Origin of the sequence: Flavobacterium sp. DSR2-3-3 (assembly GCF_049896585.1) — a bacterium.
Lineage (GTDB): Bacteria > Bacteroidota > Bacteroidia > Flavobacteriales > Flavobacteriaceae > Flavobacterium.
This window is the reverse complement of the sequence record NZ_JAFCUP010000008.1, coordinates 1-57,671: the sequence shown is the minus strand read 5'-3', so window position 1 is coordinate 57,671 and position 57,671 is coordinate 1. Positions and strand designations below refer to the sequence as shown.

The following is a 57,671-nucleotide window of genomic DNA, read 5'->3' as shown; positions in this document are numbered from 1 at the left end:
TAAAAACATTGATGCTCAAAACGTGACTTTTGATTACAAGGATTACCGAGTAGCGGGCGTTAAAAAACAAATGGCACTTACGCATCAGAAATTTATCAGGCGGTTTTCGTTGCATATTTTGCCGAAGCGGTTTTTAAAAATCCGTCATTATAGTTTTTTGAGCAGTACATGGAAGCTTCAAAAGCTGAAATTTTTGCAGGAAAACCTTAAGTTGAAAGTTTTAGAAAAAGTAGAAAAGAAGCCCTTTTTACCCAATTCTCCTTGTTGTAAAACAGGGAATTTACACCGAATAGCAGTTTTTGACCAGCAAGGTCCGCCTGCTTGGTATCTTGGCGGTAGCCAAAGTTCAAGTTCCTGTAAAAGCTGATTTTATGGTAAGGGAATTTATGTTCAAAAGTGAAGGAAAATATGAAAAAAACCAAGGTTAAAATTAATCCAAAAAAACAGAGGGCCAAATTCTCATATACTCCTCTCTCACAATTTTACGAAAACTCCATAGTGTTGACGGCAGGTAGTCGGTTCTCCCGTAAAAACGGGACAGGCTGTTCAACGCGGGTTTCATTGTTGGTGCTGCGCACGTAACGAAATCCTAGCTGTTGGCGGTAGTTCTTTATTGAGATAAAATATAAATCATAACTAATATAAAAGGTATGGAGTTATTTAAAATATGAAAAAAATATGAATGCAAAATATTATATTTATGAGTGATATAGCAAAGGAATATTCCACTGATTATTTTCTCAAAAATACTTATCAAATTAATCCATTCAAAATTTTCAAAATTTGTCAAATGCATAATTCCAAAACATATTGACGAAATAAAAATTAAAATTTTTAAATTATTTGTAATAAAATTAATTAGTAACGGATACCAATTTTTAAATAATAGGAATAATAATCCAGTAATTATCATCACTATTACCATAATTGCTTTTATCGTGTAATTACTAACAAAAGTTATCAATAAAATTATATAAGAAATCAAACTAATAATAAATATTAATTTTGATCTGAATTGTAAAAAACCTCTAAAAGCAAATTCTTCAATTAAAGGAATTAAGAAAATAATTGGAAAAATTTTTGAAAAAGTAAAATTAGGCAAGTCACTCGACTCTATAAATGGTTCTTTTGTGACTATTCCTTTTACAAATAAACCAAAAAAATTAAAAAATGTCAGTATTACGAATATTATAAAATCCTGTTTGAAATTACTATGAAAAACTTGATTAGGATTTTTTATAAAACATATAAAATCTTTACTTAAAAGGTTCTTAAAATTTTTGTTCATTTATCACATTATATTTTTAAAACCGTAACCAAATCTTAATTAGTATTTTGTAAATCAGCATTTTTTTTTCTTATTGATTTCTTCTATTTTTCACTTTTCTGCAGTTAGATTGCCTATTTCGGGTGGTAGTTTGGAGGAATTACTCTTAACGTCAGTTCGTCTAAAAACCTTCAAACGAACTCATTTTAGTTAATCAGTCAGTAAATATATGTGATTTAAACTACAATTGAAATTCTTTTTGGAAAAAGGCATTCTTCATCTTTAAAATAAAACAATCCGTAAAAAGCTGTAACAACTGGTGTTAGAACCCCAAAAAGCAAAGCCAATACTTTTAAATATTGTTTTAATAGATTTTGGTCTATTAAATTAAAGATTCGGCGCAGGTTGTAGGCTGAAAAAATCAAACCGACATCAGTCAATGTCTTGTCGAAAGTTTTTCAGTGCTAAATATTTCGAAAAACTCCAGACGAAATTGTCTACCCAATACGAACAAATCCAGCCGGAATTATGGCAAAAACAATGGGTAGTATTCGCTAAGAAACCTTTTGGAAGTCCAAAGGCGGTGGTGGAATATTTGGGAAGATACACTCATAAAATCGCCACCAGCAACCACCATATTAAAAACATTGATGCTCAAAACGTGACTTTTGATTACAAGGATTACCGAGTAGCGGGCGTTAAAAAACAAATGGCACTTACGCATCAGAAATTTATCAGGCGGTTTTCGTTGCATATTTTGCCGAAGCGGTTTTTAAAAATCCGTCATTATAGTTTTTTGAGCAGTACATGGAAGCGTCAAAAGCTGAAATTTTTGCAGGAAAACCTTAAGTTGAAAGTTTTAGAAAAAGTAGAAAAGAAGCCCTTTTTACCCAATTCTCCTTTTTGTAAAACAGGGAATTTACACCGAATAGCAGTTTTTGACCATCGCGGTCCGCCTGCCTGGTATCTTAGCGATAGCCAAAACGCCATTTCCTGTGAAAACTAATTTTACGGGTAAGGTCACGTACGCTCAAAAGTGAAGAAAAACATTCAAAAACCAAGGTTAAAATTAATCCAAAAAAAAAGAGGACTAAATCCTCTTGACAATACCGCTACAATCTTTACGATAACTCCATAGTGTTGATGGCAGGAAATCGGTTAGGTTCAACACGGGTTTCATTGTTGGTGGTTCGCACGCAACGAAATCCTCGCTGTTAGCGGTAATTCTTTATTTTGACACTTTAGACTTCTGAATGTTCACAGCTTTCTGTTTTATCCATTGAATTGAAATATCAACTGGTGCTGTAATATTGCCAGAAGAAGTATTGTGTCCTAATGTTGAAAACAAGGTATATTCGAAAGGTTTGCCTAAAGCTTTCAAAGTATTTAATTGCTCCATACACAACTTTACTGGAATCTGTATATCTTTCTCACCAAAAAGCCAAAGTCCTGGAATTGAAAGAGTATTCAGAGAAATTTTTGGGTCAGTCGCCACGAATTGATACCTGTCTGGGTCATCTTTCGTATGTTTACGAGCATCAGATTCGGTGTGATTTTCCCAAAAGTTATTTTTTTCATTAGTATAAAACTGAAATCGAAGTTGTTCCAGCGTAGTGATTGTAGGGCAACTAAATAAAACCATAAATTCTATTTGTGGATTTCTATTTGCAGCAATTGGGATTATCCATCCTGCTTGACTGAAGCCAACTAATCCAATTGGTGTTTTTTTATCTTTCAAATATTTTCGAAATGCATTTACTGCTGAACTTGCATCCTGAGATAATAAATTAAGATTAGTAGTGTCAATATTATTCGTGCCAACAGATGGTCCTACATATACACCACCAGATTCTCCAACTCCACGTTTATCATATGTCAATACAGCAATACCTTCTTTGGCAAGACGTTTAGCGAACTCCATTTCTCTTTTTACAGGATCGGACCCATGAACAATCACAACTGCTGCAAGTGTTTTTTTAGGCGTTAAAATCGAGCCTGCTAGAGTGACGCCTTGACTTTCAAACTTTACATCGTGAATGGTAAAGTCGGCAGATTGAGAAAATACCATTTCTGGTAAGGTTATTAATAATGACCAAAGAAATAAGTTAATGTTCATTTTGGTATAAGTTAAAAATTGTTTTGAATTGTCTCGGTCTTCGTTAACATTACCTATAACGTCGGTTCGTCTAAAAACCTTCAAACGAACTCATTTTAGTTAATCAGTTAGTAAATATATATGATTTAAACTACAAGTGAAATTCTTTTTGGAAAAAGGCATTCTTCATCCTTAAAATAAAACAATCCGTAAAAAGCGGTAATAACTGGTGTTAGAACCCCAAAAAGCAAAGCCAATACTTTTAGATATTGTTTTAATAGATTTTGGTCAATCAGGTTGTAATTCGGCGCAGATTGTAGAAGGTAAAAATCAATCCTACATCAAGTAGTTTGAATTTGCAATCCGTGCACGTCAAAATAATCAATGATATTATATTTTACTTTACCTGTTTGAAATTTTCAAATTGCAGATTTTATATGTCGATGCAGAATGAGTACATGGATTATTAATCAGCTATCGTTACTTAAAAAATGATAAATGCGCACTTAGGGGGAATTGAGAGGACCGAAGCAATCACATCTGGTATTTTCTTTTGATTTAGTGCTTGTCGTTGTGGGCACGGATTGCAAATCCGCCTTTACTTTGTATTAGATAAAAAACACTAAATTTATTCAAAGGAAAACAGAGGTGAACTATGAATTCCGCTAACTATGACTTATATCGCGCATTAGTCCTCTGTCTTCTCCTTGAATCCCGTTGAATTGCTTCAAATAGAACGATAGACATCGAGGTTTAATAAAGGCTCTAAAGAAGTTCAACATTTTTGTTTATACTAAATTCAAAGTTATGAAAAACTATTTATTTTATGTAGGTATTGACATTTCAAAATCAAAATTGGATGTAGTTATTTTAGAAAAACAGTCTCCCAATGCATCTAATCATTTCATTGTACAGAATAATTTAAAAGCAATAAAGGAAATTTTAAAAAACTTAATAAAACAGAAAATTGATTTGACTACTGTTTTGTTTTGTTGTGAAAACACCGGTGTTTATACATTTCCTTTGAGTAGTCATTTGTCTGATGAAAAACTGGATTACTGGATTGTTCATGCTATAGAAATTAAGCGTTCTATAGGTATTTCAAGAGGTAAAAATGATAAAGCAGACGCAAAGGATATTGCTTTGTATAGTATTCGAAATATTGACAAACTTAAACTTTCAACATTACCCGAAACCGCAATTCAACAACTAAAATTACTTTATAGTGAGCGAGAAAAAGTGATGAAATCCTTTAAGATTTTTGAAGTTACAAAAGAGAATATTGATTTTATGCCAAAACAAGTTTACAAATCAATTTCAGCAATAAATAATAAAACTGTGAAGTTTCTAAAAACGACATTAAAAGCGATTGAAAAAGAAATGAAAGCAATAATTTCAACTGAAATTGAATTAAAAAAACAATTTGAGTTAATAAAAAGGGCTCCTGGTTTTGGAGACAAAACAGCAATCTATATGCTAATTGCTACAAGAGCATTTACGGCTTTTGATAATGCTAGAAAATTTTCTTGTTATGCTGGAACTGCCCCTTTTGAATATAGTTCGGGTTCGAGTATTAAAGGCAGAACCAAAGTAAATGATATGGCAGGTAAAAAGATGAAATCAATATTACAAATGTGTGCTTTAGTGGCAGTGAAACACGATCCCCAACTCAAAGAATATTATGAAAGAAAAAAAGCAGAGGGTAAGTATGCTATGCTGGTTTTAAACAATGTAAAATGCAAAATTATTGGTCGGGTCTTTTCAGTAATTAACAGGCAAACCCCATACATAAATACAAGTAAATTTACCTGCTAATTTTTAAAATATCACTTGTTTTTTATCATAGAATGCGCTTTCAGGTTTTCATCCAAGTTCCGCTCTTGCCTCTAAAATAACATAATTTTTGTCTGGGTTTTTGCGTGACAAATGACACGAGGCGCCTACACCGGATAATCCTGCTCCTATTATAATAATATCTGTATGATCAGTATTCATGTTTTTATTTTAGAATTAAATGCTGTTGCAAAATACAAAATTGTAGCAAGAAAAAAAACACCATTACATTTTCTTAAGTAACGGTGTTTGTAATTGATATGAAAACTTTTTAAAGTGGAAAAAAAATGGGTTTTTATTAGGATTGAACGACAAATTTATTTTTGAATGATCACCTTTGCGCAGCTGGTTTCATCAAGACACCGTGTTTAAGAGTAGAACGAGTTTTTTTAATTTAATTAAGGATACAGTTAGCATTTATATATATTATCTTTTTAATGAAAAATGACCCATTTTATTGGTTCCATTCTCAAAAATTATTTGAAACCAATAGTCTGTAGACGGTAAAGGTTTTTCATTTAAACTTCCGTCCCAGCCTTCATTATAACCCAAACTTTTTAAAAGTTTTCCGTATCGATCATAAATGTAAATACTATAATTTTGATTAGTTATTTCAGTAATTTTCCAGATATCATTTATACCGTCATTATTTGGAGTAAAAAACTTCGGTATATTATACATTAAAGAATCCCCATTGTTTTCTAAATCACAATCTACACCAACATTAGAAACATTTAGATTTATTTTTGTTTTTAAAGTGCAAAGAGTACTGATATCAGTAACCTGTAGTGTTATTTCTTCATAACCTTTAATAGTATTCTTATACGATTCATTTATTAGAGCACTTATATCGTTTCCAGTACTATCAAAATATGAAAACTTATAAAGCGTAGTGTCGTCAACTAGAAGAGAACTTATTTTTGATAGATTAAATACTGCATATCCACTTCCTGTAGGCTCACATGCATATAAATCTGGAATTTTATTTAAAGTAAAAGAGGGTGTAGTTTGTAATTCAATCTGCGTATCCTCATAGCAATTTGGGTTGTTTTTATTTCCGACACGAATATAGATAGTTTCAGTATAAGGATTTTTATTAGAATAATTTACAGGCAAAGGAGATGGAAGATTATTACCTAATTTGTCTTTGTAAGAGAAAATAAAGTCATCGGGATTTTTAACTAGATCTTTCTCTATTGATGACATATCAAAACCAGAAGAAAAACCATTTCCTAAATCAGCGCAAGATGTCAAAATTGGTATAGCATTTAAATCAGGTTTTTTTGTTTGAATGTAATTATAGGTGTTAAAAAGGTAAACAGATCCAGCATAGCCTATGTGATTTTGTTCATTAGCATCCAAAGCGTCCCAGAAAGCACCTACAAACAAATTCTCTCCATTTAAGGAAAGAGAGCCGCCAAAATAATCGCTGTTATGCCTTATTTTTGGTTGAATAATTTGAATTTCTTTCCAATTTTCATTGTTGTCTTTTTGAAACATATAGACGCGACCATAAACTTTTGATAAATTACCATTGGAGTCGTATTCATATTCAGTTCCGCTTACGGCCATTTTATTTTTATAAATTTCCAATCTGTCACCAAAACCGAAATGATTACTCGAACCATCAGATGCCCTGATTTTTTGTTGTGCTGTCCAATTACCATTTGAATTTTTCTTAAAAATATAAACGGATCCTAAAGATGTTAGAGGGCCTCCTCCGTCTCCACTTAAGTTGGAATCGTAATCATCCTCGCGGCTAGCCGAAATAGTAATGACATCTTCATTAATTTTAACAACCCCCCCAAATCTGTCTTGTAATCCTCTGTAATCATAGGCAACTAATTTTTTAATTTCACTCCAGGTGTTAGAATTTGCATTTTTTTCAAAAACATAAGCTGCTCCAGCCCAATTATCACCTTCGTTTTCAGCCCCAATTACAACAGTATTTCCAGAAATAGCTACAGAACCACCAAAGTTGTCTCTCTGCCCTCTATCACTTGCCACAATTTTTTGAGTTAATGACCAAACGCCGGCACTATCTCTAAAATAAATATATGCAGCACCTGCATTATCAGAGAAATTCATTAAGGAACTATCGGTGCTATTATAGGAAGCACCAACAACCATTTGGTCACCTAACAGAGCAATTTTTATACCAAAATTATCCCATAAAACATCTTCAGGTTTAGCTATTTTTTGAGTAAATACATATAAATCATTAGCATCCCTTTCGTACATGTATATAGCATTCCCACCTCTCGGGTTAAGTGGATCACAACCAAAAACGGCAAGTGTTTTATCTTCCATTACAACTAAAGCACCAAAACCGCAGTATCTTTCCGTTGTTGGAAGCTTTAATTCTTGATAAATAGACCATCCATCGCAATCTTGTTTTGCTATATAAACTTTGCCCGCATTTTCTATGCTTCCGATATTTTCTTGATTAACACCGAAAGCAACAAAACCATCATATGTAGAAATTGAGGAACCAAAGGCATTATCAATGGATCTAATGGGCGCAACAATTTTAAAATTTTGTTTCCATTGTTGTGAGTATAGCGTTAATACACTAAACAATATTAGTAGTGTAAAAAAGTTTTTTAGTTTCATAATTATTTTCAAGCGAAAGCTAAATTAAAATATTTTTTTGGACGAGACAAAATCTGATAGCGTCCGACTTATCTAACCTAAATTGAGCTGCTTTGTTTGACAAGCGTATGTGATTATCTGCTTTCAAATATATAAATAAATTATTACAAAATTTCAAAACAACTTCATATTGTCGTATGCCATAATTCGCGTGAAGGATGGCAGTGAAAATCCTTTTATAAAGCGTAGCGCAATAAAAGATTGCAACGTACAGCCTGACCCGTAGTTTTTACGGAGGGACACGCCCAAATTATTTTCCTTTACCAGCCTGTTATTTTGTCAAATAACTGCCTAAAATTCAAAATGGTAAAATACTTGTTTGGGTTGCAAAAATTTTATAATTTTGCAGTCCAATTTTATTATGTAAATTAAAGAAGAAGATGGATATCAAAAGAGTAGCAATAGACGCTGTGAATGAAACAATTGTAATGACTGTTGTTCACATGGATTACAAAGGACAAGTAGCAAAAAGAATAAACGAAAAAATGCCTTTGGCAACGGTTAAAGGATTTAGAAAAGGTGCGGTGCCTAAAGATCTTGTTGAAAAACAATATGGTAAAGCAATCAAACAAGAAGAAATTCAAAAAGTGGTTGATTTGGCTTTGGAGCGTTTTGTACAATCAGAAAGATTAAACCTTCTTGGTACGCCACTTCCTAAAGTAGACGAACATTTTTCTTGGGATGCTGAAGAGTTGGTTTTCGAATATGAAATTGGGTTGGTACCAAACTTCGAATTGGATCTGGAAGCTAAAAACGACATTGTAAAATATGTGGTTTCAGCGGATGATAAAATGATTGAAGGTCAGGTAGAACGTATTCAAAAACAATTTGGAACTGCGATTCCTCAAGAGGTTGTTGCTGCAGATTCAGATGTAACGGGAACTTTCACAAACGAAGAAAAAGAAATTAATAACGCGACTACTATTGCTGCTGATCTTTTTAAAGACAAAGCGACTTTTGATTTATTCATCGGTAAAAAAGTAGGAGATGTTGTGACTGTAAATACAAAAGATTTATTTGAAGACGTACATCAATTGATGGACGTGTTGAAAGTAAGTCATGATGACGTTCACGGTTTAGATGTTGATGTAAACTTCACAATCGAAGCGATCAACACTGCTGAATTAGCAGAATTGAACCAAGAATTGTTCGACAAATTGTTTGGAGCTGGAACTGTTTCTTCACTTGAAGAATTGAAAGCAAAAATCAAAGAAGATGCTGAGACTCAATTTGCACAACAAGCAGACCAAAAATTATTAGGTGATGTAACTGAGTTCTTAATCGAAAGCACGAAATTTGATTTGCCAGCTGAATTCCTTAAAAAATGGTTACAAACTGTAGGAGAGAAGAAATTATCTCCTGAGGAAGCTGAAGTAGAATATGTACGTTCTGAAAAAGGATTGCGTTTTCAATTGATCGAAGGCAGAGCAATGGCTCAATCGGATATCAAAATCACTTTTGAAGACTTGAAAACATTCACTACAAAAAATATCCGTCAACAAATGGTGCAATTCGGGCAAACAAATCCTACTGACGAAGAAGTTCAAGGAATTGTAGCTAGAGTTTTGTCTAACCAAGACGAAGTGAAAAGACTTTCGGACCAAGTTGTTGCGGAAAAATTATTGGAATTGTTCAAAGAAAAAGCAAATCCTACTACTAAAGAAGTGACTTACGAAGAATTTATTGCTGCTTCTTACGGAGAATAAATAAGAGTTTGTACTGTTGTAAAGTTGAAAGTCAAAAGCCCTAAGAGCGAGAGATTATTAAAATTTTATGATTTGATTACGGATACGAAACAATAAAAAATAGTTATATTTGAGCGTCAGAAAAATATTTTTTGGCGCTCTTTTGTTTGAATTAATTTCAGGAGCTAATCCAGCTGTACGTTTCAAGTTTTTTCTTCCGTTTCTGTTTTTTAAATTCCTGCAAGAGCTTCTTCCAGTCGCTTTGCAAGAATAAAAAAACTAAAAAACGGAATTCAAAAAGCTTTTTACTCCCATCTGGGCTAAAAATAAGACATATTGACATCATTTGGAAATAGGTATGACCTTTGCATTAATTCGAATCACAAGATATTACGTAAAACTTAGAACAAAAAAATATGAACTACGGTAAAGAATTTAAAAAATTTGCTACAAAGGACCACGGCGTAAACTCGATGTATTACGATAAAATCGTAGGTGCAATGACTCCTAAAAACATGACTCCATATATCATTGAAGAACGTCAGTTGAATATTTCACAATTAGACGTTTTCTCCAGATTGATGATGGACAGAATTATATTCCTTGGAACAGGAATTGATGACCAAATTGCAAACATCGTTCAAGCACAGTTATTGTTCCTTGAAAGCGCGGATGCTTCTAAAGATATTCAAATTTATTTGAACTCTCCTGGAGGAAGCGTTTACGCAGGATTAGGGATTTATGACACAATGCAATACATCAAACCAGACGTAGCAACGATTTGCACAGGAATGGCAGCTTCTATGGGAGCAGTGCTTCTATGTGCCGGTGCAGCAGGAAAACGTTCGGCATTGCCACATTCAAGAGTAATGATTCACCAACCATCAGGTGGGGCGCAAGGAGTTGCAACAGATATGGAAATCAACTTACGTGAAATGTTGAAACTGAAAGATGAGTTGTACAAAATTATCTCTCAGCATTCCGGACAAACTTTCGATAAAGTTCATACGGATAGTGAACGTGATTATTGGATGATCGCTGAAGAAGCAAAAGCATACGGAATGATTGATGAAGTTTTAATAAGAGGATAAATTATTAGTCGAAAATCAAAAGTCGGAAAGTCAAAAGCATTGCTCAAACTTTACGACTTTTGACTTTATGACATTAGACTATAAAAATGGCAAAAGTAGTATTAGAATGTTCGTTTTGTGGAAGAAAGAAGCCAGAAACCCAATTATTGATTGCTGGGATCAATGCTCATATCTGTGATAAATGTATTGAACAAGCGCACGGAATTGTTCTTGAAGAAATAAAATCCAGCGGAAGTTCAAAACTGGTTGGAGATTTGATTTTGAAAAAACCAAAAGAAATCAGAGCGTTCTTAGATCAATATGTGATTGGACAGGACCAAACTAAAAAAGTAATGTCGGTTGCGGTTTACAATCACTACAAACGTTTGATGCAACAGCAATTAGACGATGAGGTTGAGATTGAAAAAAGTAACATCATCATGGTGGGACAAACGGGAACAGGAAAAACATTGGTGGCAAAAACCATTGCAAAAATGTTGGATGTGCCTTTAGCGATTGTTGATGCGACAGTTCTTACTGAAGCAGGTTATGTTGGGGAAGATGTGGAAAGTATTTTGACGCGTCTTTTGCAAGCGGCCGATTATGATGTTGCCAAAGCAGAACGCGGAATTGTTTTCATTGACGAAATAGATAAAATTGCACGTAAAAGTGACAATCCTTCTATTACGCGCGACGTTTCGGGTGAAGGTGTGCAACAAGCACTATTAAAATTATTAGAAGGAACAGTTGTAAATGTACCACCAAAAGGAGGACGCAAGCATCCAGACCAAAAATTTGTTGAGGTCAATACACAAAACATTTTGTTTATTGCCGGTGGTGCTTTTGATGGTATCGAAAGAATTATTTCGAAGCGATTAAACCGTCAGGCGGTGGGTTATTCTACTTCAAAAAATGTGGACAATATTGACAAAGACAATTTGCTGCAATACATTATTCCAAAAGATATCAAAGATTTTGGATTGATTCCGGAGATTATTGGTCGTTTGCCAGTATTGACACACATGGATCCTCTAGACAGAGAGACCTTGCGTGCGATTTTGACACAACCTAAAAATGCGTTAATCAAACAATACGAGAAATTGTTTTTAATGGATGATGTTGAATTCACTATTACCAACGCAGCACTTGATTTTATTGTGGATAAAGCGTTAGAATACAAGTTAGGCGCTCGTGGATTACGTTCCTTATGCGAGGCCATTTTAACAGATGCGATGTATGAATTGCCGAGCTCTGATGATAAAACATTAGAAATTGACGTAGATTATGCCAAAGAGACGTTGAATAAAAATTTATTGAAACGTTTAGAGATTGCATCATAATAAATGCATTTTTCTTAAAAATACAAACCTGTTCATTCATTTGAACAGGTTTTTTTATGGGTAATTTACACTATTTGTTATTGTTTGATAAAAGGAAGATTATTTTTTTTTATCAACGTCAGATTGTCGATTTTTGTGCATTCTAAATTAAATAATTGTAGCATGCAAGTAGAAGAGATTGAGGTTATTTTATTAAAAGTTTCTGGTCAGGACAAACCTGGTGTAACTGCTGGTCTGACATCCATCTTGGCAAATTATGATGCCATCATTTTAGATATTGGTCAAGCAGATATTCATGACACGTTATCTTTAGGTATTTTATTTGAAATAAAAGCGGGTTCTTCTTCTGGACCTGTTTTGAAAGATCTATTGTTTAAAGCATATGAATTGGGTGTCAAAGTTAAATTTATTCCTATCTCGATTGCAGATTACGAAATTTGGGTAAAAGCACAACGCAAACAACGCTACACCATCAATGTATTGGGAGAAACACTGACCGCTGTTCAATTAGCGGCTGTAACCAAAATACTGTCCAACCAAAATTTAAATATTGATGCGATCAAAAGGTTAACGGGTAGGGTTTCTATTATTGAGAAAGAAGAATTTCCACGATCTTGCATACAATTATCAGTTACAGGTACAATTGTAGATAAATCGTTTATGACCGCCAGTTTTATGGAAATTTCCAGAACTTTGGATGTGGATATTTCTTTTCAAGAAGATAATATGTATCGAAGAAATAGGCGTTTGGTGTGTTTTGATATGGATTCTACATTAATTCAAACGGAAGTAATTGATGAATTGGCTGAATTGGCGGGCGTCGGAGAGCAAGTAAAAGCCATCACAGAAGCAGCGATGAATGGTGAAATAGATTTTAGCGAAAGCTTCAAGCAACGTATGGCTTTATTAGAAGGCTTAAGCGAAGAAGTTCTGCAAACTGTTGCTGAAAATCTGCCTATAACCAAAGGAGCGCATCGATTAATGAAGGCTTTAAAATATTATGGCTATAAAACCGCTATTTTATCGGGAGGCTTTACCTTTTTTGGAAAATACCTTCAAAAGGAATTAGGGATTGACTATGTTCACGCCAATGAATTGGAAATTAAAGAAGGAAAATTGACAGGCAACTATATCGGAGAAATTGTCGATGGTAAAAAGAAAGCAGAATACCTTCAAGCCATAGCCGATAAAGAAGGCATTCACATCAATCAAACTATTGCCGTGGGCGATGGTGCCAATGATTTGCCAATGTTGAATTTAGCAGGTTTAGGAATTGCTTTTCATGCTAAACCTACGGTAAAAGAAAAAGCAGAAAGTTCTATTTCCAGCTTAGGTCTCGACGGTGTTTTATATCTCTTAGGCTACCACGACAGACATATTGATATGATGGAGGAGGAGTAAATAAGCGAGATACTTATTTACTTTTTATTTACTAAGTCACAATCATACTTAATTTTTAATACAGATAATTTTCTAATAATTACATTTATACAATTATACAAAATATAAAAAACCTCGAAAATAGTGGTCAAAAAACGCGTATAATATCTTGAATGCCCTCGTCAACAAAGTATCCATACTTTACTAAGTTTATATGACAATTATATTTTTTAGGAGAGCAATATTCAAAGCTAAGTCGAGAAATAAACGTTCCTTATCGCTATAATCTGGCTAGAATATTTTCAATTATAAATTTTTTCTGTCATCAATAAAAAATAGTTCAATATGTTCGGCATTCAATTCTACGTTGTTAAATTGCATCATAAACATGGCTTTATGCAGTTTTTTATCTCGAATTTCTTCTTTATACTTATCTATTCCTTTTTTAATAGTGTGCACTTTTTCTAAATAATCCTTTTCTCCTGTTTTTTCATACCGTTCATTCAATTGTCAATTCTCGCGAAATTGCCGGAAAATCAAGATTCGGTTGATCCTCTATCCAAACGTGTTGCCTTCTCAGACAGTTTTTACTTTTTTGTTATTATTTCTTTAGTTATGTATAATAATTTTTTTACTAAAATTTCCTTTAGTGGTTTGAATTTTTGCAATGTATACACCGGCACTTATTTTTTTAATGGGGAGCTGAATGTTGTGTTGTTCTTGATTTTCAATCTTCCAACTAATGATTGATTGGCCAATTGTGTTAAATAATGAAACTTCTTTAACCATTACATCTAATATGTTATTGTTGATTATTAAGCTGTTTGAGTTTTTTAAATAGGCGGTAATATCATTGTTATTAATGGTGTTGTCACCTATACCTAAGGTTTTATCTGTAAATCGTAATGAAAAACGAGTTTTGTTTTCTCCTTTTGTGAGGTTTGTTTCAAATGCTTCATTGCGGATATTGTGGTATAAACCTGTCATGTCATCATAAATATAAAAAGCCTGTTCCTTATCGAAGTTTTCTGAACTATCAATCATGAACTTTACTTTTCCTACAGTATCTGTTTTTACACCAATAGGGTAGGAGGCATTTGCATCAAAAAAGCCTTCTCCTTCAATAACCAATTGTTCTTCTCCATTCAATAAATACATGTCGTTTGGAAAATCATCGTTGATGTAGCCGTCATAGCCATCATCGATTCCACTTGTAGCTTTATCATCCATGAAAGCTAATAAAACCTGTCGATGGTAATTATTATTGGAATCAAATCCCAATCGAATTCTTTTAAAAGCATCATTAATTGTTGGATCACTTTCATTTTCTGTTAACTTTTTGCTGTTTTTAACATTGGGGTTAATTTTAAATAGGGTATTGCTTTCAGGATTATCTTCTTTTGCAAATATTCTTTGTCCGTTGTTAAAAACAACCTTTTTATTTTTACCAGAGCCAGTTTTTCCATATACAAAGAACCCTTGCCCAACAGGGATATAATATTTTGGTCTTTTCGTACTCAATCCTTTCCCCCTAATTACACTGGGTGCGACCGCTGCGATTCCACCTGATAAATTTAGTACAGCAAAACCCCCGAGATAATTGGATAAAACATGTGAATTATTGTCTGATGAATGTTCCCAAAAATATAAAGTCCCATCTACACCAACATCTTGTAATCGATCAACAGAATTTATATTATCGGCTATAAAAATTCTAGCATCAATAGCGGATGGATATGGGTTTCCAACAAGTAATAATTGGTCCGCGCTGATGGTATTTGAATCCACCAATCCATTGTTAGGTTTTCCGACAAATGTAAAGTTTGAGGCCGCTCCACTTCCTTTTAAGGTGTATCCTTGACCTGCTCTAAGTTCACTGGTTTCTGTTATTTGTATCCAATTAGCATAGGCATCAGTATTAGGTTCAAATTTATATAACCAATATCGAGCTAAACTTACAGGTGTCCCTGCGTTTCCGGACGCACCATCGTAACCGGAAACCCAGTTGATGTTTCTTGGCACAGCATTAAGACCATCTTTCATAACACCAGTAACAGTGTAGTTGGTATTATTGGCGGCTGGGTTGATTGGACTTACAGGAGAGCTCCAGTAATTATAATTGTATTTGTTAGACTGACCTTGCTGGTCTCTTTCTATTGATCCAGTGCTTAAATAATCTAAATCGCTTTCAATAGTTTGTAATAATTGTGACTTGCTCTGTAAATCTATTTTCCCATCTAATTTTAAGTACCAGTCATTTTGTAAATTGGAGTCATTCATCGTAATTTTTTTACCGGAATCAACAAGCATCCCCAAATCAACATTATCAAAGGGTTCGGTAATATCATTTTGTACTTTCACAATGGACCAATCATAATCCATAATATCAGCTCCTCTAATTTGTTTTGTTGGACTATCGACTGCTGTTGCAAAACCCCCGCTTCGTTCTGTTATGAAAGGCATAGGTGCTTGTTGCGCATAAATATTTTTATGATTAAAGATTTTCATTCCGGTTCCCAAGTCGACGCTGGTTGTGGTTAAGTCATCTACAATATCGTCTTTATAAGTATCCATTTGGTAATAGCGAAGCAAATCAGTAAATGAGATTGCTATTTCAGTCGATTTGGCAACAACTTTAGGGATTACTTTACCTCTTAATTGTGGACTTGTTTCGTCAATTTCCTGATAGACCATTCTTTGCAATTGGGAATCAGTTAGCGCAACATTAAACACGCGTACCTCATCTATTTTTCCTTTGAAATATTTGGTATTCGTGCTTGGATCTTTCCCTAAAGTGAAAAGAGAAGCATCATCATTGATTTTTCCAGATGCGGCAACTGTTTGTATTAACTTTCCATTCAAATACAATTTTAAAAAACCTCCGCCGTATACGGCTGCAACATGATACCATTGTGAAAATGTTAAGGGAGTATTATTTACAGCTGTAATGCCATTTACCACTGCTTCTAATTTTTTAGCAGATGTAATCCGTATTTGAAAATTATTTTGTCCAGCGATGACTCCGTCAGAAGAAAATGCTGAATTCAAATTGATCCATGCCATAAATGAAGCGTTGGCTAATCTTCCTAGAATTGGGGTACTTTGTCCATAATCGTTTCTCCCGTCAAAATCCAGAAATAGTTTAGAGCGAATATCTCTTGGAGAACCAAAATAGGAAGTATTAGTGTCAAAAGCATCTAAAATGCCATCTTTGTCAATGTCTACGTTGGAGCCCGCAGCACCAATGATACCGTCATTATTGGTGTCTATATCTTTTGGTGCGTAAATTAATTTATTGTTGGCAATGTCTAAAGCGCCGCCGGATTGTGATGAAATATCTAAATAATCAGGGATTCCATCTGTATCTGAGTCTTTAAGATAGGTAGTGGCAGTTCCTTGGTTTAAATTTCCATATACTCCGGCCGAGTAATCAAAAATGTCTAATATACCGTCTCCAAAACCTTCGTAAATTCCATCTCCATTATTGTCTTTGTTTCTAATTTTTTCTGATTCCACTCCGTCTCCACTCCCGTCTCCATTTATGTCTCCATCCCCGTTAACATAACCTGTGACCGCACTAGTACTGCTATTGCCAGCTCCGCTTTCATCCACATCAAAAAGGCTGTCATTATCACTGTCTAAATCTAAATAATTAGGAATTGCATCATTATCAGAGTTTAATACAGCTTGATTAGCTACAGAAGCTGCACTGTCAAGTAATCCGTCTCCATCTCCGGATACCACATCTAATTTCCCTTTTCCATTGCTTAAATTTCCAAGTCCGGCTTCAATAACATCAGGGATCCCATCATTATCACTGTCTAAATCAAAATAATTAGGTATTAAATCCCCATCAGTATCCCCACAAATAGGAACAACAAATAGCTGAACTTTATCCATAAAATTCCCAGAGCTCTGACTACCAGAAACCGTTCCTAGCACCGTAAAAGTTAAACGGGTTGTGGTTTGACCTGCGGGGACAAGATATCTTCCAGTATATTCTGTCCAGGAAGCATCTGGTGCTGAAACAAAATCGCCCTGACTTGTTAAGATGCCAGTTGGGTTCCCAATTAATAATTGTGCCACATCTTCGTTGACACTATTAGCATACCCTTTCCGTTTGCGATGTGCAAAGGACCATTGAAGTACATCTCCAGGAGTGGTTGCAATATCTTGATAAAAACCATCATCGCTGGAGGCGTTTATCTCGGCATATTGAATTCCTGAAAAAGCTTTACCATTTATGTCATCTACAGGATCATGAGAGTTATTCCATATTTCCAAATAATTGTTTGCAGCGTCAGCGCTTTTCCATGCGGGTATCAGACTCGCATCGCCTTTCCAAATGCCCATTGTACCACTACCCGTTTTATCTGTTGGACCATTATCTAAACCTGAGGTAATAATGTTTTTATCTTCAAAATCGGCATTTAACAATCGGGGCTTTACAAAGTCAGGGCATTCTGTTGTGTCTAAAATACCATCATTATCGTCATCAATATCCACATTATCACGAATACCATCACCGTCACTATCAAAAAATGCATCAGCGACCCACGTTACAATTACTTGGCCGCTAAAGCCGTTACCACCTGTTCTTGGGGTACTACCAGAATTACTATTTTGACCGCCGCCGCCGCCGCCACTGAGTGCTGTTGCCGCATTACCATTTCCACCTGTACTTGAATTTCTTCCTGAAGCACCATTTCCTCCACCATAATTTCCTCCTGTCCCTGCGGTGCCTCCTATACTATTGAATCCAATGCTTCTGTATCCCGCACCGCCGCCGCCGCCGCCGCTCGTTCCAACAACAGTTGTTGTTGTATTTCCGGTACCTCCCGCACCTCCTATAAAGGTGTGGAACACGGATGTTGTTGCAGCTCCCGAACCATTAATGGGACTGCTTCCTGTATTAACATTTCCGCCATTACCACCTCTTGCTGTTGCTATTGGTGTTGAGCTAAAAAATGAAATGCCTCCTGCATTTCCATTAGCACCGGATACCCCGGTTCCACCGAGTCCAACAGTAACATTAATTACGGCCAAAGCAGTAACATTTACGTCAACAATTTTGTTGTAATTTCCGCCTCCGCCTCCGCCTCCGGTAGCAAAATTGATATTTGTACATCCACCACCAGCACCACCTCCGCCCCAAAGTTGGACAGTTACTTTGCTAACACCAGAGGGTACTTTGAAAGTGCCATTGCTTGTAAAAGTTCTGGATTGGGTCTGTGAATTCGCGATAAAACATGAAAGGATTAAAAACGAAGTAAGAGAGTACTTGTAAGTAAAGAGAGTAGTTTTTTTCATATGATTTGGGCAATATTATGAATAACTAATTATAAATATTTGATAAAAATCAACTGTCATCTGTAGGTTAATGGAGCAGTTAATTTAAAATGATATTAATTTGTAATCTATTTGTTATCAAATATATACATATTATTTTAACAAGAATTGTTTACCCGATTAAAAGCGTTTGGCATCGATAAAATGCAATTACGAACTAAATATGTAAGTTTTATTGTAGGAAAATTGAAGTTAATGTTTTTTGAAGATGTAAATCTATTTTTATAGAGGGTTGTGAAGTATGCTGACGCCCAAAATTTGGACAATATATGCTGACTAATTTAGATAGGACTAAAAGCCTTAAATTAGCACTATTATGTCCAGATTGAAAAGAACCTTAGGGAAAGACTTCAAAGCCAAAGTTGTTTTGGAAGCCTTAAAAGAGAAAGATAAAATTGTGGTATTAGCAAAAAAATAAAAGTTGCTGACCAACTAAATTTCAATGTGGAAGACGGACGGTATACGGAATCTTTCTGCGGTTTTTTCTGCAGAAAAATCGGTCTTCGCCAAAGATGAAATTCCAACAGCGAAACGCTATGCTCAAATAGGTCAGCTAACTTTGGAAAATGACTTTTTAAAAAAAAGTCTGGGTTAGTACCCATCCGTGAGCGAGTGAAAATCGTCGATATTAAAAATAAATTGAGCATTGTCAAACAATGTCGATTATTAGAAATTCATCGTGGCGGTCTTTATTGCAAAGCAAAACAGGAAAGTTTAGAGAACTTGAAAATAATGCAATTACTAGATCAACAGTATTTTAATACTTCATTTTATGGCTGCAGGAAATTGACGTTGTAGCTCAAGGATTTAGGTATTATAATCAATCGCAAACGGGTAAAACGATTGCTTTAAATCATCAATTGGCAAACCATTTATAGAGAACCTTAAACAACAATAAGTGATAAAGAACATAAGAAATACCCTTATTTACTCAAAGGTTTAAAGATTACCCGTAAAAATAAAGTGTGGGCAACAGGTATCACCTATATTCCTATGGCAAAAGGATTTATGTATTTTACTGCGAATATAAATTTGCATGCAAGATTTATTTTGAACTGCATTGTAAGCAACACAATGAGTGCCGATTGGTGCGCCTGAAATTTTCAATACAGACCAAGGAAGTCAATACACCAGTGAGGTTTGCACCAATGTGCTATTAAACAATGAAATAAAAATTTCTATGGACGGTAAAGGACGAGCTATTGACAAAATTTTATAGAAAGATTATGGAGTACAGTCAAATACGAGAATGTATATTTACAAGAATATGCTGACGGAATCAGTCTTTATAAAGGACTTAAAGGGTATTTTGAATTTTATAATACACGGCAACTTCATCAGTCATTAGACTATGGAAAGGCTTATGACAATTATTACAAAAAAAAAGCAGTGGCATAAAATTAAAATAACTTTTTTTGGCTTTTTATAATAGCCAAAAGTTGTCTCCGATTTTAACCAAGATAATAGAATATCAAACTAAAAATCTATCTTAAATCGTGGAGATTTTTGTCTAAAAAATGGGTAAGACGTAAAAAGACATATAAAAATTATACAAAATATAAAAAATGTTGAAAATAGTGGTCAAAAAACGGCGTATAATATCTTGAATGCCCTCGTCAACAAAGTATCCATACTTTACTAAGTTTATATGACAATTTTATTTTTTAGGAGAGCAACATTCAAAGCTAAGTCGAAAAATAGACGCTCCTTATCGTTATAATCTGGCTAGAATATTTTCAATTATAACTTTTTTCTGTCAGCAATAAAAAATAGTTGAATATGTTCGGCATTCAATTCTACGTTGTTAAATTGCATCATAAACATGGCTTTATGCAGTTTTTTGTCTCGGATTTCTTCTTCATACGGATCTATTACTTTTTCAATAGTGTGCACTTTTTCTAAATAATCCTTTTCGCCTGTTTTTTCATACCGTTCATCCAATTGTCAATTCTCAAAAAAAATATCCGGCAAATCAAGATCCGGTTGATCTATATCCAAACGTGTTGCCTTCTCATACAGTTTTTACTTTTTTTATTTTATTTCTTTAGTTATGTATAATAATTTTTTTACTAAAATTTCCTTTAGTGGTTTGGATTTTTGCAATGTATACACCGGCACTTATTTTTTTAATGGGGAGCTGAATGTTGTGTTGTTCTTGATTTTCAATCTTCCAACTAGTGATTGATTGGCCAATTGTGTTAAATAATGAAACTTCTTTAACCATTGCGTCTAATATGTTATTGTTGATTAACAAGGTGTTTGAGTTTTTTAAATAGGCGGTAATGTCATTATTATTAATGGTGTTGTCAGCTATACGTAAGGTTTTATCTGTAAATCGTAATGAAAAACGGGTTTTGTTTTCTCCTTTTGTAAGGTTTGTTTCAAATGCTTCGTTGCGGATATTGTGGTATAGACCGGTCATGTCATCATAAATATAAAAAGCCTGTTCCTTATCAAAGTTTTCTGAACTATCAATCATGAACTTTACTTTTCCTACAGTATCTGTTTTTACACCAATAGGGTAGGAGGCATTTGCATCAAAAAAACCTTCTCCTTCAATTACCAATTGTTCTTCTCTATTCAATAAATACATGTCGTTTGGAAAATCATCGTTGATATAGCCGTCATAGCCATCATCGATTCCACTTGTGGCTTTATCATCCATGAAAGCTAATAAAACCTGTCGATGGTAATTATTATTGGAATCAAATCCCAATCGAATTCTTTTAAAAGTATCATTAATTGTTGGATCACTTTCATTTTCTGTTAACTTTTTGCTGTTTTTAACATTGGGGTTAATTTTAAATAGGGTATTGCTTTCAGGATTATCTTCTTTTGCGAATATTCTTTGTCCGTTATTAAAAACAACCTTATTATTTAAACCTGAGTCAGTTTTTCCATATACAAAGAACCCTTGCCCAACAGGGATATACCATTTTGGTATTTTCGTACTCAATCCTTTACCGCTAATTCCACTGGGTGCAACCGCTGCGACCCCTCCTGATAAATTTAGTACGGCAAAACCCCCGAGATAATTGGATAAAACATGTGAATTATTGTCTGATGAATGTTCCCAAAAATATAAAGTCCCATCTACACCAACATCTTGTAATCGATCAACAGAATTTATATTATCACTTATAAATTTTCTAGCATCAATAGCGGATGGATATGGGTTTCCCACAAGTAATAATTGGTCCGCGCTGATGGTATTTGAATCCACCAATCCATTGTTAGGTTTTCCGACAAATGTAAAGTTTGTGACCGCTCCACTTCCTTTTAGGGTGTATCCTTGACCAGCTCGGAGTGGAGTGGTCTCTGTTATTTGTATCCAATTAGCATAGGCTTCAGTATTAGATTCAAATTTATATAACCAATATCGAGCTAAACTTATCGGTGTCCCTGCGTTTCCGGACGCACCATCGTATCCGGAAACCCAGTTAATATTTCTTGGTATAGTATTAAAACCGTCTTTCATAACACCATTAACAGTGTAGTTGTTGTTGATCGTTGCTTGGTTAATAGGGCTTACCGGAGAACTCCAGTAGTTAAAATTGTATTTGTTAGACTGACCTTGCTGGTCTCTTTCAATTGATCCGGTAATGGTTGTTTCCAGATCGCTTTCAATAGTTTGTAACAATTGTGATTTGCCCTGTAAATCTATTTTACCATCCAATTTCAAGTACCAGTCGTTTTGCAATTTGAAGTCATTGCCAATTGTTATCTTTTTATCGGCATTGACAATCATTCCTAAATTAGTTAGATCGGAGGTGGTGTTTACATCATGTTTAACAACGATAATGGAAAATCGACTGTCAACTGCATCCTGACCTCTAATTTGATCCAGTGTAGAACCAACAGCGGTAGCAACATCTCCTGTTTGCTGGGTTATAAATGGCATTGGTGCTTGTTGTATTTTTAGGTTTTTCACATTATAAATTTTAGCTCCGGTTGTCACGTCGATTGCTGCTGTTGTATGATTATCGATTACATTGTCCTTGAAGTTGTCCATTTTGTAATAGCGTTTCAAATTTGCCCAAGGTAGTCCAGTGATGTCTTTTGGGATAATTTCACCCCTAATTTGTCCAACGTTAGCCTTAATTTCCTGATATACCATTTTCTGTAATTGGGAATCAGTTAAGGCAGTGTCGAAAACACGAATTTCATCGATGCTTCCTTTAAAGAATCTGTCGTTTGCTGACGGGTTTTTTCCAATTGTTAAAAGCGAATTGTCCGCTGGTAAGGCACCTGATATTGCAGCGCTATTTATCATTGTTCCGTTTACATAGAGTTTTAGTAAACTATTGCTGCTATCATAAACGACGGCTACGTGAATCCACTGCATAGTATTAAGTGCAATTGGTGCAGCAATTGTTGTGGCACCAGTAACTGCTTGTAATGTCTTTGTACCGTTTACTTTTAATTGGAACTTATCCTGCCCAACAATGATGCCTTCTGCAGAATAAAGACTATTGAGGTTGATCCAAGCCATCAGGGTAGCATTGGGCAATCCGTTAATCACAGATATATCCTGACCGTAATCATTTCTTCCATCGAATTCAATAAATAATTTGCGTTCTAAATCTCTTGGAGAACCAAAATAGGAAGTATTAGTATCAAAAGCATCTAAAATGCCATCGTTGTCAATATCGGTGTTGTAGCCCGCAGCACCAATGATACCGTCATTATTGGTGTCTATATCTTTTGGTAAATAGATTAATTTATTGCTGGTAATATCCCAAATAGTTCCATTGGCTTTTAAATCAAGATAATCAGGTATTCCATTTCCATCGGAGTCTTTTAGATAGGTAGCTGCAGGATAAGTTAGGTTTGCAGTTCCTTGATTTAAATTTCCATATACTCCGGTCGAGTAATCAAAAATGTCTAATATACCGTCTCCAAAACCTTCGTAAATTCCATCCCCATTATTGTCTTTATTTCTAATTTTTTCTGAATCCACGCCCTCTCCCCGTCCGTCTCCTTTTATGTCCCCATCCCCATTAACATAACCTGTGACAGCACCAATACTGCTATTGCCTGCTCCTGATTCATCCACATCAAAAAGGCTGTCATTATCACTGTCTAAATCTAAATAATTTGCAACCGTATCTCCGTCCGAGTTTAATGGGAGTAAGGCAGCTGATGGGGCTGCGCTATCATGTAATCCGTCTCCGTTTGCATCAACCCAAGAGACATCTATTTTTCCTTTACCATTACTTAAATTTCCAAGCCCAGCTTCAATAACATCAGGTATCCCATCATTATCACTGTCTAGATCAAAATAATTAGGTATCGAATCACCATCAGTATCCCCACAAATAGGAACAACAAATAGCTGAACCTTATCCATAAAATTCCCAGTGCCGTTACTACCAGAAGCCGTTCCGAGCACCGTAAAAGTTAAACGGGTTAGTGTTTGTCCACTAGGTACAAGATATCTCCCAGTATATTCTGTCCAGGAAGCATTTGCTGCAGAAACAAAATCTCCTTGACTTATTAAATTGATAATTGATTTAGGTGGTCCAGCTGGCCCAATTAATAATTGCATTACATCTTCAACAGCGCTTCCGGCGTAGCCTGATCGTTTCCGATGGGCAAAAGACCACTGTAATATGTCTCCAGGCGTGGTAACAATATCTTGATAAAAACCTTCATTACCTAAGGCATTTATCTCAGCCCACTGAATTCCTGAAAAAGCCGTGCCTCCTACATCATTTGTCGCCTCTTGTGATTTATGCCATATCTCCAATTGATTGTTAGGGGCGGCACTTTGCCAATCAGGGATGTTACTTGCATCTCCTCTCCAGACCCCTTTTGTTTGAGTTTGATCTGTAGTGCCAGGACTGCCAAAGGTATCTAATGCAGGCGATTTTGTAATATCTCTATCTTCAAAATCGGCATTTAATAACCTAGGCTTTACGAAGTCAGGGCATTCTGTTGTGTCTAAAATACCATCATTATCGTCATCAATATCAACATTATCACGAAAACCATCACCGTCACTGTCAAAAAATGCATCAGCGACCCACGTTACAGTTACTTGGCCTCGAAATCCGTTGCCACCTGTTCTAATGGTACTACCAGAATTACCATTTTGACCGCCGCCGCCGCCGCCACTGAGTGCCGTTGCCGCATTACCGTTTCCACCTGTATTTGAATTTCTTCCTGAAGCACCATTTCCTCCACCATAATTTCCTCCTGTCCCTGCTGTTCCTCCTATACTATTTAATCCAACGCTTCTGTACCCCGCACCGCCGCCGCCGCCGCCGCTCGTTCCAACAACAGTTGTTGTTGCATTCCCGGTACCTCCCGCACCTCCTATATAGGTGTGGGACACGGATGTTGTTGCTGCTCCCGAACCATTAATGGGGCTGCTACCTGCATTAACATTTCCGCCATTTCCACCTCTTGCTGTTACTGCTGCTGTTGAGCCAAATAATGAATCGCCTCCTGCATTTCCATTAGCACCGAATACCCCAGTTCCACCGGGTCCAACAGTAACATTAATTACGGCCAAAGCAGTAACATTTACGTCAACAATTTTGTTGTAATTTCCGCCTCCGCCTCCGCCTCCGGTAGCAAAATTGATATTTGTACATCCACCACCAGCGCCACCCCCACCCCAAAGTTGGACCGTTACTTTGCTGACACCAGAGGGTACCGTGAAAGTGCCAGTGCTTGTAAAAGTTCTGGATTGGGTCTGTGAAGTCGCGATAAAAGATGACAGAAATATAAACAAACTAAGAGTGTACTTCTTAGTAAAGAGAGTAGTTTTTTTCATATGATTTGGGCAATATTATGAATAACTAATTATAAATATTTGATAAAAATCAACTGTCATCTGTAGGTTAATGGAGCAGTTAATTTAAAATGATATTAATTTGTAATCTATTTGTTATCAAATATATATATATTATTTTAACAAGAATTCTTTACCCGATTAAAAGCGTTTTACATCGATAAAATACAATTATCGACTTAATATGTAAGTTTTATTTTATAAAAATTGAACTAAATGCTTTTTTGCAGATGTAAATCCATTTTATTGAAAGTTGTGAAGTATATTAGATTTTTTTTGCTTGGATATTTAAACTTCTCCTTACCATTTTACCTTCTAAAATCGTAATGATTCATCAGCTTATCACTTGTTGCAGATGACTATTGTCGCATTTACCGGGGCTTTTAATAACTGTCTTAAATTAACTTAAATTATTTATATGTGTGTTGAAAAGCAAAATCAATAAATCGTAACATTAAAATTTTACGGTTTTTGTACTAAAAAAGTATTAATTTTATGATAAAACTTAAAGTATCCCTATTTTTTTTAACTGCTACGACTATTTCTTTATCTCCATCGTAATCATTAAAGGATATTTTTTAATATGCGTTTTTTTTTCTCTGTAACACCGAAGGAAAGAGCAAGGTGGTTTGGCAGCTTCTTGCTTTTTATTTTTTGAGCTAGTAGCGCTACAATTTGATGATCCAAGGTTTCAAAATCCAATATTTTTGAAGATATCCTTTGAAATACAATTATTGTAACACTGTAAAAGATGGCTCCCATCATAACAGATTGGTAGGCAGGTATCAACCCCTTTGCGTTGATTTCATTTTTTAAAATGAATTTTTCTGGATTAATTTCTTGTACTGCACGAGTATTAGCAGTAGTTTCTCTGTGCACGGTAGTACAATTGTTTTGCAAGCGGAAAAATAAATTTTAATTAGTTTAGCTAAATCATTGCTGGTATAAAGATTTTTAGATTGGTAAGAAGGTAAACTAATATCTAAAAAAGCAAGGTCCAATGTTTTTTGCTATTAATACATTTTTTGTGATTTTTAAATAGGCTTCTTCGCAGGAATAAGCTGTAATAACATCAATGGGTGTATGATGATAATTATGGTTCGTAAGGATATTTACATACCCATCATTAGTAATGGGATGGAATGGGATGGTCGTTAACTAATAGCAGGTTGTTCTTATCGTTAAATTGTGTTATTTCTAGAACAAGGCATATTCAATTACACATATAATACTTACAAATATTTTTAGATTTTTAACTTTTTTTTTAGGACTTATTCAATAAATTATAAAGACCTGTACCGGTTTTTAAGCATAAATGTCATATTGTTAGGTATTTACAAATTAACCCAACGCAATAATGCATTTTGTAAATTGAACAATAACTTTACGTCACGATTGTTGTAATATTCCTAAAGTATTTTATATCACAACTTTTATACAGTTTGAAATTGCATGTTTTTTAATTGTTCCAGATAATCTCTTTGGTTTGATAGTCTCGGAATTTTGTGTTGCCCACCCAATTTGTCTTTGCATTTTAACCAATCGTAAAACAAATTTTTTCGTGCTACATTGATTATCAACGGATTTAATGTCATGTTGTTGTAGCGTTTCGCTTCGTAATCTGAATTTAGAGATTGTATAGATTCATCTAATGCTTTCTGGAATTGCGATACGTCAGTCGGATTATCTTTAAATTCAATCATCCATTCATGGGCGCCTTTTTCTTTGCCTTCCATAAATATAGGCGCAACCGTATAATCGACCACTTCTGTTTGGGTCATTTTACATGCGTTGGCTATAGCCTGATCGGTATTTTCGACCATTAATTCTTCACCAAAAACATTAATGTGATGCTTGGTTCTTCCTGTAACCCGAATTCGATATGGATTCAATGACGTAAACCGAACAGTATCGCCTATCAAATAACGCCACAAACCTGAATTGGTAGTAATTACCAAAGCATAATTTTTGAAAAGTTCCACATCTGCGAGTCGAATTACTTTTTGATTTGGTGTTCCAAAAGTATCCATCGGAATAAATTCATAGAAAATTCCATAATCCAGCATCAACAGTAAATCACTGGAATTATTTAGATCCTGAATGGCAAAAAAGCCTTCAGAAGCATTGTATATTTCGTAATATTGAAACTCCTTTTTCGGAAGTATTTTTTTGTATTGCTCTCGGTACGGTTCAAAATTTACGCCGCCGTGGAAGTACACTTCTAAATTAGGCCAAAGTTCAAACAAATTTCCCTTTCCGGTTTCTTCCAGCATTTTATTCATTAAAACCAACATCCAGGAAGGAACTCCGGCAAAACTGGTTACATTTTCGTTTTTGGTTTCGTTTATTATCGCAGCAATTTTGGTTTCCCATTCGCTCATTAGGGAAATCTTGTTGCTTGGCGTACTACTGAACTCCGCCCAAATGGGCATGTTTTCGATTAATATTGCTGATAAATCGCCAAAGAACGTGTTGTTGTCTTCATAGATTTGCGAGCTTCCGCCTAGACGCAGACTTTTTCCAAGAAACAGTTCTGAATCTTCATTGTTATTCAGATACAAACACAGTAAATCTTTACTCCCTTTATAATGACAATCTTCCAGGGCTTCGTTGCTTACCGGAATAAATTTACTTTTGGCATTGGTAGTTCCGCTTGATTTGGCGAACCATTTTATAGGTGTTTCCCAAAAAACATTTTGTTCTCCTTTACGGGTTCTTTCAATCAGTGGCTGGAATTCTTCGTAGCTACAAATAGGAATTCTTTCAGCAAAAGTAGCGTAGGAATGTATCGAGGCATATTCATATTCTTTGCCCAGAGCAGTATTTTTGGATGACTGAATTAAATTCATAAGCAATTCTTCCTGAACTTCATTTGGATATTTTAGGAAGAGTTCGATCTGATGGACTCTTTGTTTTAAAACCCAAGAGGCAAACGAATTGATTATGGTTAGCGGCATTTTTAAATTATGAATTATGAATTACGAATTATAACTTTACCAAAAATAACAAAATTTGTTTAACTAAATGTGTTAAACTTGAAACTTTAGATAGAATGACTTACGAAGGTGTACTTAAAAAAATGCAAACCGAATTTGGAAACCCAATTCAATATTACTTGGTTTTTGACAATAGTTTTTTGAATGTGAATCAGTTGTTGAATAAAGAACTGGAAATCAATTTTGTGGGGTTCCAATGTTTGAATTGTGGCAAGAAGAAAAAAATATTTCGTCAGGGATTTTGTTATGATTGCTTCTATTCCAGTCCAGCTGTAGGTAATTGGATTATGAAACCAGAGTTAAGCACAGCGCATCTTGGGATTCAGGATCGTGATTTGGCTTATGAAGAAAAAGTACAATTGCAACCGCATATCGTCTATTTGGCTTTGTCGAGCGAAGTCAAAGTAGGAGTGACCAGAACAACACAAATGCCAACGCGTTGGATTGATCAGGGCGCAACTCAAGCGATTTCGATTGTGGAAGTTCCCAATCGATACTTAGCAGGAATTACAGAAGTGGCGCTGAAAAATCATTATGCCGATAAAACCAATTGGAGAAAAATGCTGACGAATAATGTCGAACAAATTGACTTAATCGCGGAACGATTAAAGGTTGAAAATCTTATTCCGACTGAAGTTCAGGAGTATTTCTATTCGCAAAAGAATGATTTATATACGATGCATTATCCTGTAATGCAGTATCCAATTAAAGTAAACAGTTTGAGCTTGGATAAAACACCTCAGTTTCAAGGAAAACTTACCGGAGTAAAAGGGCAATATTTGCTTTTTGAAGATGGAACGGTTTTTAATATTCGTGGTTCAGAAGGGTATAGGGTTACAATTGCGGTTTAAGTAATACAATTTTGGGCGTACCCTTTTTTTAAAATAAAAATTTTAAAAAAAAGGTCAGGCTGTCCGCTGTATCTTTTACTCCGCTGCGCCTCATAAAAGGATGCCGCTACCATCCTTAACGCACGTACAGCTACACAACAACATCATGCTGACATAATCACAAACCAGAAACAAATGTTGCTGGCCAAAATAAAGAGGAATTATATTACGTAAAATTCCTCTTTATTATATTTTGTAAAGTTGCTTTAGTTTACTTTTATCGTATCGGCCGCTTTTCTTTTCTTGTTAAACAATCCATTTAATAATTCTGTAGCCTTAGCTTTTACCTCTTCTTTTGTTGCGGGAGTAGCCGTTTTTGTCGTATCTCCAGGTTTTTTGTTTTTATTAATATAATCCGTCAAAGCCGACGTTCCTTGTTTTACTAGTCTGTCTTTTTGTTGGTTTACTAATTGAGTAGTCAATTTAGTCACCGCACTATTGATGTCGGTTGTAATTTTTGGATTTGTAAAATTACCCACTAACACAGCATTTATCGGAAAGCTTTCTAATTTTGCAGCATCGGCAGCCGATAATTTTGCTATTAAAGCATTCGCCTCTGAACCCAAATATTTAGCGGGAACATCAAATTTTAGGTTGTAATTCATGCTTTGGTCAAAACCATGCGTTCCTCCAATAGTCGCTTTAATGTCTTTGTACTTGATATCAAATGGTTTTACATTTACTTTTCCATCTTTGAACGTGATTGCCGCTTTCAAATCATTCAAATTGATTTTACTTACGTCAATAAATTTCAAGTTAGCACCTAAAGCGGTCAACAAAGTCGAATTGCTCGAATTTACTGTCGTTGAAAGCAGTTGCCCTAATAAATCTCCGGTTAGCGTTGCCAAGTCTGGAGTTAATTCTGTTGCATCCAGATTTCCATTCAATTTGATGCTTGAATTTAATTTTCCATTGATTATTCCGGCGATTGGTGCAATTTTTTTCAGCATATTTAATTGGGTGAACGATTGTGCAATATCGACTTGATTTAGTTTTAAATCCATATTGAATACCGGCGTTTTTCCTTTTGTGGAAACAGCACCATTTACGCCAATTGTACCTCCAAAAATCGATGTTTTTACATTTTCTAAAGTCACTTTTTCGTCTTTCACGATCAGTTTTCCCGAAACATCCTTCAGAGTCAGATTATCATACAGAACCGTAGTTGCTTTTGCGGTAAGCGTACAATTTAAAAAAGCAGGAATCTTCATTGCGTCTGCTTTTTTAGTTGCTGTTTTAGTCCCAGCTTTAGTAGTTTCACCAGTTGTCATAAAATCATCAACGGCTAATTGTTTAGAATTCATGTTGAAGTTTCCCTTCAATTCTTGGTTTCTAAATATAAAACCGTAAAAATTCTCTAAAACTCCCGTTACACTAATGTCACTTTTTCCTGTGGTTGCGTTCAACTCTTTCAAATTGACCTGATTGGGATTAAATTGAACCAGCGCATTGCTGATATTCATTGTTTTTCCGTTTTCATCCATGTAGTTGAAACCAGACAAACTCATCGTTCCTGCATTGTTGATATTTTGATATTGGCTTTTTTCCACCGACTCCATATCAAATTTAGTAGTGACATTAGCATTTAAAATCCCCGACAATGGTTTGTATAACTTTATAGGATAGGCCTTGGAAAGACTGGCTAAATTGATAGTTCCTTTTAAAGTGGCATCAACAATTGCATTTTGTGTTATGTTGCGGATGTTGGCTTTAGCATTGAAAACATCTTGGTCAATTTTGAAAGAGAGCTTATCCAAATTGACATACGTGTCATTTAGAATTCCTGTTTCGTTGATGATTTTAGTGTCAATAATTATATTTTGAACTGTTTTTGGTAAGTTAGGATACTTAAAGGAAGCGTTATTTGATGTGATTTGAACATTAAATTTTGGCACCGTTGTATCTGTGTAAAAGCCTTTTGCAAAACCCATCACAGTAAAATCTCCGGTTGTTTTCACGTTATGCAAACTCGCGGCATACGCTGCAGGGATAATTCCCAAGAAATTCTTGAAGGAAGAAGTTGGAGTTTTAAATTTCAAATCATATTCTTGACCGGCCTCGACCATTTGAATAAATCCATCAAATTCCAACGGCAATTGATTGATTAATGCCTTGTTTTCTTTGAAGGTGTATTTACTTTTTTCTAAATCAATTCCTAGAACTGCGTCCAGCGTCAAGGCAATATCTTTCATGTAATTGACTTTGTCGATGTCCAACGTAATTTTAGCAGTTGACTTGGTAACTAAATCCAGTTTTTGTGCTGCAAAATCTCCTATGCCTTCATGATTAATGCTGTCAATAACCATTTTGATTTTAGATTTTTCGTCAAAGTAGCGAAACTTATAATTCTCAATGTTGTAATTCTCAATCTTCAATGATAAAGATTCGCTTTTGCCGCCCTTTTCATTTTCTTTATTTTTTTTTGCGATGTCGTAATTTCCGATTCCATCTTTATTGAAAATGATATTGATTAATCCATTTTTTGAAGTAATTCCATCAATATTGATGGCTTCCTCTTTGCCTTTAAATAATTCTTTGATGGACATTTTTAGATCCACTTCGCCTAATGAAACTAAAGTATCTCCTTCAAAAGGTGCTTTGTTTATAATTACTAATTGATCCAGCGAAACATTCGCACTGGGAAAACTTTTAATTAAACTTAAATCCACATCCGAAAAAGTAACTTTTGCATCCACTTTTTCATTGATAGCTTCGGCAATTTTAGCTTTTATCTGATCTTCAAAAAAGTAAGGAATAGCAAATAATGCTATAAAGAATAGGATAATTAGGACTACAATAATTTTTAAAATTGTTTTTAGCATAATTTGATTCTCTTTAGATTTATAAATTCAGCAAAAATAATGCCCGCTCTCGATAAAAATAGTGGTTTATGATTAATAAAAAAGTATTTATTGCGTTAGTAGCGGTATGTCTGCTTTTAATGTGCATTTTTGATTTAAAAAAAAATCCGTTCAAATGATCATTTAAACGGATTTTCATCAGGTATTTTTAAAAATTAATTGATATTAATTTTAAACGGCATAATGGCTTGGATTCCTTTTCGTGCTTGCAGTTTTTTTATTTCCTGCATAATACGATAATTTTCTTCCCCAATTTCTTCTTTTATGAAATCAGCTTTCGATTTTACAAAAGGAAGATTAGCTAAAAGATCATCAAAATTCTTTTCATATTCTGGATAATTTTGAGTGTTGTAACTTTTTACTTTTGCCAAAGAAGCTGCTTTTGCAATCGCATCATCTAAACCTCCAATTTTATCTACAAGTCCAATTTTTAATGCTTCTGCACCAGTCCAAACTCTGCCTTGAGCAATAGCATCCACCTGTGCAAATGTCATTTTTCGACCTTGAGCTACATGTGTCACAAAAGTTTTGTAAATGTGCTCCACACCTTCTAATGTAACGGCCTTAAATTTCTCATCGATTGGCACAAATGGACTATAATTAGCGGAATTTTCATGTGTTTTAACTTGTTCGGTGTAGATTCCTATTTTAGTAGCCAATGGTGTAAAGTTTGGTAATATTCCAAAAACACCAATAGAACCGGTTATTGTATTTTCTTCGGCAAAAATAGTGTTGGCATTACAAGCGATGTAGTATCCGCCCGAAGCCGCATAATTCCCCATAGAAACTACTACGGGTTTTACTTTTTTAGTCAGTTCAATTTCTCTCCAAATCAAATCAGAGGTCAAAGCGCTTCCACCCGGACTGTCAATGCGAAGTACAATCGCTTTTATATCTTTGTTTTTTCTGGCTTCTTGCAACGAGCGTCGCATAGAACCTTCTCCAATAACGTTTACATCACCTTCGCCTCCCAGAATTTCTCCTTGAGCATAAATAATGGCAATTTCGTCTTTACTGTCGAAATTTTGCGATGTAGTACCTACTTTTTGAGCATAATCTACAATAGCTACTTTATTGTAATCTTCGTCATTGCCTACTTTAAGCGCTTTTTTTATCGCGTTATGATACACGTCTTCATAAGCAATTATGTCAACTAATTTTTGGGATTTTGCCATTTCTGGAGTTCGGGCAAGAAGTCCGTTTGCAATTTCATTCAATTGAGTTACCGATATGTTTCTGCTTTTGGAAATGTCAGCGGTGATGGAACTCCAAACTGAATTTAACAAGGCGGTAGTTTGTTCTCTGTTGGCATCGCTCATTTTATTTTCTAAAAATGGCTCAACGGCACTTTTGTATTTTCCATGACGGATTACTTCCATTTTCAATCCTGATTTTTCCTGAAAATCTTTAAAAAACATAATTTCAGAGGACAATCCCTTGAAATCCATTTCTCCAACGGGATTTATATATATTGGACTGGCAACGGAATTTAGATAATATTCCTTCTGAGAATACGAATTGGCATAAGCCATAACGAATTTCCCAGATTTTTTAAAGCTCTCCAACGCATCTCTTAAAGCTTTGCTTTGCGCCATTCCTAATGACGAAGCATTATTTAATATAGAAATACCTTTGATGTCATTGTCCGTTTTGGCTTCTTCAATGGCATTAATAATGTCTGAAAGACCTACTTTTTTGTTTTCTGAAAAGATAGTCATCCACGGATCTTTATATTTTCCGGCATAATCATTTCTTATGTCTTCCAAATCCAATTCAATAACCGAATTGCTTTTTACCGTTACACCTTCAGATTCACCTCCAAATATAGCTCCTATGAGGATGACTCCAAAAAAGAATAACATGAAAAAAACAAAAATACCTACAAGTGTCGCTAATACATTCCCTAAAAATTTCATAATTATATTTTTTTAATATGTCGCAAAAAACGTAGAAATGTTACAAACAATTGGTTAGAATTTCCAAGTTTAATTATCAACACAGGATGCAAATATATTGCTAATTCTAAAATTCTTTTAGTTAATTTGCACTCAATTATGAAATCACAACATCAGGTCATTTTATCGATAGGAAGCAATCAAGGCAATCGTTTGGAAAACATCGAGGGTTGTTTAAAATTGATACATCAAGAAATTGGCACTGTAATCAAAGTTTCCAGATTATATGAGTCTCCGGCTTGGGGTTTTGAAAGTGATGCTTTTTATAATTGTGCGCTGGTTTTACACACATTTACGTCAGCACATAAAATTCTGGCTCAAGTTTTAAAAATCGAAAAGCGTTTGGGTCGCTTGCGAAATAAAAATCATGAATACCAATCGCGTACGATTGACATTGATTTAATTGCTTTCGATTCAGAAATTATTGCTTCCGAAAAACTCCAAATTCCGCATCCTCTAATGCAAAATAGGAATTTTGTTTTGCTACCAATTCAGGATTTAAATTTAGATTGGAAACATCCCATTCTTCAAAAAAATATTTCGGAATTATTGGTGTTGTCGCCGGATGAAAGTATTTGTACAATTGTTCAGAATTTGGAAAATCCATTGCAGAGTATTCCGTTGGAGCAATTTAATTATGTTGCTTTTGAAGGGAATATTGGTGCGGGAAAAACAACGTTGGCTACAAAAATTTCCGAGGATTTTAATGCGAAAACAGTATTGGAACGTTTTGCCGACAATCCATTTTTACCCAAATTTTACAAAGATCAAAATCGATATGCGTTTCCACTTGAAATGTCATTTTTGGCCGACCGATACCAGCAATTATCAGATGATTTGGCGCAATTTGATTTGTTCAAAGACTTTCTGGTTGCCGATTACCATATTTTTAAGTCGTTGATTTTTGCCAAAATAACTTTGGCCGAAGACGAATATCGTTTGTACCGCAACTTGTTTGATATTATTTATAGAGAAATGCCAAAACCAGATTTGTATATTTATTTGTATCAAAATTCAGAAAGGTTGCTACAAAATATTAAGAAACGCGGCAGAAGCTACGAACAAAAAATTCCAGCCGAATATTTGGACAAAATCAATAGCGGTTATTTGGATTATATTAAATCACAAACCGATTTGAATGTTCTGATTATTGATGTTTCTGATAGGGATTTTGTAAAAAATCAAGAAGATTATCTTTACATTTTAGATGAAATTCAAAAGAAGATTAAGTTTTAGAATTTGAAGTTTTATAAATTATCTTTTGAGGGAAAAATGACCCCTTTTTTCAGGACTTCCGGCATCAATTTTTAACACATACCAATAATCCGAAGCGGGTAACAGGTTCTTATTAAAAGTTCCGTCCCAAGAGGGTTTAGCTGCGTTTAATTTCGTGATTAAGTTACCATACCGATTAAAAATGGTTACTTCTGCCTCAGGATAATTTATCAACCCTTTTATTTCCCAGACGTCATTATATGAATCGTTGTTTGGCGTAAAAAACTTTGGCGCTATCAGTATAATAAATGCTGCACTATCAATTCCGCATAAATTTATTTCTCTTGCAAACGCTGTTTGCAAACCGCTCGTTACATTAAAAAATACATTTGAACTTTGATAATTGATTCCGTCAACAGAAAATTCAAAATAGTCTTTTGTGTTTTTTAAATAAATTACAACGGTAGTTTCGTTGACGTCAATTCTATCGATCTCCGGAGTATCATGTTCAGCTACAGTGATTTTTTTGGTACTGCTACAGTTGGCGCTATTTGTTATTTTTACGTTATAAGTGTTGGGAGTTGTAACCTGAATTGTCTTTGTGGTTTCACCGGTGGACCATGAATAAGTCATGTTAGGGATTACTGCATCAAGAGTTAAGCTGCCAGATTTACAAAGTATTAATTCTTGGTCAGTAACCACCGGAGGATCGTAAATTATAATGTCAACAGCAATTCGATTTCCATTAGTACATCCGTCATTTATGGCTTCTGCGTAATAGGTTGTGTTTTGAGTACTATTTGGAACATCTAAACTTGTTCCAGTTCCTAGAATTGCACCGCCGGTTAAACTTGAATACCAGTTTATATTTCCGGTATCAGTGGTTGCTTGAAGTGTTACAGCTCCTGCTCCACATCTTGAAACTGTCGCATTGGTTGATGTTATGGTAGGAATTTTGTTTATGGTGGCTGTAACTGCAGTTCTGTTTGTGGGGCAGCCGGCATCAACATAATAGGTTGCTGTTGTGTTTAAAAAAGGGGTATTGTAAGTGTTGCCCGTGTATAAAAAGTTCCCACCGCTTGCCGCGTCATACCAATTTACGGTTCCGCCAAAGGCAGATGCTTGAAGTGTAACAATCCCTGAGTTACATCTTGACGCAGGAGTTGTTGATGTTATTTGAGGAATTGTTATAATGGTGCTCGCTGAGATTTCAAGAGTTGGGTCATTCGGCATACCGCCGTATTCCACAATATATCCTTTGGGTTGATAATTTCCGTTTGCATCGCCATTTAATTGTAAATCATTCCAAGATCCCGGTGTTCCAACACCTGGTGCAGTTATGTGAGCATAGTGTTCTATACCGTTGCTATTGTTTGGTTCTCCAATATTCCAAAAAGAAAAAGTAGGACTTGATCCACCGATGGCTCCATTCCAAAACGTCACTCTGTCAACTGCTGGTCCCGTTACCCATTTCCAAACACCTTCTGTTTCAGTATCGCTACCACCAATCCATCCCGCACCAGGAGCTTGTTTTCCTGCTAATTGTGCTTCATCAGCGGCGGTGATTGTTGCTAAATATCCTTGAAGTCCAAAATACACACTCGATTCAGCTGCTGCTTTTGCCGAATTCCAATTAATTCCTAGATTTGAAATATATTGATAATAATGACCATTTCTGGGTAAGTAGTTAGCTTGTCCAAGAGTGATTGAAAAGTTTCTGGTGCCAGATGGAGTAGCCGAGGAATTACTGAAAGCAACATCTTTGATGGCTTTTACAAAGTCAGTATATAGTACTTTAGTTCCCGGAATTATATTGGATAATTTTAGTTTTCCTTCAAGAGGAGTCCATTCTGAGGCAATATTGGGGTGGAGTGCAAGATTGTTTAATCTAAGTTCGTCCTGCCCATTAACATAACCTGAAGAAATTTGAATGTAGATTTCTTCAGTTCCGGTGTCAGTGGCATTTGCACCAGTTATATTTACGTCTGTCACTATTTTTAGTGCAGTTTGTGGGCAGTAATTTTGATTGCCGGTTGCGGTGATTCTTGGAGCATTAGCTGTAATAGATGATTTTAATATTTCTTGTGGAGTGACAAAGCAGTTTTTATCACATTTACAAAAGGGAATGGCAGAATAAGTAGCCATTGGTGCAAATAATAAAGAGGCTATTGTTGTTATCAAGAAAGAATTATTTCTCATACGATACGGTATTGTGGTCCCTATTTTTTTTAAAATCTTTTATTTCGGCCAATTCATTTTTTGAAATAAATCCCAAACCACAATTCCTGCACTTACGGAAATATTTAAAGAATGTTTGGTGCCTAATTGTGGAATTTCGATACATCCATCACACAATGCAACTGCTTCCTGCGAAACACCATAAACTTCGTTTCCAAAAACTAAAGCATATTTCTTTCCTTTTTCAACTTCAAAATTTTGAAGAAAAACGGCAGTTTCTACTTGTTCTATGGCCAGAGTCATTATATTTTCCGCTTTTAATTTTTCGATAACCTCAAGAACATTTTTCTGATGTTCCCAAGTCACTGTTTCTGTTGCGCCAAGTGCTGTTTTATGAATTTCCTTATTGGGAGGTGTGGCTGTAATTCCACACAAATATATTTTTTCAATTAGAAACGCATCTGCAGTTCTAAAAACGGAGCCAATATTATGTAAACTGCGAATATCATCTAATACCAAAATAAGTGGTGTTTTTTCAGATTTTTTAAAAGCTTCAATGGATTTTCGTTCCAGTTCGCTGTTTTCAAGCTTTCTCATACTTTGTGAATTATTCAAAAAAAAAGCTTCCGAAGTTAATGGAAGCTTTTTTGTGTATTTAGTTATAATTTAGCTTTTTGATGCGTCAGCAGCTAAAACATTTCCTTTTATTGTAAGTGTTTTACTTGGTACAACTGCATTAGTTGTCAAGGTAACTGTTTTTGTAAATGCCTGACCCGCTCTTGACGTGTCATATTTTACTCCAATAACACCTTTTGCACCTGGAGCAATTGGCTCTTTTGGATACGTCGGGACAGTACAACCACAAGAACCTTGAGCATTAGTTATGATCAATGGCTTGTTACCGTTGTTCGTGAACACAAATTCACGACGACCGTCAGAGTTGTATGCAACATTACCATAGTCAATAGTTTCTGTAACGAAAACCATTCCAGCGCCATTTACTTTAGCAGTGGCGGCTTTACTATTTGTTGCTTTTAATTTTTTTGATGTTTCCTGCGCATTAGAAGTGGTAACTCCTAAAACAACTAGCATGGCTAGAGCAATTATTTTTTTCATGTGTGTTTAATTTTAAAAAGATTTACAAATCTATATAAAAATTAGAATCTACGCCTTAATTTTTTCTTAAAAAAATAGTTTAATTTTTTGAAGTGGTAACATATTTATTTAAAAATCGATAAATTCGCCCAATATTTTTAATTTTTCAAACAGTAAACCATTGGCATCTAAAGATAAAATAGTTAGGGAGACACCGTTAATGAAACAATACAATGAGATCAAAAGGAAGTATCCTGATGCCTGTTTGTTGTTTCGTGTAGGCGATTTTTATGAGACATTTGGAGAAGATGCTGTACGTGCTTCTAAAATATTAGGAATTGTATTAACCAAGCGTGGAGCGGGTTCTGAGACAGAAACTGCCCTTGCCGGTTTTCCGCATCACTCGTTGAATACGTATTTGCCCAAATTAGTCAAAGCAGGTCTTCGTGTGGCAATTTGTGATCAGCTTGAAGATCCAAAAATGACTAAAACTATCGTAAAACGTGGTGTTACAGAACTGGTAACTCCAGGGGTTTCCATGAACGATGAGGTTTTGCAGTCGAAGACTAATAATTTCTTAGCTTCCATTTATTTTGCCAATAAATCTATAGGAATTTCCTTTCTGGATGTTTCCACCGGAGAATTTTTAACGGCGCAAGGAAACGCCGAATATATTGATAAGTTGCTGCAGAATTTTAATCCCAGTGAAGTTCTGATTCCAAAAAATAATAAGAGTGATTTCCGGGAAATATTCGGAGACGATTATCACAGTTTTTATCTGGAGGATTGGATTTATAAAGAAGATTATGCATTCGAAACCTTAACTAAGCATTTTCAGACGATTTCGTTGAAAGGCTTTGGAATCGAAGAATTGAAAGAAGGAATCATTGCCTCGGGAGCCATTTTGTATTATTTGTCCGAAACACAGCACAATAAAGTTCAACATATCACAGCGATTCAGCGTATTGCAGAAGATGCTTACGTTTGGATGGACCGTTTTACCATTCGCAACCTGGAGTTGTATCACAGTTACAATCCAAACGCGGTTACGCTGCTGGATGTGATTGATAAAACGCTTTCGCCAATGGGTGGTCGTTTGCTGAAACGTTGGCTCGCGTTACCGTTAAAAGACAGCCATAAAATACAAAGCCGCCATCAAGTGGTTTCATATTTAAAAGAGAACCAAAGCGTTCTGAAAAACATTCAAAATCAAATCAAGCAAATTTCTGACTTGGAACGTTTAATTTCGAAAATTGCAGCTGGAAAAGTATCGCCTCGCGAAGTGGTTTATCTAAAAGAATCTTTAGATGCTATTATTCCGATAAAAACTTTGGCATTAGAAAGTCCGCAAGAAGCAGTAAAAGTTATTGGAGACAGTTTGCACAGTTGTGAATTGCTTCGGGAGAAAATAAAAACGGTTTTAAATCAAGATGCGCCTGTGGCTATTGCCAAAGGGAATGCGATTGCCAAGGGAATCAATGCCGAATTAGATGATTTACGAGCGATATCTACTTCCGGGAAGGAATTCTTGGAAGGAATTGAGAAACGAGAATCACAACTAACGGGAATATCCTCATTGAAAATTTCCTTTAATAATGTTTTTGGATATTACATTGAAGTTAGGAATATGCACAAGGATAAAGTTCCTACTGAATGGATTCGAAAACAAACCTTAGTCAATGCGGAACGTTATATCACCGAGGAATTAAAAGAATACGAAACTAAAATTTTGGGTGCCGAAGAGAAAATTCATAAAATAGAAGTGGAGTTATTCGAACAATTAGTCAATTGGATTGCGACGTATATTAAACCCGTTCAAATGAATGCTAATCTGATAGCCCAGTTGGATTGTTTGTGTTCTTTTACCCAGTTGGCGATCGAAAATAAATATGTTTGTCCAGAACTCGACGAAACATTCGAACTGGAAATCAAAAACGGAAGACATCCTGTTATCGAAAAACAATTGCCGGTTGGCATGCCTTATATCGCCAATGATGTTTTCTTGGATCGTGAAACGCAACAGTTGATTATGATTACGGGGCCTAATATGTCTGGAAAGTCGGCTATTTTGCGTCAAACCGCATTAATTGTGCTCTTGTGTCAAATGGGAAGTTTTGTTCCTGCTGATAGCGTGAGAATGGGAATTGTCGATAAAATATTTACCAGAGTGGGAGCCAGTGATAATATTTCGATGGGAGAATCTACTTTTATGGTTGAAATGAATGAAACGGCCTCGATCTTGAACAATATTTCCGATAGGAGTTTGGTGCTGTTAGACGAAATTGGTAGAGGGACCAGTACGTATGACGGAATTTCAATCGCCTGGGCCATTGCGGAATTCTTACATGAACATCCTTCAAAACCCAAAACATTATTCGCAACGCATTATCATGAGCTGAATGAAATGAGTGAATCGCTACCAAGAATTCAGAATTATAATGTGGCTGTCAAAGAATTGAAAGATACGGTGCTTTTTATTCGAAAATTGGTAAAAGGAGGAAGTGCCCATAGTTTTGGAATACATGTGGCAAAAATGGCTGGAATGCCTCAAATCGTCATTTTGAAAGCGCAAAAGCTTTTGAAAAAATTAGAAAAGAGCCATTCCAGTGATGCGCTGAACGGAATTAAAGCTGCAAAGGATGGCTCGAGCCTGAAAGGCGAACAGGCGGAGCAAATGCAAATGAGTTTCTTTAATCTTGATGATCCTTTATTGGAGGAAATCAAAGAAGAGATCTTAAATCTGGATATCAATACCATTACACCTATGGAAGCTTTGATGAAATTGAATGAGATTAAAAGAATGTTGACCAGAAAATAGTTTATTTTGTTTTAAAGTTGAGGTTATCAGAACATTAACTTTAATCTGCGATTTTTTTGTAAAAAGGCTTGTATAATTCAATAAATGTCCTAGATTTGCATCCGCAATACAGAACAAGTATCGCGGTCCGTTCTAAAAATTGAAAATGCGAAAATAGCTCAGTTGGTAGAGCGCGACCTTGCCAAGGTCGAGGTCGCGGGTTCGAGCCCCGTTTTTCGCTCTAACACCTCATATTGCTCGGATGGTGAAATTGGTAGACACGCTGGACTTAAAATCCAGTGAACAGCAATGTTCGTGCGGGTTCAAGTCCCGCTCTGAGTACTAAAAAAGCTTCAAACTTTGTTTGAAGCTTTTTTTATTTTATAATAAATCCACTTAAAATTTTACGACACTCATATAATCACTTAAAGTTGTATTGTTTTTTGATGCAGGGTTAAAATCGTTATTGTGTGATTAGTTTTAATGTTACAATTTATTTCAAAATAAGTTATGGGTGCGTTTGTAATTAGTAAAAGATATAATGACGAATATAAGTTTGTTTTTACTTCCAGAAAGGGAAAGGTTGTTTTTACAAGCTTAAGTTATGAACTGAAATTTGAATGTGAAGAAGACATTGAAAGGTTTAAAGCAGATATTGAATCGGCTAACTTTTTAAAGTTCAAGTCTTCCAGTGGGAAGTTTTACTTTAAATTGATGTTAGGAGGCAATCATTTTGCAACGAGCAGAAAATATACTACTTCATTGCGTTTGCAAAAGGGAATTGATGAAATTGTACGCTTTGGATCACTATCCGAAACATTAGACTTTTCAGCTAATGATTTTGTCTTTATCGATTGAATCTTTTAAATAAAGACATAAAAAAAGAGAGTCTCGGCTAGTTGCTGAGACTCTCTTTTTGTTTTTGAAAATCTGTTTCTCGAAAGAGGAGGATTTACAAATTAAAAAAGCCATCTCGCATAGCGGATGGCTTTAAAATTTTTAGAATTTGAGTTCTAATTATTTTTTTACTTCAGCAGCAGCATCAGTTGCAACAGCAGCAGCGTCAGTAGCAGCAGCAGCAGCAGAATCAACAACTTGAGCAGCAGAATCAACTACCATAGCAGCAGAATCAACTACCATAGCAGCAGAATCAACAGCAGTTGCAGAATCCTCAGCAGGAGCGTCAGCTTTTTTACATGATACAACAGTCAATACAGCAACAGCAGCTAAACTTAAAAATACTTTTTTCATCTTAATTTAATATAAAAGGTTAATTATTAATTCGTGGCAAAGATATAAATTTTTTAATATGTAAAATATTTTTTTATTTTTTTTTTAAAAAATAATATTTTTTGTCAACGCTGATACAAAGCTCAATTATTGTGCCAGTTAGAACAAATAATCAATAAATGAATAATATCGTTCTCGTACGCCTCTTTTTTGACTATTTTTGTTTTAAGTTTTTCTTTTTCAGGGATTTACTTTTCTTTGGGTGTACTAATTTTAATTCGCTGATTAAGTTTGTTGCCCCGGCATATTTATCCATAATAAACAAGATATAGCGTACATCGACCATTATATTCCTACAAATACTTGGATCATAGTAAAGGTCACTCATTGTTCCTTCCCAAACCCTGTCAAAATTAAGTCCGACTAAGTTTCCTTGAGCGTCAATTGCTGGGCTTCCTGAATTACCGCCAGTGGTGTGATTTGTTCCAATAAAGCAAACAGGCATTTTGCCATTTACTCCATACGGTCCATAATCTTTAGTCTTGTATAAGTCCACTAATTTTTTAGGAACATCAAATTCATAATCCCCAGGGATATATTTTTCCATAACGCCGTCTAAATACGTTATTGGAGTATAAACGGTAGCATCTTTTGGTTCATATCCTTTTACTTTTCCGTAAGTTACTCGTAAAGTACTGTTGGCATCAGGAAAAATGCGGCTTTCAGTATTCAATTCTAATTGGGCTTTCATATACGTGCGTTGCAACGCAGTTATAGTTAAGTTGATTTCGTCGTATTTTGGTGCAACTTCTTTCGAATATTTATCGGCTAATTCTTTTACAAGCAGGAAACCGGGATCATTATTTAAATTCGTTAAAACAGTTTGGGTATCACCAGACAGCAATTGTTTTAGACCAGCATAATTTTGAAGTTTGGATTTTGTATAAATTTCCGAAGCCAAATTTTTAGCATTCACTTTTGTTAAACTTTGTGGTAAAAATTGTTTTGGGGATTTTGTCGCATACAATTCAATCAATTGCTCAAAAACTTTTTCATCTACAGTTCCATTGAAATTTTTATAAAAATCAGCCAATGCGGTTATTAAATTGTTTTTTCGGTCTGTAAAGGATCGTTCTCCTTTTGCTTTAAAAACTTGTTCCAATTGATACAACTTGTAACCTGTACTGAGCAATTCGGTATTACGCAATACCACTTCCGTGAAATATTCTTTTGATACTGCGTAAGGAGCGATTTCTGCGTAGTATTTGTCAAAATCCGCCAACAGCGTTCCATATTCTTTTTCTTTGCCCGCTTTTACTATTTTTTGCTGAAAAGCCTTTTCAGTTTCTCTTTTTACGGCAACAGCATTTGATTTTTTTAATCCTTGAGTTTCGCCAATCCATTTTTTCCAATAATTGGCAATACTCGCGTATTTTGAAGCGTACTGAATTTTAATGGCATTGTCTTTTCGCATAAAACCATCGGCAACTTTCAAGGCTTTGTCCCTGATTTCGATTTTTGCAGGATTCAGTTCGTTTACAATTTGTTCAATCGCAACCGAAGGTAAATATTCGCTTGTTTTTCCCGGATATCCAAAAACCAATGTAAAATCATCTTCCGCTACGCCATCCAGTGAAATAGGCAAGAAATGTTTGGGAGTATAAGGCACATTGTCTTTTGAATAGGCAGCTGGGCGATTGTTTTTGTCAGCATAAATTCTAAACAAAGAAAAATCTCCGGTATGACGCGGCCAAACCCAATTATCAGTATCAGAACCAAATTTCCCGATAGAGGAAGGCGGAGCACCAACTAAACGCACATCAGTAAAAGTTTCCGTCACAAATAGTATGTATTGATTGCCTTCATAAAAGGTACGAATTTTGTTTTCCTGCCAACTTTCCTTTGGCAAAGAGCTGGATAATGCTGTAATATTTTCTTGAATTTTCTTTTGTTTTTCGGCTTCGTTGCTCATGGAAGCAGTTCCTGCCAAAACCAAAGTGGTTACATCTTCAATTTTTACCATAAAAGTAACTGTTAAACCCTCGTTCGCCAGTTCATCTTCCATTTTGTAAGCCCAAAAACCATCGGTCAGATAATCATGGTCTACAGTGGAATGCGATTGAATTTGTGAAAATCCGCAATGATGATTGGTCAGGATCAGTCCTTTTGGGGAAATAACTTCTGACGTACAGCCCCCGTTAAAATGTGGAACCGCATCTTTCATACTCGACTGATTTACATCATAAATGTCTTTTACGGACATTTTCATGCCCAGATTTTTCATTTCGGTTTCATTCATTCCTTTCAGCAGCGAAGGAATCCACATGCCGCCTTGCTGGGCTTGTAGCTGAATGACAAATAGTAATAGGAATAATTTTAAAAATTTCATGGTAGCAAATTTAGAGTGTAATTTTAGTTGATTTTGTACTGCATCAATTGCCTTTTGTGTGAGTCAAAACCATTGACAAGATACAATTTTTGTGCATTTTCATTGTGCGGTTCCACTTCCAGATAAATCAGTTTTAATGATAGTTTGTGACTTTCGGTTTTAATAAACGCAATAGCTTCGCTGCCAATTCCTTTTCCTCTCGCTTTTTCGATTATATACAATTCATCTAAAAAACCTATTCTTCCTTGGTATTCAAAACTAAAAATAAAGGTTAGAATTAGATATCCCACAATTTCGTTGTCGGATACAATCAGCCAAGCTTTTCCCAGATTTTCATTGGAAATAAATTCTTGAAACAAAGCTTTGGAAACTTCGACGGAAATGGGATAATCATCAATGGTATAGAATTCCTGCATCATTAAGACGATGGTTTCGATATCAGGAGCAGCCAGAGGTTTAAATTCAATCATGCAGAATGTTTTTTAAAATGATGGCAGTGGCGCCTTTATTCATTTGTACAAAAGTACTGCACATGTGTCCTTTTTCATTTCGGATGTCAGCATTGCGTATCAGGTTTTCAAGGGCTTCATCCAATTCTTTTTGATTGGCAACCGCAACGCAGGCATCCATATTGACCAGCGCGATTGCTTCAGCAAAATGGGAATAGTGGGGTCCAATAATTATTGGAACTCCAAAAGTTGCCGGCTCTAATACATTGTGAACTCCGGGATTTCCAAAACCACCACCCACATAAGCAATATCCGCATAACTGTAGATTTTGGTCAAAATACCAATCGTGTCAATTATAAAAACATCGAAATCAGCGAGATTCTGTCCTTCTTTTTCAGAGAATAAAACAGTTTTTTTGGTGATGCTGTTTTTTAATTGTTGAATTTGTTCGTCCTTTATATTATGTGGCGCAATAATAAATTTGACATTGAAAGTATTCGAATTGATAAAATTCACTATTAAATTTTCATCTTTTGGCCACGAACTTCCCACGACAATAGTGAGTGTGTTGTCTTTAAAATCAGAGATAAAATCCAACGAATTGTCTTTTTCTAAAATTGTGGACACGCGATCAAATCGTGTGTCACCAGAAACAGCAACGTTTGTTTTGCCTAACTGCTGCAGTAATTTTTTTGAAGTTTCATTTTGAACAAAAAAGTATGTGAACGCATCCAGCGCCTCTCGGTAAAAACCGCCATACCATTTGAAAAACAGTTGGTTCTTTCTAAGAATTCCAGAAACCAAATAGGTTTTGATGTTTAATTTTTTGAGTTCTGCTAAATAGTTAGGCCAGTATTCATATTTGATGAAAAACACTAAATCAGGATTTACAAGTTTCAAAAATTGTTTTGCATTTTTCTTAGTATCTAGTGGCAAATACACCGTAACATCAGCAACGGTATTGTTTTTACGGACTTCATAACCCGAAGGAGAGAAAAAAGTCAGCACGATTTTGTGCGCAGGGAACTGCTCTTTTACCTTTTCAATGACGGGTAAGCCTTGCTCGTATTCGCCTAAGGAAGCGGCATGAAACCAGATTGTTTTGTCAATAGGTTTTATTTTTTGTTCCAAAACAAGAAAAACTATTTTCCTGCCTTCCACAAAAAGTTTCATTTTTGGACTGAAAAACGCTATGATTTCTAATAAAAATCCAGCAAATAGAACCATTAAATTATAGAGAAAAAGCATCATCAAAATTTTGAGGCTAAAATACGTTTTCTTTATATGAATTTCTTCCGCAGCAATATTTAAATTTAAGTTGTCAGGATCTCCCTATTTTATTTCATTGGAATATTATCTTTTTTTACTGTGGGTTGCATTGGTTTCAACTCATAAATAACTATTTTTGTTCTTCGTTTTGAGAAAGTATTTACGGTTTTTAGAAACGGTAATCTTTCGAACATTAAACAAAAATTGCAATGAAAAAAATCCAAATGGTTGACTTGAAAAGTCAATATGAAAAAATAAAAGACAGCGTTAACGTTTCTATTCAGGAAGTTTTAGACACTAACACTTATATTAACGGACCTCAAGTTCATCAATTTCAAAAATCATTAGAAGAATATTTGGACGTAAAACATGTAATTCCGTGCGCCAACGGAACCGATGCGTTGCAAATTGCCATGATGGGACTGGATTTAAAACCCGGGGATGAGGTAATAACTGCTGATTTTACTTTTGCTGCAACAGTGGAAGTTATTGCTTTACTACAATTGACACCCGTTTTAGTTGATGTGGATATGTTCAATATGAATATTTCCATTGAAGGAATTAAAAAAGCGATTACGCCAAAAACAAAAGCGATTGTACCGGTACATTTGTTTGGTCGTGCCGCCAATATGGAAGCTATAATGGCAATTGCCAAAGAATACAACTTATATGTTATAGAAGATAATGCGCAAGCGATTGGTGCCAACTGTAAATTTTCGGATGGCACTAAAAAGAAAGCGGGAACGATTGGACACGTTGGAGCGACTTCATTTTTTCCTTCTAAAAATCTTGGATGTTATGGAGACGGTGGAGCGATTTTTACCAATGATGATGCTTTGGCACACAAACTTCGTGGAATTGTAAATCACGGAATGTATGAAAGATACCACCATGATGTAGTAGGCGTAAATTCGCGTTTAGACAGTATTCAGGCAGCAGTTTTGAATGCAAAATTGCCTTTATTAGACGAGTATAGTAAAGCCAGACAAGATGCAGCCAGAAAATATTCAATTGCTTTTGAAGGTCATAAAAATATAGTTGCACCAAGTATTTGTTCCATTTGTGACTGTCACGTTTTTCATCAATATACATTGCGAATCATTGATGCGGATAGAAATGGCTTGATGCAACATTTATTGGATAAAGGAATTCCTTGTGCTATTTATTACCCAATTCCTTTGCATTCGCAAAAAGCATACTCGGATTCCCGTTACAAAGAAGAAAATTTTCCGATAACCAATCAATTAGTAACGGAAGTGCTTTCGTTGCCGATGCACACCGAATTAGATGACGAGCAAATTAAGTTTATTACAGATTCGGTTCTAGAATATTTAGGATAATTTTAATAGAAACGCGATTTAGCGGGTCTTTTTTATAATCGGTAAGACGCACTAAATCGCGTCTGTACAAAATAAGAAATCATGAAAATATTAGTCACAGGTGGTTTGGGTTTCATAGGATCGCATACCGTAGTAGAATTGCAAAACGAAGGATATGAAGTTATTGTTGTCGATAATTTATCAAATACTTCCTTAAGTGTTTTGGACGGAATTCAGAATATTACGGGAAAAGTCCCGGCTTTTGAAAAATTAGATTTGCGCGAGAAAGAAAAAGTGCAGGATTTTTTCAAAAGGCATCATGATATTTTAGGTGTCATTCATTTTGCAGCTTCAAAAGCAGTGGGCGAAAGTGTTGAAAATCCATTGTTGTATTATGAAAATAATATAAATGCATTAGTTTATGTTTTGCAGGAACTGCAGCAAAAACCGGAAGCAAATTTCATTTTCAGTTCATCTTGCACGGTTTATGGTCAGGCCGAAAGTATGCCAATTACTGAAAATGCTTCAATTCAAACCGCAATGTCACCTTATGGAAACACAAAGCAAATAGGAGAGGAAATTATTACCGATACGACCAAGGTGACCAACATCAATGCAATTTTGTTGCGTTATTTTAATCCAATTGGTGCGCATCCTTCAACTGAAATTGGGGAATTACCTATTGGAGTTCCTCAAAATTTAGTGCCGTTTATTACTCAAACCGGTTTTGGATTGCGAAAAGAACTTTCGGTTTATGGAGATGATTATCCAACTCCGGATGGAACTGCAGTTCGTGATTATATTCACGTAGTCGATCTGGCGAAAGCCCATGTAATCGCTTTGCAACGTTTATTGAATAAAAAAAATACGGCCAAAGTAGAAACGTTTAATCTGGGAACCGGGACGGGTAGCTCGGTTTTAGAAGTCATTCAAACTTTCGAAAAAGTGAGCGGTAAAAAATTGCCTTACAAAATTGTAGGTCGCAGAGAAGGTGATATAACTTCGGCTTACGCCAATACCGATAAAGCGAACGATATTTTGGGATGGAAAGCACAATCTACGCTAGAAGAAGCGATGGCAAGTGCCTGGAAATGGGAACAGAAAATCAGAAGTTAATATTTAGTATTCAGGTTTTAGTGTTCAGTTTAAAAATAGAATCCCAAATTATCACAATAATAATTTGGGATTTTTTCGTTTAAGTAATTTGTTGTAAATTCGTTAGATAAATGAATCAATCATGAATACTGAAAAAAAGAAGTCTAAAGCAACTAAAATCGAAGAGCCTTCTGTGGATTATAAAACTTCGAATATCAAGTTCAAAGGGATTGACAGAGCTACTTTTGATTTTGATGAAGAAGTAAAAAAAGGGTATACTCGGGAAGAAGCTAAAGCAGAATCTATTAGAAGAATTAGAGGATGGTGAGGAAAATAAAAGTTATTTTCACGCCAAACGTAATTGATTTTTTGGATGATTTAATTCGTCTTTTGTACAAAAAAGTATACTTTGGGTTTATAGAAACGGCAGAAGAATATGTTTCGAAAATTTATGATTTAGTTCCAGAAAAATCACGATTAAGTACGCATAAACCAACTCTACAAAAGCTCCGTTATTTAGGTTGACATTACATTTTTTATAAAGCAAATAACCGAACAACTTGGTACATTTTCTTTGAAAGACAAGATACAATATTTTTAATTACTGGAATTGTCAATAATTATTGTGAATAGGCAAGCAAACTATGATTTTTAAAGTTAAAATCCTCACAAACATAAGTTTATGAGGATTTTATTTATAATCACTACTGATCATTAAAAATTGACCGCTGAATAGTTTAATTAAGCATTCGCGGTAACCGCTTCTTTATCAATTTTGCCAATCAATCCGGCTAATACTTTTCCAGGACCTACTTCGGTAAATAAAGTTGCTCCGTCTTTTATCATTTGTTGCACAGATTGTGTCCATTTTACGGGAGCAGTCAATTGTATAATTAAATTTTTCTTGATTTCGCTTGGGTCAGAAACGGCACTTGCTGTAACATTTTGGTACACTGGACAAATAGGAGTTGAGAACGTTGTTGCTTCTATAGCAGCGGCCAGTTCTTCGCGAGCCGGTTCCATCATTGGAGAGTGAAAAGCACCGCCAACAGGTAACAATAATGCACGTTTTGCACCAGCGGCTTTCATCGCTTCACACGCTTTTTCTACTGCTGATGTTTCTCCTGAAATTACTAATTGTCCCGGGCAGTTATAATTTGCAGCTACTACAATTCCGTCAATGGAAGCACAAACTTCTTCAACGATATTGTCAGCCAATGCTAAAACGGCGGCCATTGTTGAGGGTTTTATTTCGCAGGCTTTTTGCATTGCCAAAGCGCGTTGTGAAACCAGTTTTAATCCGTCTTCAAAAGATAAAGCACCATTTGCTACTAAAGCTGAGAATTCACCTAATGAATGTCCCGCTACCATTTCTGGTTTGAAATCCTCCCCTAACGTTTTTGCTAAAATCACCGAATGCAGGAAAACGGCCGGTTGTGTCACTTTAGTTTCTTTTAATTCCTCGGCTGTTCCTTCAAACATGATGTCTGTGATGCGAAAACCTAAAATTGCATTGGCTTTTTCGAATAATTCTTTTGCGAGAGCGGAATTTTCATATAAGTCTTTACCCATTCCTGTGAATTGCGCGCCTTGACCTGGAAATACGTATGCTTTCATGTGTTTATTTTAAAGATTAAAAAAAAATAAAGACTGAAAAATAAATTTCAATCGGAATGCAAAAATACTATTTTTTGCGGTATTGTAAATAGGGTTGTTGTTTTCTTTAAAAGGGACACTTTTATTAGTGTAACATTTAGAAATATTAAAGACTAATATCAAACATATCTAAGATTTAAATATTATGAAAAAAATATTATCAGTTATTTTCCTGCTCTTTTTTGGTTTTTTCTTGTTTTACAACAATCTTCCCGTGATCAATTATGGATTTACTGGTTTTGCTTTTATTTTATTGCTGTTGTTGGTAATAGGGATCTTATTTTCTGCTGGTTTTACTATTTCTCAGCAAACAAAGCAAGTCAAGATTGTTTCCAAGCCCAACAAGATTTTGTTTGTTTTGGTAGGAGTGCTTTTAGTTTATTGTATTGCGCTACCTTTTGTGACCAGCTTAAAAATGTTTAGAAGCGATTCGTATCAAAAATTAATAGGCGAGGTTAAAAACGGCCAAAAAATAACCAACCACATTGCTCCAATTTCTATCGATAAAATCCGTGTGGTCGATGAGGAACTAGCCCATCTTTTGGGAGAGAAAATTTTAGGTTCCCAACCAGCTTTGGGAAGCCAAGTAGAATTAGGTGATTTTTGTATACAAAAAGTAAATAATAACCTGTACTGGGTTGCTCCATTATTGCATTCGGGTTTTTTGAAATGGTTTAACAACCAAGAGGGAACTGCGGGATATGTTATGGTTTCTGCAACCAATGAACGTGATGTGAAATTAGTTCAGAGTGTAGGAGGGAAGAACATTAAGATTAAATACCAGCAAGGTGCTTACTTTCAAAGTGACATTCACAGACACGTTTATTTTAATGGAAATGCTACTGTTGGCCTGGCTGATTTTACTTTTGAGATTGACGATGTTGGAAATCCGTTTTGGATTGTCACTAAATATGTGAAAAAAATTGGTTTTTCAGGAAAAGACGCAATAGGTGTTGTAGTGGTTGATGCACAATCTGGAGCAATAAACGAATATTCAATTGCTAAAACACCAAAATGGGTGGATCGAATTCAGCCTTTGGATTTTATAGAAAATCAGTTGAATGATTGGGGTGAATATGTTCACGGCTATTGGAATTTTTCTAATCAGGATAAACTGCAAATTACAGAAGGAATGACATTGGTATATGGAAAAGACAATAAATCTTATTGGTACACAGGATTGACTTCGGTTGGGAAAGAAGAATCTGCAGTAGGTTTTGTTTTGGTGGACACCAGAACGAAGGAAACTACTTTTTATAAACAAAGTGGCGCGACGGAATATGCGGCTCAAAGTTCGGCACAAGGGAAAGTTCAGGAAAAAGGATATAAAGCATCTTTGCCTATCCCTTATAATATCAATAACATTCCTACGTATGTGATGACGCTTAAGGATAACGGTGGATTGGTGAAAATGTTTGCGATGGTTGCCATTTCAGATTATACAATTGTTGGCGTAGGCAATACGATGCGAGAAACCTTGACCTCGTTTAAAAACGTCTATAATATGGCGGATAATAAAATAAACCCGAATAGTTTGTCCAATAAAAAATCGCTGAAATCAGTTGTAACCCGAATCCAGAATGATGTAAAAAACGGGAATAGTTTTTATTATTTTAAAGTCAAAGATTATCCTAATATATTTGTGGGTTCTTCACAAATATCCAATCAATTGCCAGTAACAATTGTGGGCGATAGTGTAAATATTTCTTTTGATGTAGATTTGGAAGAAGTTATTGATATTTCGAGTTTCGAGAATATCAATCTGAAGGTGACTATGAAATTGAAATAACTAAAAAAGGGCTTAAAGAATTTTCTCTAAGCCCTTTTTTTATTTTTTTGGCAGTAATTTAAAAGAGGTGACTTTGAATTTATTGTCAACCACTTTACCCACAACTTCCGCTTTTCTAATAGCAGCGCAAAAACCATCACTGGCATGCGCATCGCCATGGGAATCAATAGAACTTCCGTCAACAAAATAGGATTTTCCATCAATGCGAACGGCTAATTCACAACCGTGTCCTTCCATCCCAAACTGGCATTGCCCGCAAGAAGCTTCAACGATTTGGGGTTTTGGCTCTTCTTTTTTATCTTTATCCTGAGCACTTACAAGTGTTGCAGAGAATAAAATAGCTAAAAATAGTATCTTTTTCATAAATGATTAAATTTTTACTTTAGCTAAGATACTGGTTTTTTTACATCGAATAATTTTTAAACATGTAAATCCACAATAATCTGGAAAGGCGAAGATTGATAGAAGCCATTGCGATAATCACAACAGCAATAATTGGAATAATTCTTAAATCGAAAGTTTCGGTAAAGAAAAATTGGGCAATAACATACGTAGCAATTCCTTGGGCTACTGTTAAACCATAATTTACATACATAGCTCCAAAAAAGTAGCCTGGTTCCTTTTCGAATTTATAATTACAATGAGAACAATATTTGTTCATTTTTGGAAATCCAAAATTAAAAAATATACTTTTTTCATTGAAAACTTTGCCTTTAAGGCAATGAGGGCAATCATTATTCAGGATGTGTACAATAGAATTTGACATCGTCATTATTTTTTTCAAAGGTATTTCTTATTCCTGTCATGGATGTTTTCTATATTCGCTACTTATAGCACAATAAAGACATTTATCGAAAGATGAGAAAATATCCTATTTATAACATTCAGCGCTTTAACTGTAATTCAGTCAATAGTGATTTATATATCAATACCTTTAAAAATCACCTAATCGACCATGATTTTGTGGAGGAACCGCACCGGCATAATTCCTATGTTCTGGTCTTTTTTACCAAAGGATCAGGAACACATGAAATTGATTTTGATATTTTTACGATTCAGCCGGGAAGTATGTTTTTTTTGCAACCCGGACAAATGCACCATTGGGACTTATCCGATGATGTTGAAGGTTTTGTGATTTTTTATTCGCAGGAAATGTATAATCTTTATTTTGGACAAAAAACTATCGGCGAATATCCGTTTTATTCTTCAATGGATAATAAGCCTGAAATGTTTTTTGACATATCTGAATCGAAAGCGATTCTCCGTTATTTTGAAAGTTTAATCTTAGAAACTCAGAGAATTCAACTGTTGAAGCAAGATAAAATCATGAATCTCTTGGATATCATCCACATTGAAATTGCCCGAAAATATAGTGAAACCTATTTTTATGAAGCGCATTCGTATAATGTAAAAATTAAAAATTTTGAAATTCTTTTAGAGCAAAACTTTAAAATAGAAAAAGCAGCTTCTTTCTATGCTTCACGACTTAATATTACTTTAAAACACTTGAATCGGATTTGCAATGAAATCCTGCAAAAAACCACAACCGAAGTAATTACGGATAGAATCATGCTCGAAGCCAAACGCATGTTGATGGATAAAAAGTTTACCATAAATGAAATCGCAAGCGAATTAAGCTTTGATGATTATTCTTATTTCACACGATTGTTTAAAAAACATACCGGAATGACTCCGACAAACTTTCGAATGGTTAGGCGATAACTCACAAGATGATAAAAGGGAACGCTGATGACACTCATTTAGCGGGTTTTTTTCATCTTGTTTTCGTTATAATTTTGGAACTTTATTAAATGTAATTACGAATGCACAGTAATCAACGAGGCTGCATTTTTTGCTTTTTCTACCACTTCTTCAATTGGAGTTTCTACGGTATCACTCACTAAAGCCACTGCCATTCTACGGTACGGTCTTGAAGTTAATTTGCCAAAGATTCTGAAATCAGTTTTAGGTAAAGCCGCAATTTTTTCGATACCGGAGTACGTTGGATTTGTGGAGTTTTCCGAAGCTAAAATGACTGCACTCGCTCCCGCTTTTTCTAATGTAATTTCAAAAATAGGCAAACTTAAAATAGCGCGTAAATGCAATTCAAATTCATTGAAGTTTTGTGTTCCGGCCAAAGTTACCATTCCGGTATCATGCGGACGCGGCGATAGTTCCGAGAAATAAACGCCGTCATCAGTCAAGAAAAATTCGACTCCAAAAAGTCCTGCGCCGCCCAAAGCTTCGGTTACTTTTTCGGCCATGTCTTGCGCTTCGTATAAATCCTTATCGGAAATTCTGGCGGGTTGCCAGCTTTCCTGATAATCGCCTCGTTCTTGTCTATGGCCAATTGGCGCACAAAAAAGTGTCGGATTATTGTTTTGTACAACAGTCAACAAAGTAATCTCCGAATTAAATTTGACAAACGCTTCTACAATCACTTCTACAACATCTCCACGGGAACCTTCAACGGCATACTTCCATGCTTTTTCGATATCGGCTTCGGTTTTTATAGTGGATTGTCCTTTTCCGGACGAAGACATTAATGGTTTTACGACGCATGGCATTCCAACGGCTTCGACGCCTTTTTGTAATTCCGCGGCAGTAGTGGCGTAGCGGTAATTTGCGGTTTTTAATCCTAATTCTTTAGATGCTAAATCCCGAATCGCTTTCCTATTCATCGTGAAGTTTGCCGCTTTCGCCGAAGGAACTACCGTGATGCCTTGCTTTTCATAGTCATAAAAACGTTCAGTTCTAATAGCTTCTATTTCTGGAACAATAATATCAGGTTTGTGTTTGGCGACGATTCGGTCTAGAGCTTCTCCGTCAAGCATATTAATGACTTCAAAATCATGGGCAACTTGCATTGCCGGAGCATTTTCGTAACTGTCCACCGCAATTACAATTTGCCCGATGCGTTGTGCAGCGATTGTAAATTCCTTTCCTAGTTCGCCTGAGCCGAGAAGTAGTATTTTCATTTTTTGAAGTCTTAATTGGAATGTAAAAATACTAAATTGCTTTTTTATGACTGCAGATTCGCTACAAACTTTGCCCGAAAGTCAGTAGATTATGATCCGGGTCCAATATCGAAAATTCTTTTTGGCCCCACGGTTTGATTTGCAAAGGGCCATTGGGATGAATGGCAACGCCATTGTTTAAGAAGTTTTTATATACGGTTTCAATATCCTGCACCCGAATGTAAACTCCTGAGTAATTTTCAACAGAATCAAGGGTAGCAAACTCAAAAAAATGAATTTCGATATTGTCTTTTTGCACCATCAAATACCCGTCAAAGTCGGCATTGCCCCATTCCTGAAATCCTAATTGGGTGATATAGAAATCCCGTGTAATCGCTTTGTTGCGCATGGGTAACTTTGGGTTGATGGCGGTGAGCATGATGGTTTGGGTTTGAATAGTTTTTGTGAAGTTTAAGAAACTTTTTATTATGTAGCTGTTATCTCCTGATATAACTCTAATCTTTTATTCGTAATTCTAATTTTCTGCTTTTATTTTTTCTAAAATTCTTTGTTGAATTTTCATGTCTAATGCGATTTTCTCTTGCGTTTCATTTATTTCTTCTTCTAATTCCATTTCAGGAATCGCAAGATTATGAGTGTATTCTCGAATACCATCTAAAGAGTCACTACTATCATATAATTCATCTCTATAATTACTAATTTTTGATTTTTGGTTATTTAAATCTTCTAGAATATTATGACTTCTCTTTATTCTTTCGTTTATTATATACAACTGCGTTAAATAGTCTCTTTTTGTAATTGAAATATCTTCAATACTACCAATTATTTTACTGTTGTTATTTATTAATTCTAATGTTTCAGTAATTGATGAATCCTTTATTGTCTTATCAATTTCTTCTTTTGCGAATTTTAGAAATGTTGAAGTATTGTAAAGATGGAAAACATCTAGTTCTGCACATTGAGTATAAATCTCATTTAATAATTCTTTTCTAGCACCAATTTTTTTTCCTCGTTTTTCTTCCCACCAATCTTCCTTTACATCACCAGTAACTAATACAACATGTTTTAATTTTTTATCTTTTGCCAATTTAATAATCTCTTTCCACAAAATAAGATCTCCAAATTTTCGAATATATTCCTTGTCTTCAAAAAAATACGAACCTTCTTTTTTAATATCCATAAATCCAGGCGGAATTTTTGATTCATACCTTTTTGTCCCATCTTTATAAATTAAATCTAAATTATCTTTGTCAAAAGATTCACCAATTTTATTATTGAAGATATTTATGATAAGCTCTTTTATCTCGTCTGTATCATTAACATCATTTTGCTTACTTTCAAGTTCCTCTAAATGTTTTAAAAACGCAATGTAAACATCTGTTGTTTTTTTTAAATTATCAGTTGTTATATATTCTTCAGGATTAATAAGCGAATGTCTTTGGGTCAGTTTTAGTTTTTCAATTTCAGTTTTATATGTCGTACTTAAATCATCAATTTCAGTAATTAATTTTTCAGTTAAAATTTTTATTTTGGAAAACATATTCTTTTGGTCTCCAATTACTGTTAATCTATTATTTAGAAATTCCATTATAACTTGGAAACCTATCCAAATACGATTATTAAAATTTTCGTTTTTAAAAACACCTAATAAATCGTTTTTTGCAGATTCGGGTAAACGATATAAATCTAAAAGAACATTTGAATCAAATATGAAAACGCCTTCTTTCCAAATCTTTTGAAAATCTAATTGATTTGAATTCCGATGTATTTTATATAATTTTTCCATTACTGTTTACTAATTATTTATTTTAAATATACACACAATATAAATCACTAAGTATTAAATTTACTATGATTCACCTGAAAACTGGAAAGCTTTATGTAACAAAAAAGCATTTAATTTATTTTCTTAAAAGTATAAAATGCAGGATTCAAGTTATAAATGCAACTTTTTGATTAAACATAAAATTAGGTGTTTCAAAATTAAATCTTTTTCTTGGTCTATTGTTTAATTTCTCTTGTATTTCTATAATTCTCTC

At 35.0% G+C, this 57,671-nt stretch carries 40 protein-coding genes, 2 tRNA genes and 3 pseudogenes (1 of these 45 running past the window's edge); 19 read left to right on the top strand and 26 right to left on the bottom strand.

From position 1 onward, the window contains the following. A pseudogene (locus ACP7AQ_RS11820) lies at positions 1-367 on the top strand (IS91 family transposase); its annotated part reaches 188 nt to the left of the window's first position; the annotation flags it as partial. A 243-nt stretch (positions 368-610) separates the two neighbouring features. Here the strand turns inward: ACP7AQ_RS11820 and ACP7AQ_RS11815 are convergent. After that, positions 611-1,288, bottom strand: coding sequence for a CPBP family glutamic-type intramembrane protease (locus tag ACP7AQ_RS11815; protein WP_426090908.1), 678 nt, complete (start codon positions 1,286-1,288; stop codon positions 611-613). Positions 1,289-1,718: 430 nt separating this feature from the next. On the opposite strand from ACP7AQ_RS11815, the pseudogene ACP7AQ_RS11810 reads away from it, so the two are divergent. Further along, a pseudogene (locus ACP7AQ_RS11810) lies at positions 1,719-2,273 on the top strand (IS91 family transposase); the annotation flags it as partial. Positions 2,274-2,495: 222 nt separating this feature from the next. Here ACP7AQ_RS11810 and ACP7AQ_RS11805 read toward each other — a convergent pair. After that, positions 2,496-3,383: an alpha/beta hydrolase family protein gene (locus tag ACP7AQ_RS11805; RefSeq protein WP_426095584.1), complete on the bottom strand. Its 888-nt coding sequence runs from the start codon at positions 3,381-3,383 to the stop codon at positions 2,496-2,498. A 786-nt stretch (positions 3,384-4,169) separates the two neighbouring features. On the opposite strand from ACP7AQ_RS11805, the gene ACP7AQ_RS11800 reads away from it, so the two are divergent. Beyond that, positions 4,170-5,177: an IS110 family transposase gene (locus tag ACP7AQ_RS11800; protein WP_426095583.1), complete on the top strand. Its 1,008-nt coding sequence runs from the start codon at positions 4,170-4,172 to the stop codon at positions 5,175-5,177. 48 nt (positions 5,178-5,225) lie between these two features. On the opposite strand, the gene ACP7AQ_RS11795 is transcribed toward ACP7AQ_RS11800, so the two are convergent. Beyond that, positions 5,226-5,357, bottom strand: coding sequence for an NAD(P)-binding protein (locus ACP7AQ_RS11795; RefSeq protein ID WP_426095582.1), 132 nt, complete (start codon positions 5,355-5,357; stop codon positions 5,226-5,228). A gap of 264 nt (positions 5,358-5,621) precedes the next feature. Then, complete coding sequence (locus tag ACP7AQ_RS11790; RefSeq protein WP_426095581.1) at positions 5,622-7,808, bottom strand: T9SS type B sorting domain-containing protein; 2,187 nt, start codon at positions 7,806-7,808, stop codon at positions 5,622-5,624. Between the two features lie 419 nt (positions 7,809-8,227). On the opposite strand from ACP7AQ_RS11790, the gene ACP7AQ_RS11785 reads away from it, so the two are divergent. The 4 genes from ACP7AQ_RS11785 (at position 8,228) to serB (ending at position 13,343) form a co-directional block, all read left to right on the top strand. Continuing rightward, the gene (locus ACP7AQ_RS11785; RefSeq protein ID WP_426095580.1) at positions 8,228-9,553 is read left to right on the top strand and encodes a trigger factor; all 1,326 of its coding nucleotides are present in this window, start codon (positions 8,228-8,230) and stop codon (positions 9,551-9,553) included. Positions 9,554-9,948: 395 nt separating this feature from the next. Next, complete coding sequence (gene clpP / locus ACP7AQ_RS11780) at positions 9,949-10,623, top strand: ATP-dependent Clp endopeptidase proteolytic subunit ClpP (protein ID WP_091202765.1); 675 nt, start codon at positions 9,949-9,951, stop codon at positions 10,621-10,623. A gap of 86 nt (positions 10,624-10,709) precedes the next feature. Continuing rightward, complete coding sequence (gene clpX, locus ACP7AQ_RS11775; protein ID WP_426063029.1) at positions 10,710-11,942, top strand: ATP-dependent Clp protease ATP-binding subunit ClpX; 1,233 nt, start codon at positions 10,710-10,712, stop codon at positions 11,940-11,942. A gap of 162 nt (positions 11,943-12,104) precedes the next feature. Continuing rightward, positions 12,105-13,343, top strand: coding sequence for a phosphoserine phosphatase SerB (gene serB / locus ACP7AQ_RS11770; RefSeq protein WP_426095579.1), 1,239 nt, complete (start codon positions 12,105-12,107; stop codon positions 13,341-13,343). A 285-nt stretch (positions 13,344-13,628) separates the two neighbouring features. Here the strand turns inward: serB and ACP7AQ_RS11765 are convergent, their stop codons facing one another. The 6 genes from ACP7AQ_RS11765 to ACP7AQ_RS11740 form a co-directional block, all read right to left on the bottom strand. After that, positions 13,629-13,829 carry a hypothetical protein gene (locus tag ACP7AQ_RS11765; RefSeq protein ID WP_426063031.1) on the bottom strand — a complete coding sequence of 67 codons (201 nt, stop codon included), beginning with the start codon at positions 13,827-13,829 and terminating at the stop codon, positions 13,629-13,631. 102 nt (positions 13,830-13,931) lie between these two features. Beyond that, on the bottom strand, positions 13,932-18,632 hold the full coding sequence (locus tag ACP7AQ_RS11760) for a LamG-like jellyroll fold domain-containing protein (RefSeq protein WP_426095578.1): 4,701 nt from the start codon (positions 18,630-18,632) through the stop codon (positions 13,932-13,934). Positions 18,633-20,411: 1,779 nt separating this feature from the next. After that, positions 20,412-20,612 carry a hypothetical protein gene (locus ACP7AQ_RS11755; RefSeq protein ID WP_426063034.1) on the bottom strand — a complete coding sequence of 67 codons (201 nt, stop codon included), beginning with the start codon at positions 20,610-20,612 and terminating at the stop codon, positions 20,412-20,414. 103 nt (positions 20,613-20,715) lie between these two features. After that, a complete protein-coding gene (locus ACP7AQ_RS11750) occupies positions 20,716-25,452 on the bottom strand; it encodes a LamG-like jellyroll fold domain-containing protein (RefSeq protein ID WP_426095577.1) in 4,737 nt (1,578 codons plus the stop codon). A gap of 582 nt (positions 25,453-26,034) precedes the next feature. Continuing rightward, positions 26,035-26,349: a hypothetical protein gene (locus ACP7AQ_RS11745; RefSeq protein ID WP_426063036.1), complete on the bottom strand. Its 315-nt coding sequence runs from the start codon at positions 26,347-26,349 to the stop codon at positions 26,035-26,037. Between the two features lie 554 nt (positions 26,350-26,903). After that, positions 26,904-28,427, bottom strand: a complete 1,524-nt coding sequence (locus ACP7AQ_RS11740) for a GH3 auxin-responsive promoter family protein (RefSeq protein WP_426095576.1) — start codon at positions 28,425-28,427, stop codon at positions 26,904-26,906. 95 nt (positions 28,428-28,522) lie between these two features. Here ACP7AQ_RS11740 and ACP7AQ_RS11735 point away from each other — a divergent pair, with 95 nt between their 5' ends. Continuing rightward, the gene (locus ACP7AQ_RS11735) at positions 28,523-29,317 is read left to right on the top strand and encodes a DUF2797 domain-containing protein (protein ID WP_426095575.1); all 795 of its coding nucleotides are present in this window, start codon (positions 28,523-28,525) and stop codon (positions 29,315-29,317) included. A gap of 245 nt (positions 29,318-29,562) precedes the next feature. On the opposite strand, the gene ACP7AQ_RS11730 is transcribed toward ACP7AQ_RS11735, so the two are convergent. Then, positions 29,563-32,178 carry an AsmA-like C-terminal region-containing protein gene (locus ACP7AQ_RS11730; protein WP_426095574.1) on the bottom strand — a complete coding sequence of 872 codons (2,616 nt, stop codon included), beginning with the start codon at positions 32,176-32,178 and terminating at the stop codon, positions 29,563-29,565. Between the two features lie 194 nt (positions 32,179-32,372). After that, positions 32,373-34,133, bottom strand: coding sequence for a signal peptide peptidase SppA (gene sppA, locus ACP7AQ_RS11725; protein WP_426095573.1), 1,761 nt, complete (start codon positions 34,131-34,133; stop codon positions 32,373-32,375). A gap of 138 nt (positions 34,134-34,271) precedes the next feature. On the opposite strand from sppA, the gene folK reads away from it, so the two are divergent. Continuing rightward, complete coding sequence (folK, locus tag ACP7AQ_RS11720) at positions 34,272-35,408, top strand: 2-amino-4-hydroxy-6-hydroxymethyldihydropteridine diphosphokinase (protein ID WP_426095572.1); 1,137 nt, start codon at positions 34,272-34,274, stop codon at positions 35,406-35,408. 18 nt (positions 35,409-35,426) lie between these two features. On the opposite strand, the gene ACP7AQ_RS11715 is transcribed toward folK, so the two are convergent. From ACP7AQ_RS11715 to ACP7AQ_RS11705, 3 genes are all read right to left on the bottom strand, one after another. Then, on the bottom strand, positions 35,427-37,586 hold the full coding sequence (locus tag ACP7AQ_RS11715) for a T9SS type B sorting domain-containing protein (protein WP_426095571.1): 2,160 nt from the start codon (positions 37,584-37,586) through the stop codon (positions 35,427-35,429). 39 nt (positions 37,587-37,625) lie between these two features. After that, positions 37,626-38,162 (bottom strand): RNA methyltransferase, encoded by a 537-nt coding sequence (locus ACP7AQ_RS11710; protein WP_426095570.1) that lies wholly within the window; start codon positions 38,160-38,162, stop codon positions 37,626-37,628. 69 nt (positions 38,163-38,231) lie between these two features. Then, positions 38,232-38,681, bottom strand: a complete 450-nt coding sequence (locus ACP7AQ_RS11705) for a DUF1573 domain-containing protein (protein WP_426095569.1) — start codon at positions 38,679-38,681, stop codon at positions 38,232-38,234. 199 nt (positions 38,682-38,880) lie between these two features. Between ACP7AQ_RS11705 and mutS the strand changes: the two genes are divergently transcribed. The 4 genes from mutS to ACP7AQ_RS11685 all read left to right on the top strand — a co-directional run bounded on the left by mutS (position 38,881) and on the right by ACP7AQ_RS11685 (position 42,315). Continuing rightward, a complete protein-coding gene (mutS, locus tag ACP7AQ_RS11700) occupies positions 38,881-41,478 on the top strand; it encodes a DNA mismatch repair protein MutS (RefSeq protein WP_426095644.1) in 2,598 nt (865 codons plus the stop codon). 147 nt (positions 41,479-41,625) lie between these two features. Continuing rightward, a tRNA-Gly gene (locus ACP7AQ_RS11695) sits at positions 41,626-41,698 on the top strand. Positions 41,699-41,713: 15 nt separating this feature from the next. Beyond that, a tRNA-Leu gene (locus tag ACP7AQ_RS11690) sits at positions 41,714-41,799 on the top strand. Positions 41,800-41,967: 168 nt separating this feature from the next. Further along, positions 41,968-42,315: a DUF1508 domain-containing protein gene (locus ACP7AQ_RS11685; protein ID WP_426063046.1), complete on the top strand. Its 348-nt coding sequence runs from the start codon at positions 41,968-41,970 to the stop codon at positions 42,313-42,315. 159 nt (positions 42,316-42,474) lie between these two features. On the opposite strand, the gene ACP7AQ_RS11680 is transcribed toward ACP7AQ_RS11685, so the two are convergent. The 4 genes from ACP7AQ_RS11680 to ACP7AQ_RS11665 all read right to left on the bottom strand — a co-directional run bounded on the left by ACP7AQ_RS11680 (position 42,475) and on the right by ACP7AQ_RS11665 (position 46,774). After that, the gene (locus ACP7AQ_RS11680) at positions 42,475-42,708 is read right to left on the bottom strand and encodes a PG1828 family lipoprotein (RefSeq protein WP_091202735.1); all 234 of its coding nucleotides are present in this window, start codon (positions 42,706-42,708) and stop codon (positions 42,475-42,477) included. A 193-nt stretch (positions 42,709-42,901) separates the two neighbouring features. Further along, positions 42,902-45,076 (bottom strand): S46 family peptidase, encoded by a 2,175-nt coding sequence (locus ACP7AQ_RS11675; RefSeq protein ID WP_426095568.1) that lies wholly within the window; start codon positions 45,074-45,076, stop codon positions 42,902-42,904. Between the two features lie 23 nt (positions 45,077-45,099). Further along, complete coding sequence (locus ACP7AQ_RS11670; RefSeq protein WP_426090929.1) at positions 45,100-45,546, bottom strand: GNAT family N-acetyltransferase; 447 nt, start codon at positions 45,544-45,546, stop codon at positions 45,100-45,102. Next, the gene (locus tag ACP7AQ_RS11665) at positions 45,539-46,774 is read right to left on the bottom strand and encodes a 3-deoxy-D-manno-octulosonic acid transferase (protein ID WP_426095643.1); all 1,236 of its coding nucleotides are present in this window, start codon (positions 46,772-46,774) and stop codon (positions 45,539-45,541) included. Before ACP7AQ_RS11665 ends, ACP7AQ_RS11670 begins: the two co-directional genes overlap by 8 nt. Before the next feature lie 230 nt (positions 46,775-47,004). Here ACP7AQ_RS11665 and ACP7AQ_RS11660 point away from each other — a divergent pair, with 230 nt between their 5' ends. From ACP7AQ_RS11660 to ACP7AQ_RS11645, 4 genes are all read left to right on the top strand, one after another. Then, on the top strand, positions 47,005-48,135 hold the full coding sequence (locus ACP7AQ_RS11660) for a DegT/DnrJ/EryC1/StrS family aminotransferase (RefSeq protein ID WP_426095567.1): 1,131 nt from the start codon (positions 47,005-47,007) through the stop codon (positions 48,133-48,135). A gap of 81 nt (positions 48,136-48,216) precedes the next feature. Then, positions 48,217-49,230, top strand: a complete 1,014-nt coding sequence (gene galE / locus ACP7AQ_RS11655) for a UDP-glucose 4-epimerase GalE (protein ID WP_426095566.1) — start codon at positions 48,217-48,219, stop codon at positions 49,228-49,230. A gap of 121 nt (positions 49,231-49,351) precedes the next feature. Continuing rightward, the gene (locus tag ACP7AQ_RS11650) at positions 49,352-49,537 is read left to right on the top strand and encodes a hypothetical protein (protein ID WP_426095565.1); all 186 of its coding nucleotides are present in this window, start codon (positions 49,352-49,354) and stop codon (positions 49,535-49,537) included. Next, on the top strand, positions 49,531-49,734 hold the full coding sequence (locus ACP7AQ_RS11645; protein ID WP_426095564.1) for a hypothetical protein: 204 nt from the start codon (positions 49,531-49,533) through the stop codon (positions 49,732-49,734). The genes ACP7AQ_RS11650 and ACP7AQ_RS11645 overlap by 7 nt, the downstream gene beginning before the upstream one ends. A gap of 216 nt (positions 49,735-49,950) precedes the next feature. Here ACP7AQ_RS11645 and fabD read toward each other — a convergent pair whose 3' ends face one another. Continuing rightward, positions 49,951-50,826: an ACP S-malonyltransferase gene (fabD, locus tag ACP7AQ_RS11640; protein ID WP_426095563.1), complete on the bottom strand. Its 876-nt coding sequence runs from the start codon at positions 50,824-50,826 to the stop codon at positions 49,951-49,953. A gap of 184 nt (positions 50,827-51,010) precedes the next feature. On the opposite strand from fabD, the gene ACP7AQ_RS11635 reads away from it, so the two are divergent. Then, the gene (locus ACP7AQ_RS11635; RefSeq protein ID WP_426095562.1) at positions 51,011-52,654 is read left to right on the top strand and encodes a hypothetical protein; all 1,644 of its coding nucleotides are present in this window, start codon (positions 51,011-51,013) and stop codon (positions 52,652-52,654) included. A 39-nt stretch (positions 52,655-52,693) separates the two neighbouring features. Here ACP7AQ_RS11635 and ACP7AQ_RS11630 read toward each other — a convergent pair whose 3' ends face one another. Beyond that, entirely contained in the window at positions 52,694-53,017 is a 324-nt protein-coding gene (locus ACP7AQ_RS11630; RefSeq protein ID WP_426095561.1) for a DUF6370 family protein, read from the bottom strand. A gap of 40 nt (positions 53,018-53,057) precedes the next feature. Further along, positions 53,058-53,420 carry a DUF983 domain-containing protein gene (locus ACP7AQ_RS11625; RefSeq protein WP_426090936.1) on the bottom strand — a complete coding sequence of 121 codons (363 nt, stop codon included), beginning with the start codon at positions 53,418-53,420 and terminating at the stop codon, positions 53,058-53,060. A gap of 92 nt (positions 53,421-53,512) precedes the next feature. Between ACP7AQ_RS11625 and ACP7AQ_RS11620 the strand changes: the two genes are divergently transcribed. Then, positions 53,513-54,376, top strand: coding sequence for an AraC family transcriptional regulator (locus ACP7AQ_RS11620; protein WP_426095560.1), 864 nt, complete (start codon positions 53,513-53,515; stop codon positions 54,374-54,376). Positions 54,377-54,471: 95 nt separating this feature from the next. Here ACP7AQ_RS11620 and purT read toward each other — a convergent pair whose 3' ends face one another. From purT to ACP7AQ_RS11600, 4 genes and pseudogenes are all read right to left on the bottom strand, one after another. Beyond that, positions 54,472-55,662, bottom strand: coding sequence for a formate-dependent phosphoribosylglycinamide formyltransferase (gene purT / locus ACP7AQ_RS11615; RefSeq protein WP_426095642.1), 1,191 nt, complete (start codon positions 55,660-55,662; stop codon positions 54,472-54,474). Between the two features lie 31 nt (positions 55,663-55,693). Continuing rightward, positions 55,694-56,050: a bleomycin resistance protein gene (locus ACP7AQ_RS11610; protein ID WP_426095559.1), complete on the bottom strand. Its 357-nt coding sequence runs from the start codon at positions 56,048-56,050 to the stop codon at positions 55,694-55,696. Positions 56,051-56,146: 96 nt separating this feature from the next. Further along, positions 56,147-57,418 (bottom strand): PIN-like domain-containing protein, encoded by a 1,272-nt coding sequence (locus ACP7AQ_RS11605; RefSeq protein WP_426095558.1) that lies wholly within the window; start codon positions 57,416-57,418, stop codon positions 56,147-56,149. A 145-nt stretch (positions 57,419-57,563) separates the two neighbouring features. Further along, positions 57,564-57,671: pseudogene (locus ACP7AQ_RS11600) on the bottom strand (IS30 family transposase); the annotation flags it as partial.

Bases quoted from the DNA above. Each gene is read 5' to 3' on its own strand.
- ACP7AQ_RS11815 (WP_426090908.1), bottom strand. From the start codon at position 1,288: ATGAACAAAAATTTTAAGAACCTTTTAAGTAAAGATTTTATATGTTTT.
- ACP7AQ_RS11805 (WP_426095584.1), bottom strand. From the start codon at position 3,383: ATGAACATTAACTTATTTCTTTGGTCATTATTAATAACCTTACCAGAA.
- ACP7AQ_RS11800 (WP_426095583.1), top strand. From the start codon at position 4,170: ATGAAAAACTATTTATTTTATGTAGGTATTGACATTTCAAAATCAAAA.
- ACP7AQ_RS11795 (WP_426095582.1), bottom strand. From the start codon at position 5,357: ATGAATACTGATCATACAGATATTATTATAATAGGAGCAGGATTATCC.
- ACP7AQ_RS11790 (WP_426095581.1), bottom strand. From the start codon at position 7,808: ATGAAACTAAAAAACTTTTTTACACTACTAATATTGTTTAGTGTATTA.
- ACP7AQ_RS11785 (WP_426095580.1), top strand. From the start codon at position 8,228: ATGGATATCAAAAGAGTAGCAATAGACGCTGTGAATGAAACAATTGTA.
- clpP (WP_091202765.1), top strand. From the start codon at position 9,949: ATGAACTACGGTAAAGAATTTAAAAAATTTGCTACAAAGGACCACGGC.
- clpX (WP_426063029.1), top strand. From the start codon at position 10,710: ATGGCAAAAGTAGTATTAGAATGTTCGTTTTGTGGAAGAAAGAAGCCA.
- serB (WP_426095579.1), top strand. From the start codon at position 12,105: ATGCAAGTAGAAGAGATTGAGGTTATTTTATTAAAAGTTTCTGGTCAG.
- ACP7AQ_RS11760 (WP_426095578.1), bottom strand. From the start codon at position 18,632: ATGAAAAAAACTACTCTCTTTACTTACAAGTACTCTCTTACTTCGTTT.
- ACP7AQ_RS11750 (WP_426095577.1), bottom strand. From the start codon at position 25,452: ATGAAAAAAACTACTCTCTTTACTAAGAAGTACACTCTTAGTTTGTTT.
- ACP7AQ_RS11740 (WP_426095576.1), bottom strand. From the start codon at position 28,427: ATGCCGCTAACCATAATCAATTCGTTTGCCTCTTGGGTTTTAAAACAA.
- ACP7AQ_RS11735 (WP_426095575.1), top strand. From the start codon at position 28,523: ATGACTTACGAAGGTGTACTTAAAAAAATGCAAACCGAATTTGGAAAC.
- ACP7AQ_RS11730 (WP_426095574.1), bottom strand. From the start codon at position 32,178: ATGCTAAAAACAATTTTAAAAATTATTGTAGTCCTAATTATCCTATTC.
- sppA (WP_426095573.1), bottom strand. From the start codon at position 34,133: ATGAAATTTTTAGGGAATGTATTAGCGACACTTGTAGGTATTTTTGTT.
- folK (WP_426095572.1), top strand. From the start codon at position 34,272: ATGAAATCACAACATCAGGTCATTTTATCGATAGGAAGCAATCAAGGC.
- ACP7AQ_RS11715 (WP_426095571.1), bottom strand. From the start codon at position 37,586: ATGAGAAATAATTCTTTCTTGATAACAACAATAGCCTCTTTATTATTT.
- ACP7AQ_RS11710 (WP_426095570.1), bottom strand. From the start codon at position 38,162: ATGAGAAAGCTTGAAAACAGCGAACTGGAACGAAAATCCATTGAAGCT.
- ACP7AQ_RS11705 (WP_426095569.1), bottom strand. From the start codon at position 38,681: ATGAAAAAAATAATTGCTCTAGCCATGCTAGTTGTTTTAGGAGTTACC.
- mutS (WP_426095644.1), top strand. From the start codon at position 38,881: ATGAAACAATACAATGAGATCAAAAGGAAGTATCCTGATGCCTGTTTG.
- ACP7AQ_RS11685 (WP_426063046.1), top strand. From the start codon at position 41,968: ATGGGTGCGTTTGTAATTAGTAAAAGATATAATGACGAATATAAGTTT.
- ACP7AQ_RS11680 (WP_091202735.1), bottom strand. From the start codon at position 42,708: ATGAAAAAAGTATTTTTAAGTTTAGCTGCTGTTGCTGTATTGACTGTT.
- ACP7AQ_RS11675 (WP_426095568.1), bottom strand. From the start codon at position 45,076: ATGAAATTTTTAAAATTATTCCTATTACTATTTGTCATTCAGCTACAA.
- ACP7AQ_RS11670 (WP_426090929.1), bottom strand. From the start codon at position 45,546: ATGATTGAATTTAAACCTCTGGCTGCTCCTGATATCGAAACCATCGTC.
- ACP7AQ_RS11665 (WP_426095643.1), bottom strand. From the start codon at position 46,774: ATGCTTTTTCTCTATAATTTAATGGTTCTATTTGCTGGATTTTTATTA.
- ACP7AQ_RS11660 (WP_426095567.1), top strand. From the start codon at position 47,005: ATGAAAAAAATCCAAATGGTTGACTTGAAAAGTCAATATGAAAAAATA.
- galE (WP_426095566.1), top strand. From the start codon at position 48,217: ATGAAAATATTAGTCACAGGTGGTTTGGGTTTCATAGGATCGCATACC.
- ACP7AQ_RS11650 (WP_426095565.1), top strand. From the start codon at position 49,352: ATGAATACTGAAAAAAAGAAGTCTAAAGCAACTAAAATCGAAGAGCCT.
- ACP7AQ_RS11645 (WP_426095564.1), top strand. From the start codon at position 49,531: ATGGTGAGGAAAATAAAAGTTATTTTCACGCCAAACGTAATTGATTTT.
- fabD (WP_426095563.1), bottom strand. From the start codon at position 50,826: ATGAAAGCATACGTATTTCCAGGTCAAGGCGCGCAATTCACAGGAATG.
- ACP7AQ_RS11635 (WP_426095562.1), top strand. From the start codon at position 51,011: ATGAAAAAAATATTATCAGTTATTTTCCTGCTCTTTTTTGGTTTTTTC.
- ACP7AQ_RS11630 (WP_426095561.1), bottom strand. From the start codon at position 53,017: ATGAAAAAGATACTATTTTTAGCTATTTTATTCTCTGCAACACTTGTA.
- ACP7AQ_RS11625 (WP_426090936.1), bottom strand. From the start codon at position 53,420: ATGTCAAATTCTATTGTACACATCCTGAATAATGATTGCCCTCATTGC.
- ACP7AQ_RS11620 (WP_426095560.1), top strand. From the start codon at position 53,513: ATGAGAAAATATCCTATTTATAACATTCAGCGCTTTAACTGTAATTCA.
- ACP7AQ_RS11610 (WP_426095559.1), bottom strand. From the start codon at position 56,050: ATGCTCACCGCCATCAACCCAAAGTTACCCATGCGCAACAAAGCGATT.
- ACP7AQ_RS11605 (WP_426095558.1), bottom strand. From the start codon at position 57,418: ATGGAAAAATTATATAAAATACATCGGAATTCAAATCAATTAGATTTT.